At 71.4% G+C, this 56,735-nt stretch carries 49 protein-coding genes, 2 pseudogenes and 2 riboswitches (2 of these 53 only partly in view); of the genes and pseudogenes, 29 read left to right on the forward strand and 22 right to left on the reverse strand.

Features of this window, described 5'->3' with window-relative positions:
- Positions 1-375: the 5' portion of a TetR/AcrR family transcriptional regulator gene (locus tag JKJ07_RS04040; RefSeq protein ID WP_202989827.1), read on the reverse strand. Its footprint begins 321 nt before the window's first position; the window shows 375 of its 696 coding nt (coding positions 1-375); the start codon lies at positions 373-375; its stop codon lies off the left edge, out of view.
- 93 nt (positions 376-468) lie between these two features.
- On the opposite strand from JKJ07_RS04040, the gene JKJ07_RS04045 reads away from it, so the two are divergent.
- The gene (locus tag JKJ07_RS04045; protein ID WP_202989828.1) at positions 469-1,662 is read left to right on the forward strand and encodes a DUF418 domain-containing protein; all 1,194 of its coding nucleotides are present in this window, start codon (positions 469-471) and stop codon (positions 1,660-1,662) included.
- Between the two features lie 472 nt (positions 1,663-2,134).
- Here JKJ07_RS04045 and JKJ07_RS04050 read toward each other — a convergent pair whose 3' ends face one another.
- Both JKJ07_RS04050 and JKJ07_RS49580 read right to left on the reverse strand, forming a co-directional pair.
- Positions 2,135-3,181, reverse strand: coding sequence for a Y-family DNA polymerase (locus JKJ07_RS04050; protein ID WP_202989829.1), 1,047 nt, complete (start codon positions 3,179-3,181; stop codon positions 2,135-2,137).
- A gap of 271 nt (positions 3,182-3,452) precedes the next feature.
- Positions 3,453-3,578 (reverse strand): hypothetical protein, encoded by a 126-nt coding sequence (locus tag JKJ07_RS49580; protein WP_236028231.1) that lies wholly within the window; start codon positions 3,576-3,578, stop codon positions 3,453-3,455.
- A gap of 83 nt (positions 3,579-3,661) precedes the next feature.
- Here JKJ07_RS49580 and JKJ07_RS51005 point away from each other — a divergent pair.
- Positions 3,662-3,763: pseudogene (locus JKJ07_RS51005) on the forward strand (TetR family transcriptional regulator); the annotation flags it as partial.
- Positions 3,764-3,778: 15 nt separating this feature from the next.
- Here the strand turns inward: JKJ07_RS51005 and JKJ07_RS04060 are convergent.
- On the reverse strand, positions 3,779-4,519 hold the full coding sequence (locus JKJ07_RS04060) for an SDR family oxidoreductase (protein ID WP_236028233.1): 741 nt from the start codon (positions 4,517-4,519) through the stop codon (positions 3,779-3,781).
- A gap of 109 nt (positions 4,520-4,628) precedes the next feature.
- Here JKJ07_RS04060 and JKJ07_RS04065 point away from each other — a divergent pair, with 109 nt between their 5' ends.
- Together JKJ07_RS04065 and JKJ07_RS04070 are read left to right on the forward strand one after the other, a co-directional pair.
- Positions 4,629-6,605 carry a M6 family metalloprotease domain-containing protein gene (locus JKJ07_RS04065; protein WP_202989830.1) on the forward strand — a complete coding sequence of 659 codons (1,977 nt, stop codon included), beginning with the start codon at positions 4,629-4,631 and terminating at the stop codon, positions 6,603-6,605.
- Between the two features lie 69 nt (positions 6,606-6,674).
- Complete coding sequence (locus JKJ07_RS04070; RefSeq protein ID WP_202989831.1) at positions 6,675-7,265, forward strand: SMI1/KNR4 family protein; 591 nt, start codon at positions 6,675-6,677, stop codon at positions 7,263-7,265.
- A gap of 21 nt (positions 7,266-7,286) precedes the next feature.
- Here JKJ07_RS04070 and JKJ07_RS04075 read toward each other — a convergent pair whose 3' ends face one another.
- Complete coding sequence (locus JKJ07_RS04075) at positions 7,287-8,543, reverse strand: PP2C family protein-serine/threonine phosphatase (protein WP_202989832.1); 1,257 nt, start codon at positions 8,541-8,543, stop codon at positions 7,287-7,289.
- Between the two features lie 152 nt (positions 8,544-8,695).
- On the opposite strand from JKJ07_RS04075, the gene JKJ07_RS04080 reads away from it, so the two are divergent.
- Positions 8,696-8,992 (forward strand): ATP-binding protein, encoded by a 297-nt coding sequence (locus JKJ07_RS04080; protein ID WP_202989833.1) that lies wholly within the window; start codon positions 8,696-8,698, stop codon positions 8,990-8,992.
- On the opposite strand, the gene JKJ07_RS04085 is transcribed toward JKJ07_RS04080, so the two are convergent.
- Positions 8,941-9,288: a hypothetical protein gene (locus JKJ07_RS04085; protein ID WP_202989834.1), complete on the reverse strand. Its 348-nt coding sequence runs from the start codon at positions 9,286-9,288 to the stop codon at positions 8,941-8,943. The two genes, JKJ07_RS04080 and JKJ07_RS04085, sit on opposite strands and share 52 nt — an antisense overlap.
- A gap of 104 nt (positions 9,289-9,392) precedes the next feature.
- Positions 9,393-9,602: riboswitch (cobalamin riboswitch) on the forward strand.
- Positions 9,603-9,715: 113 nt separating this feature from the next.
- Between JKJ07_RS04085 and JKJ07_RS04090 the strand changes: the two genes are divergently transcribed.
- The 3 genes from JKJ07_RS04090 (at position 9,716) to metE (ending at position 15,626) form a co-directional block, all read left to right on the forward strand.
- Positions 9,716-12,079, forward strand: coding sequence for a ribonucleoside-diphosphate reductase subunit alpha (locus JKJ07_RS04090; protein WP_202989835.1), 2,364 nt, complete (start codon positions 9,716-9,718; stop codon positions 12,077-12,079).
- Positions 12,079-13,074 (forward strand): ribonucleotide-diphosphate reductase subunit beta, encoded by a 996-nt coding sequence (locus tag JKJ07_RS04095; protein WP_202989836.1) that lies wholly within the window; start codon positions 12,079-12,081, stop codon positions 13,072-13,074. The genes JKJ07_RS04090 and JKJ07_RS04095 overlap by 1 nt, the downstream gene beginning before the upstream one ends.
- 9 nt (positions 13,075-13,083) lie before the next feature.
- A riboswitch (cobalamin riboswitch) is annotated at positions 13,084-13,294 on the forward strand.
- A 100-nt stretch (positions 13,295-13,394) separates the two neighbouring features.
- A complete protein-coding gene (gene metE / locus JKJ07_RS04100) occupies positions 13,395-15,626 on the forward strand; it encodes a 5-methyltetrahydropteroyltriglutamate--homocysteine S-methyltransferase (RefSeq protein WP_202989837.1) in 2,232 nt (743 codons plus the stop codon).
- Positions 15,627-15,838: 212 nt separating this feature from the next.
- On the opposite strand, the gene JKJ07_RS04105 is transcribed toward metE, so the two are convergent.
- Positions 15,839-16,171 carry a hypothetical protein gene (locus JKJ07_RS04105; protein ID WP_202989968.1) on the reverse strand — a complete coding sequence of 111 codons (333 nt, stop codon included), beginning with the start codon at positions 16,169-16,171 and terminating at the stop codon, positions 15,839-15,841.
- A 219-nt stretch (positions 16,172-16,390) separates the two neighbouring features.
- Here JKJ07_RS04105 and JKJ07_RS04110 point away from each other — a divergent pair, with 219 nt between their 5' ends.
- Positions 16,391-16,543, forward strand: coding sequence for a hypothetical protein (locus tag JKJ07_RS04110; RefSeq protein WP_202989978.1), 153 nt, complete (start codon positions 16,391-16,393; stop codon positions 16,541-16,543).
- 21 nt (positions 16,544-16,564) lie between these two features.
- Here the strand turns inward: JKJ07_RS04110 and JKJ07_RS04115 are convergent, their stop codons facing one another.
- On the reverse strand, positions 16,565-17,680 hold the full coding sequence (locus JKJ07_RS04115) for a hypothetical protein (protein ID WP_202989838.1): 1,116 nt from the start codon (positions 17,678-17,680) through the stop codon (positions 16,565-16,567).
- On the reverse strand, positions 17,677-18,177 hold the full coding sequence (locus JKJ07_RS04120; protein WP_202989839.1) for a SigE family RNA polymerase sigma factor: 501 nt from the start codon (positions 18,175-18,177) through the stop codon (positions 17,677-17,679). Before JKJ07_RS04120 ends, JKJ07_RS04115 begins: the two co-directional genes overlap by 4 nt.
- A gap of 133 nt (positions 18,178-18,310) precedes the next feature.
- Between JKJ07_RS04120 and JKJ07_RS04125 the strand changes: the two genes are divergently transcribed.
- Positions 18,311-20,410, forward strand: coding sequence for an MMPL family transporter (locus tag JKJ07_RS04125; RefSeq protein ID WP_202989840.1), 2,100 nt, complete (start codon positions 18,311-18,313; stop codon positions 20,408-20,410).
- 9 nt (positions 20,411-20,419) lie between these two features.
- Here the strand turns inward: JKJ07_RS04125 and JKJ07_RS04130 are convergent, their stop codons facing one another.
- Both JKJ07_RS04130 and JKJ07_RS49590 read right to left on the reverse strand, forming a co-directional pair.
- The gene (locus tag JKJ07_RS04130) at positions 20,420-23,086 is read right to left on the reverse strand and encodes an AfsR/SARP family transcriptional regulator (RefSeq protein ID WP_202989841.1); all 2,667 of its coding nucleotides are present in this window, start codon (positions 23,084-23,086) and stop codon (positions 20,420-20,422) included.
- 141 nt (positions 23,087-23,227) lie between these two features.
- On the reverse strand, positions 23,228-23,737 hold the full coding sequence (locus JKJ07_RS49590) for a TetR/AcrR family transcriptional regulator (protein WP_236028237.1): 510 nt from the start codon (positions 23,735-23,737) through the stop codon (positions 23,228-23,230).
- 97 nt (positions 23,738-23,834) lie between these two features.
- Between JKJ07_RS49590 and JKJ07_RS04140 the strand changes: the two genes are divergently transcribed.
- The 4 genes from JKJ07_RS04140 to JKJ07_RS04155 all read left to right on the forward strand — a co-directional run bounded on the left by JKJ07_RS04140 (position 23,835) and on the right by JKJ07_RS04155 (position 27,698).
- Positions 23,835-24,563: an alpha-amylase family glycosyl hydrolase gene (locus JKJ07_RS04140; protein WP_307834109.1), complete on the forward strand. Its 729-nt coding sequence runs from the start codon at positions 23,835-23,837 to the stop codon at positions 24,561-24,563.
- Between the two features lie 131 nt (positions 24,564-24,694).
- Positions 24,695-26,011: an ABC transporter substrate-binding protein gene (locus JKJ07_RS04145; protein ID WP_202989843.1), complete on the forward strand. Its 1,317-nt coding sequence runs from the start codon at positions 24,695-24,697 to the stop codon at positions 26,009-26,011.
- The gene (locus JKJ07_RS04150; protein WP_202989844.1) at positions 26,008-26,898 is read left to right on the forward strand and encodes a carbohydrate ABC transporter permease; all 891 of its coding nucleotides are present in this window, start codon (positions 26,008-26,010) and stop codon (positions 26,896-26,898) included. Before JKJ07_RS04145 ends, JKJ07_RS04150 begins: the two co-directional genes overlap by 4 nt.
- Positions 26,895-27,698 (forward strand): carbohydrate ABC transporter permease, encoded by an 804-nt coding sequence (locus JKJ07_RS04155; RefSeq protein WP_202989845.1) that lies wholly within the window; start codon positions 26,895-26,897, stop codon positions 27,696-27,698. Before JKJ07_RS04150 ends, JKJ07_RS04155 begins: the two co-directional genes overlap by 4 nt.
- Here the strand turns inward: JKJ07_RS04155 and JKJ07_RS04160 are convergent.
- Complete coding sequence (locus tag JKJ07_RS04160; protein ID WP_202989846.1) at positions 27,695-29,089, reverse strand: YcaO-like family protein; 1,395 nt, start codon at positions 29,087-29,089, stop codon at positions 27,695-27,697. The two genes, JKJ07_RS04155 and JKJ07_RS04160, sit on opposite strands and share 4 nt — an antisense overlap.
- A 30-nt stretch (positions 29,090-29,119) precedes the next feature.
- Between JKJ07_RS04160 and JKJ07_RS04165 the strand changes: the two genes are divergently transcribed.
- Positions 29,120-29,356, forward strand: coding sequence for a hypothetical protein (locus tag JKJ07_RS04165; protein WP_202989847.1), 237 nt, complete (start codon positions 29,120-29,122; stop codon positions 29,354-29,356).
- Positions 29,353-29,937: a polysaccharide deacetylase family protein gene (locus tag JKJ07_RS04170; protein WP_202989848.1), complete on the forward strand. Its 585-nt coding sequence runs from the start codon at positions 29,353-29,355 to the stop codon at positions 29,935-29,937. The genes JKJ07_RS04165 and JKJ07_RS04170 overlap by 4 nt, the downstream gene beginning before the upstream one ends.
- 2 nt (positions 29,938-29,939) lie before the next feature.
- Here the strand turns inward: JKJ07_RS04170 and JKJ07_RS04175 are convergent, their stop codons facing one another.
- Together JKJ07_RS04175 and JKJ07_RS04180 are read right to left on the reverse strand one after the other, a co-directional pair.
- Complete coding sequence (locus tag JKJ07_RS04175) at positions 29,940-31,007, reverse strand: LCP family protein (protein ID WP_202989849.1); 1,068 nt, start codon at positions 31,005-31,007, stop codon at positions 29,940-29,942.
- Positions 31,008-31,010: 3 nt separating this feature from the next.
- Positions 31,011-31,805 carry a polysaccharide deacetylase family protein gene (locus JKJ07_RS04180; protein ID WP_202989850.1) on the reverse strand — a complete coding sequence of 265 codons (795 nt, stop codon included), beginning with the start codon at positions 31,803-31,805 and terminating at the stop codon, positions 31,011-31,013.
- A gap of 362 nt (positions 31,806-32,167) precedes the next feature.
- On the opposite strand from JKJ07_RS04180, the pseudogene JKJ07_RS51585 reads away from it, so the two are divergent.
- Positions 32,168-32,635: pseudogene (locus tag JKJ07_RS51585) on the forward strand (CPBP family glutamic-type intramembrane protease); the annotation flags it as partial.
- Between the two features lie 130 nt (positions 32,636-32,765).
- Here JKJ07_RS51585 and JKJ07_RS04185 read toward each other — a convergent pair.
- From JKJ07_RS04185 to JKJ07_RS04195, 3 genes are all read right to left on the reverse strand, one after another.
- Positions 32,766-33,413 (reverse strand): response regulator, encoded by a 648-nt coding sequence (locus JKJ07_RS04185; RefSeq protein WP_307834110.1) that lies wholly within the window; start codon positions 33,411-33,413, stop codon positions 32,766-32,768.
- Positions 33,410-34,510: a sensor histidine kinase gene (locus JKJ07_RS04190; protein ID WP_202989851.1), complete on the reverse strand. Its 1,101-nt coding sequence runs from the start codon at positions 34,508-34,510 to the stop codon at positions 33,410-33,412. Before JKJ07_RS04190 ends, JKJ07_RS04185 begins: the two co-directional genes overlap by 4 nt.
- Before the next feature lie 84 nt (positions 34,511-34,594).
- Positions 34,595-35,227: a GOLPH3/VPS74 family protein gene (locus JKJ07_RS04195; RefSeq protein WP_202989852.1), complete on the reverse strand. Its 633-nt coding sequence runs from the start codon at positions 35,225-35,227 to the stop codon at positions 34,595-34,597.
- Positions 35,228-35,298: 71 nt separating this feature from the next.
- Here JKJ07_RS04195 and JKJ07_RS04200 point away from each other — a divergent pair, with 71 nt between their 5' ends.
- Positions 35,299-36,423 (forward strand): Gfo/Idh/MocA family protein, encoded by a 1,125-nt coding sequence (locus tag JKJ07_RS04200; RefSeq protein WP_202989853.1) that lies wholly within the window; start codon positions 35,299-35,301, stop codon positions 36,421-36,423.
- A 166-nt stretch (positions 36,424-36,589) separates the two neighbouring features.
- Positions 36,590-37,315, forward strand: a complete 726-nt coding sequence (locus tag JKJ07_RS04205) for a helix-turn-helix domain-containing protein (protein ID WP_202989854.1) — start codon at positions 36,590-36,592, stop codon at positions 37,313-37,315.
- 5 nt (positions 37,316-37,320) lie between these two features.
- Here JKJ07_RS04205 and JKJ07_RS04210 read toward each other — a convergent pair whose 3' ends face one another.
- From JKJ07_RS04210 to JKJ07_RS04225, 4 genes are all read right to left on the reverse strand, one after another.
- Positions 37,321-37,728, reverse strand: coding sequence for a RidA family protein (locus JKJ07_RS04210; protein WP_202989855.1), 408 nt, complete (start codon positions 37,726-37,728; stop codon positions 37,321-37,323).
- Positions 37,729-37,807: 79 nt separating this feature from the next.
- Entirely contained in the window at positions 37,808-38,413 is a 606-nt protein-coding gene (locus JKJ07_RS04215; RefSeq protein WP_202989856.1) for a TetR/AcrR family transcriptional regulator, read from the reverse strand.
- Between the two features lie 19 nt (positions 38,414-38,432).
- Complete coding sequence (locus JKJ07_RS04220) at positions 38,433-40,211, reverse strand: carboxylesterase/lipase family protein (protein WP_202989857.1); 1,779 nt, start codon at positions 40,209-40,211, stop codon at positions 38,433-38,435.
- Positions 40,212-40,244: 33 nt separating this feature from the next.
- A complete protein-coding gene (locus tag JKJ07_RS04225) occupies positions 40,245-41,543 on the reverse strand; it encodes a cation:proton antiporter (RefSeq protein WP_236028238.1) in 1,299 nt (432 codons plus the stop codon).
- A gap of 99 nt (positions 41,544-41,642) precedes the next feature.
- Between JKJ07_RS04225 and JKJ07_RS04230 the strand changes: the two genes are divergently transcribed.
- The 4 genes from JKJ07_RS04230 to JKJ07_RS04245 all read left to right on the forward strand — a co-directional run bounded on the left by JKJ07_RS04230 (position 41,643) and on the right by JKJ07_RS04245 (position 46,909).
- A complete protein-coding gene (locus JKJ07_RS04230) occupies positions 41,643-42,236 on the forward strand; it encodes a hypothetical protein (protein ID WP_202989858.1) in 594 nt (197 codons plus the stop codon).
- Positions 42,237-42,308: 72 nt separating this feature from the next.
- Positions 42,309-42,920, forward strand: a complete 612-nt coding sequence (locus tag JKJ07_RS52410) for a hypothetical protein (RefSeq protein WP_438871352.1) — start codon at positions 42,309-42,311, stop codon at positions 42,918-42,920.
- 59 nt (positions 42,921-42,979) lie between these two features.
- Positions 42,980-44,428 carry a tetratricopeptide repeat protein gene (locus tag JKJ07_RS04240; RefSeq protein WP_202989859.1) on the forward strand — a complete coding sequence of 483 codons (1,449 nt, stop codon included), beginning with the start codon at positions 42,980-42,982 and terminating at the stop codon, positions 44,426-44,428.
- Between the two features lie 72 nt (positions 44,429-44,500).
- Positions 44,501-46,909 (forward strand): hypothetical protein, encoded by a 2,409-nt coding sequence (locus JKJ07_RS04245; protein ID WP_202989860.1) that lies wholly within the window; start codon positions 44,501-44,503, stop codon positions 46,907-46,909.
- Positions 46,910-46,930: 21 nt separating this feature from the next.
- Here the strand turns inward: JKJ07_RS04245 and JKJ07_RS04250 are convergent, their stop codons facing one another.
- Positions 46,931-48,415: a sigma-70 family RNA polymerase sigma factor gene (locus JKJ07_RS04250; protein ID WP_202989861.1), complete on the reverse strand. Its 1,485-nt coding sequence runs from the start codon at positions 48,413-48,415 to the stop codon at positions 46,931-46,933.
- Between the two features lie 315 nt (positions 48,416-48,730).
- On the opposite strand from JKJ07_RS04250, the gene JKJ07_RS04255 reads away from it, so the two are divergent.
- The 6 genes from JKJ07_RS04255 to JKJ07_RS04280 all read left to right on the forward strand — a co-directional run.
- Complete coding sequence (locus JKJ07_RS04255) at positions 48,731-50,077, forward strand: glycoside hydrolase family 10 protein (RefSeq protein ID WP_202989862.1); 1,347 nt, start codon at positions 48,731-48,733, stop codon at positions 50,075-50,077.
- Between the two features lie 63 nt (positions 50,078-50,140).
- Entirely contained in the window at positions 50,141-52,090 is a 1,950-nt protein-coding gene (locus tag JKJ07_RS04260; protein WP_202989863.1) for a family 43 glycosylhydrolase, read from the forward strand.
- Complete coding sequence (locus JKJ07_RS04265; protein WP_202989864.1) at positions 52,087-53,781, forward strand: family 43 glycosylhydrolase; 1,695 nt, start codon at positions 52,087-52,089, stop codon at positions 53,779-53,781. Before JKJ07_RS04260 ends, JKJ07_RS04265 begins: the two co-directional genes overlap by 4 nt.
- Before the next feature lie 21 nt (positions 53,782-53,802).
- Positions 53,803-55,038, forward strand: a complete 1,236-nt coding sequence (locus tag JKJ07_RS04270) for a cellulose binding domain-containing protein (RefSeq protein WP_202989865.1) — start codon at positions 53,803-53,805, stop codon at positions 55,036-55,038.
- Positions 55,035-56,687: a cellulose binding domain-containing protein gene (locus tag JKJ07_RS04275; protein WP_202989866.1), complete on the forward strand. Its 1,653-nt coding sequence runs from the start codon at positions 55,035-55,037 to the stop codon at positions 56,685-56,687. The genes JKJ07_RS04270 and JKJ07_RS04275 overlap by 4 nt, the downstream gene beginning before the upstream one ends.
- A gap of 13 nt (positions 56,688-56,700) precedes the next feature.
- Positions 56,701-56,735: the 5' end (the start) of a non-reducing end alpha-L-arabinofuranosidase family hydrolase gene (locus JKJ07_RS04280; protein ID WP_202989867.1), read on the forward strand. Its footprint extends 1,357 nt past the window's final position; 35 of the gene's 1,392 nt are visible here — the first part of the coding sequence; the start codon lies at positions 56,701-56,703; its stop codon lies beyond the right edge, outside the window.

A 56,735-nucleotide genomic window follows, 5' to 3' on the forward strand; every position in this document is an offset into this window, starting at 1 on the left:
TGACTCGAACGCGGCCAGCGAGTGCGGGCCGAGCGTCGAGCGGGTCAACGGCACGCTCAGGACCCACGGGTGGCGGTGGGACAGCGCGTATTCGGCCCGGGCGGCCACCTCGAGCTTGGCCCGCCAGCCCCCGGCCACGTTCTCGAGCGCCGGCGACTCGGCGTTGACGGCGTCGACCATCGCGGTGAGCAGCTCGCTCTTGTTGGCGACATGCCGGTACAGCGACATCGCGCCGGCGCCGAGCTCGGTCGCCACCCGGCGCATGGTGACCGCCTCCAGCCCCTCCGCGTCGGCCACCCGGACGGCCGCCTCGACGATGCGGCGCGGCGTCAGACCCGGCCGGCGCCCGGCGGACTCGTCCCACAACAGCGCCATCTGCCGGTCGATGTCTGTCCTCCTCAGGCCGTGAACGTGCCAGACCACGCTAGCCGGTTGCCTCTCGAGCCGACCGATGCGTACGTTGTACCCATGGGCGTACAACGTACCCACACGGCTCGCATCACGGCGGTCGACGCGCTTCGCGGCGTCGCGCTGCTCGGCATCCTGGTGGTCAACATCGCGTTCTTCGCGTCCGGCGACGCCTTCCACCACGCCGGCGGCCACTCCCCCACCCGCGACCTGGTCCACCTGCTGTTCGAGATGAAGTTCTACCTGCTGTTCTCGTTCCTGTTCGGCTACAGCTTCACCCTGCAGATCGACTCGGCGGCCCGGGCCGGCGCCCGCTTCGGCCCGCGCATCCTGCGCCGCTGCGCCGGGTTGTTCGCGCTCGGCGCCCTGCACGCGGTGCTGTTCTTCTACGGCGACATCCTCACCACGTACGCGGTGCTCGGTCTGGTGTTGCTCGCGGTGCACCGCATCGGCCCCCGCGCCGCCCTGTTGACCGGCGCGACCCTCACCGCCGTCGTCGGCCTGGCCATCGGCATCGCCGGCCTCACCGTCGGCTCGCTCGGCGATCCGGACGCGGCGGCGCAGGCGCGGGCCATGACCGACGCGCTCGCGGGCAGCCCCGCCTCGGTGATCGGGCTCAACCTGGCCACGCTGCCCGATCAGGCGCTGTCCGTCGCCGTGCAGGCCCCGCTCTCGCTGGCCGCGTTCCTGGCCGGGCTGGCCGCGGGCAAGACCGGTTTCCTGGTCACCGCCGATCCGGCCACCCTGCGCCGCATCCAGCTGGCCGGCTTCCCGATCAGCCTGGCCGGGGCCGCCCTGTTCACCCTCGGCGGCGGCACCACCAACCTGCTCGGACTGGCCGCCTCGATCCTGACCGCGCCGCTGCTCACCGCCGCCTACGTCGCCGCGCTGCTCAGCCTCTTCCGCACCACGCCCGGCGCACGCCTGGCCGCATGGGTCGCCCCGGCCGGACGGATGGCGCTGACCAACTACCTGAGCCAATCGGTGGTCTGCGCCCTGATCTTCACCGGGTGGGGCCTCGCGCTGGCCGGGGAACTGCCGCCGCGGGCCGTCCTGCTGACCGCCGCCGTCATCTTCGTCGCCCAGGTCCTGATCAGCCGCTGGTGGCTGCGCGATCACCGCTACGGCCCGGCCGAGCGCCTCCTGCGCCTGATCACGAACGCGGAGCGCCGCCCTGCCTCCGAGCCGGCCCCGAACGCCGCGCCGCCCGGCGCAGCACGTACACATAGGCCGGTGGGACCGCCAGGAGCGTGACGAGAGCGACCCCGTACGGCTCAGCGACGCGGGTCAACTGCGCGAGGAGTGCCGTGCTGAGCAGGAGGGCCGGGGCGCCCCGCACCAGGTGCCGGGCGGTCACCTCACCCCCACAGCTGAACCTCGTCGAGCCGGCTAAGGACGGCGACGGCCACCACCGCCTCGGGGCGCAGGGCGTCGCGCCACGAGGCCCACGGGTCGCCGGCGTCGGCCAGCCGGTGGCGTAGACCGCGACGAGCACGCCGGCCGCCAGGGTGACCAGGGAGGCGACCGCTCGTCCGAGATCCGCGGCCGTGTCGCCGGGCCGCTTGGGCGGTTCGTACGCGTGCCGGGACTCGTGGGTCTGGCTCGGCGGCACGTACGACGGATCGGGCTTCGGCAGCTCCGGCGGGCTCCACGGCTGGGCCGGCACCTCCTGTTCAGGGGTGCCCGGAATCGCGTTCCGGAGGGGGCGTCGCACCCCCCAGCCGGCTCAGAACAGCGTGTCCTGCACGCGGTCGGCCTGGACCAGGGCGGTCAGGGTGACACGGAGCCCGGCCAGCGGGGGCACCTCGGCCCCGGCCAACAGGGACAGCGCGACGCCGGACCAGACTTGCGGGCTGGCCGTGGCGGTCGGCCGGCCGCCACGCAGGACACAGACCGGGCTTTCGAGGGAAGACGGGCGCGCGGTCAGGGTAAGCCCCGACGCGAGGAGCCCGGCCCGCTCGGCCCGCCGGCAGACCCGCTCGACACACATCTCCACCAGCTCGGCCGGGGTCCAATCCGGTCGCGCGTAGCCCTGGATCGACCCCTCCGACGACAGGGTCGACCGGCGCTCGACGGGTCGCACGACGGCGTCGTCGGAGCCCTCGCGGATCGCCCGGAGCCGCCGGGCCATCGCGGTGCCGCACAAGCGCCGCAACGTCTCGTACGGAATCGCGTCGAGCCCGTCCAGACCGGTGATGCCCAGCGACTCGAGGCGCTCGACCGTGCGGGCGCCGACGCCCCAGACGTCGCGCAACGGCAGCCCGGCCCGCAACTCGGCCTCCCGGTCGGGCCCGATCACGTGCAGCCCGTCGGGTTTCGCCGCCCGCGAGGCGAGCTTGGCCATGAGCTTGGTGCGGCCGACCCCCACGCTGACCGGGATCTCGAGCTCGGCCGCCGCGCGCCGCCGCACCTCACGACCGGCCGCGACCGCCTCCTCGGTGCTGCGCGCGCCGACGTCGAGGAAGGCCTCCTCCATCGAGCCCGGCTCGACCGCGCGGGCGCACTCACGAAACAAATCGAGCAGGGCCTCGCCGGCCTCCTCGACCTCGCCCTGCGGCACGTCGACGAGGATCAGCTCGGGACACTGCCGCAGCGCCTCCTGGGTGTGCACGCCCGACCGGACGCCGCGGGCCCGGGCCGGATAGTTGGCGCTCGCGATGATCACGTGAGCGACGACGGCGACCGGCAGCCCGGCCAGCTGCGGCCGGCCCCGCAACACCACCGAGGCGAAGAACGCGTCGGCATCGGCGTGCAGCAGCGGCCCTCGACTCACCCCGGGAATAGTACACATGTTCTAAGCAAGCGATCCAGGCATCTTGATCGAGTCAGTCGATCCTCTGGCCGGTCGGCTCGGCTCTCATCGTCGGCCTGATCTTCCTCAGCGAGGGCGCGGCCCGCCGCAACGTCCTGCACTACGGGCTCGGCACCTGGATCGTCCTGGTCGCCGGCGTCTCGCTGCTGTTCGGCGGCGCCGGCTTCTCCTGGGTGCTCGCCGTGGCCGGCGGCGGCGGTTACCTCCTCGCCACCGGCCTCGAGCACCGTCGTCAGGCGAACAGGCTGATGCCGCCGTCGGCCGCGATCGCCTGACCGTTGATGTAGCCGGACTGCTCGCCGGCCAGGAAGACCAGCAGCGGCGTGACATCGTCGTACGGGGTGCCGAAATTGCGCATCGGGCTGCGGCCCTCGATCCGCTCGGCGGCCGCCCGGCCCTGGTCGGTCAGGTCGAAGCCGGGCGTGCGGGGTGGCCATCGGCGTGTTTCGCCGCGACGGCTTCGAGCAGGCGACGATCGCCGACGTCGCTGCGGCGGCCGGCGTCTCCCGCAGCACGTTCCAGCGCTACTTCCCGACCAAGGAAGACGTGCTCCGGCGGTCAGGAGCGGTAGCGGCCGCTGAGCACCCCGAGGACGTCGGCGTAGCGGCCCTCGGCCACGGCGTTGCGCTGCCATTTGACCCGCTCGACGAGGATCTGCTCGGCCTGGTCGTCGGCCTCGAGCAGGGTCATCACCTCGTCCAGGAAGTCGTCCAGGGGCATCGCCACCTCGGAGTTCTGCTGGTTCATCAGCGTGGTCCGGGTGGCCGGCGGGACCAGTTCGATCACCCGGACGCTGCTCTTGTGCAGCTGCACCCGCAGGCTCTCGGTGAAGGAGTGGATGGCGGCCTTGGTGGCGTTGTAGGTCGGCGTGGCCGGCAGCGGCACGTACGCCAGGCCCGAGCTGACGGTCATGACGGTCGCGGACGGCTGGGCCAGCAGGCCGGGCAGGAACGCGTTGATCAGCCGGATCGGCCCGAGCAGGTTGACCGCGACGGTGCGCTCGGCGACGTCCAGCGACGCCGGGTCGAGCAGGTCCTCGGGCTCCATGATGCCGGCCATGGTGATCAGGGTGTCGAGGGCCGGGTAGCGGTTGGCGAGCTCGTCACGGGCGGCGGTGATCGAAGCCGGGCCGGTGGTGTCGATGGAGACCGTGTCAATTCCGGGGTGCTCGGCGGCGATCTGCTTCAGCAGGCCGGTGCGGCGGCCACCGACGATGACGGTGTTGCCCTTGGCTTGCAGGCGCAGGGCCAGGCCGAGGCCGATGCCGGAGGTCGCGCCGGGGATGAAGATCGTGTTCATGGGATCCAGCATCGCCACGCGGAACGGGGATATGAAGGCCGCGTTTAGCCTAGGTATTCCATGCCCCGGCCAGCCTTGTTCCATTGAGGCATATCGATAGTATGGCGGGATGACGAGCGTGCGGCGCGTGGTCTCGGCAATATCCGTCGGAGTTCTGGCCCTCACTGCCTCGCCCGCCGTGGCCGCCCCGCCCGGCGAGGTCGACCCCGACACCCCGTGGCGCATGCGGCACTGGCCGCAGACCCAGCCGTGGCAGGCCGACGAGGCCGCCGCGCTCAGCAAGAAGAGCGGGCCGCAGCCGATCGATCCGCAGCGGTACGAGTTGCCCGACACGATGACGTGGGCGGATTACCAGCCGGTGCCCGGCACCGACTGGAACAACCCGGCCGTACGCGGGTCGCAGCGCAACTTCAACGGCGCGCTCGTGCTCGTCGACTACCCGAACCAGCCGTTCGTCGTCACGCAGCCCGCCAACTCCACGATCTACGGCAATCCGTCCGGCGTCGAGAAGCTCGCGCGGGCCGACGTGCCGCAGTTCTATCGCGACTTCCTCAACAAGCCGGGCGCGCTCAATCGCGGGCACACCATCCACGAGTATTGGATGGAGGACTCGAACGGGCGTTTCGGCATCGAGCTCAACGCGTACGGGGTCTATCAGATGCCGGCCGAGAGCCACGAATACGGCATCGAGGCCCAGTTCCAGCGCGGCCAGGGCTGCCCGGCCGGCGACTCCTGCAACCGCAACCTGCGCACCGACGCCCGCGCGGCCTGGATCGCGGCGGTCGGCGAGGCGGAGGCGGCCAAGTACGACTTCGTCTTCTTCCTCTCGGCCGGGCAGGACGAGTCGGCCACGTGGCAGGAGTTCGGGCCGATGAAGTTCACGACGAAGGAGGACGTGACCGACGAGTGGGGGCCGCCGGACGCGGCGCTGCCGAACTGGAACGCCACCCGCTACGTCGACTGGACCTCGTGGCAGGCGTCGGCGAACATCTGGCCCAACGCCACCCAGGGTAGCTCGCTGCAGGCCGAGAGCTCGGGCATGTCGACGTACGCTCACGAGTTCAGCCACATCCTCGGCGTCGGCGACAACTACAACAACCCGTACGGGGTCCCGGCCCGGCGTGACTACAGCGGGCCCTGGGAGATGCTCAGCCGGGGCACGTTCAACGGTCCCGGCGGTCCGCACAGCCGCTGGCTGATCCCGGGCACGGCCGGCTCGTCGATGGGCGCCCAGCACATGCTGCGCAACAAGCTCAAGCTCGGCATCGCCGGGGACGTCCTGCAGCTCTCCCGCGCCGGGCTGGCCGCTTCCGGCGTCGTGGTCACCAACGTGACCGCCCGCTCCATAAAATCAACGGGCATCAACGTGACGCTCGACGGCGGCGACCTGAGCCCGGCCTGCAACACCGCGACCGACCCGCTCTGCGACGGCGGCGGCTACGACAACTACACGCTCGAGGTCGTCGACCGGATGGGCTTCGACTCGTTCACACCCGACTCCGGGGTGCTGCTGGCCAAGACCAAGAACGCCGACGCCGCCCCCTTCATCTGGACGATCGACGCCAACCCGCAGGACATCGACAAGGTCGACTTCGTGTTGCCCGACGGCACCCCGCAAAAGATGACGATCGGCGACTACCGGCAGCTCTCCGACGCCCTCTTCCACGCCGGCACAGGCTCCGGCAGCCTTTTCGAGTACGTCGACACGCCGAACCGCCTGCACTTCTACGTCCTCGATCGGCGCCGCGACAGCAAGGGCGTTCTCTCGTACGAGGTGGCAGTCCGCTCCCTGGACGGCGCGGGCCCGTCGGTCCGGGGCGTCAAGGCTTTCCCGGCGCTCGCCTTCCCCGACCGCTCGGGCTGGGCCCGCTGCGCGATCCCCGTCCGCAACACCGGCCGAGCCACCGACGTCTTCCGCGTCACGGCCGCCGGGGCCACCCTTCCCCGTACGGTGGTCGGGGTGGCCGCCGGCAAGACGACCTCGGTCGAGGTGTGGACAAAAGACACCCGCCGCACGCCGGTGACCGTCACATCGGAAAGCAACCCGTCGGCCACGTCCACCACCACTTGCACCGCTCGGCGATAGCGACCAGGCGTCCCTTTTGCATCCGGACATAAGCGCACGGCCACCCGGTCGGTGAAGTAGCTTCGGGGCATGACAAGCGCCGCGTGGCCGAGGATTGTCGAGTGGCTGGAGCAATACGCTCCCTCGACGGCCGCGAACCTCAACCCGCCGGCGTCACCGTCCGCCGTGCGGGCGGCTATGGACAACTTTCCCTTTGCCGCTCCGGATGGGCTGATCGACCTATGGTCGACCGTCGACGGCGAGACACCGACCCGAACCGAGGCCCACGGATACCTGATCTCGCCGCTGTACCACCTCATGCCCCTGAGTGAGGCGATCTCCTACCGGGAAATGCGCCTGTCCGTGAACGGCGATTCCGAGCATCTCGACGCTCTACGCTCCGGTCCCGCCGGCACCTATTCCGTATTCTCCTATTGGCTGCCGGAATGGATTCCCATCGCCGGGACGAATGAGGGCATGTTCGTCGACTGCCGCGAGGGTCCGATGCACGGCTGCGTTTCGGAGCACTTCCACTCGGACGGGCAAGAAGGCCCGGTCTGGGGGTCGGTGGACGAGATGCTCAGGGAGACGGCCGAGAAGTTGTGGGCCATCGACATCTCGGACATCGACGACGAGGACCCCGACCCCACCGAAGGCATCTGGTATTTCCCGTGGGGCTAGCGTTTCAGGACTGGGACGGGATCACCCGGGGACCCGGATCGCGATGACGGCCATGTCGTCGCTGAACTCGACGTTCGCGGTGGCCCGGGCCAGCACGGCGTCGACCACCTCGTGGGCCGTCGGGGCCTCGAGGACGCTCAGCAGGCCGGCCAGGTCGTCCTCGGCGAAATTCGAGCCGCGGCCGGCGGTGACGCTGTTGGTGTGCAGCACGAGGGTGTCGCCCGGGGACAGCTCGAAGTCGTCGACCTTGAGCGAAAGCTTGGGCAGGATGCCGATCGGGCTGGAGGCGCGCCCGGCGGGGTGCACGGTGCCGTCGGCGCGGCGCAGCAGGCCGGCCGGGTGCCCGGCGGTGCAGATCCGCACGCTGAAACCTGTCGCGGCCGGTCGGAGCGCGACGTAGGCCACGGTCGCGAAGCCGGGGGTGCCGGACTCGTCGTACCAGCGGTGCAGGGCGGCGTCGAGCTCGGTCAGGACGATGGCGGGCGAGCTCACCCGCAGGGCGCCGGCGCGCAGCGTGTGCCGGGCCAGAGCCCCCGTACGGGCGGCGTGCGCGCCCTGACCGGTGACGTCGCCGAGGAAGATCGCCCAGCCCGTCGGGGTCGGCACGGCGTCGTAGAAGTCGCCCAGCACGTCGTCGCCGCCGAGCCGGTGCCCGGCCGCCACGTCGAGCCCGTCGATCGCCGGGAGCTCGGCCGGCAACAGGCTCTGCTGCAGCGTCAGGGCCAGGTGCCGGTATTTCTCGGCGTGGGCCCGGGCCCGTTCCGCCTCCCGGGCGGCCTCCTCGGCCGAGATGCGCAGGGCGACCTCCCCGCTGGCGGCGTGGGCCAGCACCTCGAGGGTGCGTTTCTCCTGCTCCGTCCAGGCGCGGGGCTCGTTGTCGACGACACAGAACGAGCCCAGGACGTGCCCCTCCGGCGACCGTACGGGATAACCGGCCCAGGCGATCACCCCCATCTTCTCGATCGACGGGTTGTCGCTGGTCAGCGGGTCCTCGCGGGCGTCGGTGACGATGACCGCGTCGTCGCCGGCGATCACGTACTGGCAAAACGACTCGCCGACCGGGTTCTGCCGGTCGTCGCCGGTCACGCCGATGCAGCTCTTCCAGAACGAGCGCCGCTCGTCGACCACGGTGACGAAGCCGAACGGGGCGTCGAGCAGTTCGCAGGCCAGCCGGGTGAGCCGGTCGAACGGCTCCTCGGGGGCGGTGTCCAGCAGGCCACTTCGCCGTACGGCGGCCAGGCGCTCGGGCCGCAGCAGCGGTGTCGATGGCGGGGTCACCCCGTCAGTCTACGGAGACCGCCGCCGAATCCACCGGGCCCGAACCGTGCGTAAGCGCGCGCTCAGCGGGTAGTCATGCGGCCGTGGAACAGCTGCACGTGCCCTTTACCCACCGCACAGATCTCACTGCCCTGCGTAGTACTGCCCGGTCGATGCTGATCCGACTGGACAGCCCGGTCCTCGACGACGCGTTGCTGGTGATCACGGAGCTGGTGGAGAACGTCGTGCAGCACACCGGCGACGGCGGCGAGCTCACCGTGAGCCGGCACGACGACGCCATACGGATCGAGGTCGCCGACACCAGCGCCGAGCTGCCCCGGCAATATCCGCCCGACGCCCGGCGCATCGGCGGCCGCGGGATGCTGCTCGTGGCCGCGATGACCCGGGCCTGGGGCAGTCACCCCCGCGAGGGCGGCAAGGTCGTGTGGGCCGACGTGCCCGTGGCCTGACCGCCCCGCCGCTCCAACGCGTCCAGGACTGCCACCCGCGCGGCCGGGACCTCGACGGTCACGCGCAGGACGCCGTCGGCCGGCTCGATCGTGAACGTGAAGAACGAGCAGCACTCGGTCTCGCGGGCGGTCAGGTCGCGGGCCACGGATTCGGCCGCCGGGTCGAGATCCCAGCGCAGGACCGTGGCCGACTCCCGCGCCTGGCCGAGCAGCGCGGTCGTGAACAGGTCGTCGAACTCGGCCAGCCGCATCGGCTGCTCGACGGTCGGCAGGGTGCACGCCTCGATATCGGTCATGACTCGACGGTAAGTGCGTACCCGGGTACCGATTGCAACCCCGGGTGAGGCGCGACACGCCCGGCACACCATCTGGTGTTGCTCGCGTCGAGGCTCACCCATATATGGTGTGTCCCGCAGCTGGTTCGAGCGCCGCGCTTGTGCGGTGATCGAGGCAAGAGGGAACCCGGTGTGAATCCGGGACTGCCCCGCAGCGGTGAGTGGGAACGAAAGCCGTCACACAGCACTGGGCCCGACAGCCTGGGAAGCGACGGCCAGTAGGAGCGTGCGAGACGCCCACGAGTCCGAAGACCTGCCAGCGCACCGTGCGCCGCCGTGGCGTGCGGTGGTCGAAGGCCGCGTGGGACGGCCGACGCCATCATGACGGCCGACCGTGGCCGTCGGCGTCCCCGCGTGCCTTCACTGAGGTCTCCAGGGGGACGCGAAGATGACGGTCACGCAGGACAAGACAACCGTGCCGGAGCAGCGCCGGCACGTGATGCAGGTGCGCAAGCGCAACGGCGACCTCGAGACGGTCGACGTCAACAAGATCGTCAAGGCCGTCGAGCGGTGGGTGGCCGACCTCGACGAGGTGGACCCGCTGCGGGTCGCGACCAAGACGATCAGCGGCCTGTACGACGGTGCGACCACGGCCGAGCTGGACAAACTGTCCATTCAGACGTCGGCCGAGCTGATCGGCGAGGAGCCGCAATACTCGAAGCTGGCCGCGCGCCTGCTCGCCGCGTACGTGGAGAAGGAAGTTCGCAATCAGGGGGTCGCGACCTTCAGCCAGTCGATCCGGCACGCCCACCAGCAGGGTCTGATCGGCGACGAGACGGCCGCATTCGTGGCGCGGAATGCCCGCAAGCTCGACGACGCGATCGACGTCTCGGGCGACCTGCGCTTCGAGTATTTCGGGCTGCGTACGGTGGCCGACCGCTATCTGCTGCGCCACCCGCAGGAACGTACGGTGGTCGAGACGCCGCAGTATTTCCTGCTGCGCGTCGCGTGCGGCCTGTCGCAGACTCCGGCCGAGGCGATCGGCTTCTACCGCCTGATGTCGTCACTGGCCTATCTGCCGAGCTCGCCCACATTGTTCAACTCGGGCACGCGGCACACGCAGATGTCGTCGTGCTTCCTGGTCGACTCGCCGCGCGACGAATTGGACTCCATTTACGAGCGCTATCACCAGGTCGCGAAGCTGTCCAAGTTCTCCGGCGGCATCGGCATCTCGTGGTCCCGCGTACGCGGCCGGGGCGCGCTGATCCGGGGCACGAACGGGAAGTCGAACGGCATTGTGCCGTTCCTCAAGACGCTCGACGCGGGGGTGGCGGCGGTCAATCAGGGCGGCCGGCGCAAGGGCGCGGCGTGCGTCTATCTGGAGCCGTGGCACCCGGACGTCGAGGAATTCCTGGAACTGCGCGACAACACGGGCGAGGAGTCCCGGCGTACGCACAATCTGAACCTGGCCAACTGGATCCCGGACGAGTTCATGCGGCGGGTCGAGGCCGACGGCGACTGGTCGCTGATCGACCCTTCGGACGCCCCCGATCTGCCCGACCTGTTCGGTGAGGCATTCGACGACGCGTACAGAAAGGCCGAGAAGAAGGCCGTCAAAACCGTCAAAGCCCGGGACCTGTACGGGCGGATGATGCGCACCTTGGCGCAGACGGGCAACGGCTGGATGACGTTCAAGGATCGCTCGAACGCGCTCTCCAACCAGACCGGCGCGCCCGGCAACACGATCCACCTGTCCAACCTGTGCACCGAGATTCTCGAAGTGAACAGCGACGACGAGACGGCGGTGTGCAACCTCGGCTCGATCAACCTGGGCGCGCACATCATCGCGGACGGCGTGGACTGGCCGAAGTTGCGCAAAACCGTTCGTACGGCGGTCGTCTTCCTCGACCGGGTCATCGACATCAACTTCTACCCGTCGGACCAGGCCGCGAAGTCCAATCCGCGCTGGCGGCCGATCGGGCTCGGGCTGATGGGGCTGCAGGACGCGTTCTTCCAGCTGCGGCTGCCGTTCGACTCGGACGCGGCACGCGAGCTGTCCACCCGCGTACAGGAAGAGATTTTCCTGACCGCGCTCGAGTCGTCGGCCGAGCTCGCCGAGCGTTTCGGACCCCACCCCGCGTACGGCGAGACGCGCGCGGCGGCCGGGGATCTGCACCACGAATTGTGGGGCGCCACGCCCGCGCAGACCGAGCGGTGGGCCACGCTCAAAACGCGCATCGAGGCGACCGGATTGCGCAACTCGCTGCTCGTGGCGATCGCGCCGACGGCCACCATCGCGTCGATCGCGGGCTGCTACGAGTGCATCGAGCCGCAGGTGTCCAACCTGTTCAAGCGCGAGACGATGTCGGGCGAGTTCCTGCAGATCAATTCCTATCTCGTACGGGAACTGAAGGCGCGCGGCCTGTGGACGGCGCCGATCCGGGAGCAGATCAAGCGGGCCGAGGGCTCGGTGCAGGGCATTTCCGAACTGCCAGCCGACGTACGGGAATTGTTCCGGACGGCTTGGGAGCTTCCCCAGCGTGCGCTGATCGATCTGGCCGCGGCCCGCGCGCCCTACATCGACCAGTCGCAGTCGCTCAACCTGTTCCTGAGCGCGCCGACCATCGGCAAGCTCTCCTCGATGTATCTGTACGGCTGGAAAGCCGGCCTGAAGACGTCGTATTACCTGCGTTCGCGACCCGCGACGCGCATTCAGCAGGCCACCGTGTCCGTCGCCCCGATCGCCGTCGCCGACGACGAGGCGCTCGCCTGCTCCCTGGAAAACCCCGAGTCCTGTGAGGCCTGCCAGTAATGCTGCTCGATCCCGGAATGGACCTGACCCTGCGGCCGATGAAGTATCCGGCCTTCTTCGACCGGTTCAAGGACGCCATCAAGAACACCTGGACCGTCGAGGAGGTCGACCTGCACTCCGACCTCGCCGATCTGCAGCGGCTCTCCCCCGCCGAGCAGCACCTCGTGTCGCGGCTGGTCGCCTTCTTCGCCACCGGTGACACGATCGTGGCCAACAACCTCGTGCTCAACCTCTATCAGCACGTCAACTCGCCCGAGGGCCGGCTCTATCTGTCGCGCCAGCTGTTCGAGGAGGCCGTGCACGTCCAGTTCTATCTGAACCTGCTCGACACCTACGTGCCGAACGAGCAGGAACGGTTCGAGGCATTCGCGGCGGTCGAGAACATCCCGTCGATCGCCCGCAAGGCCGAGTTCTGCTTCAAATGGATCGACTCGGTCTACTCGCTCAGGGAACTCAAGTCGCGCGAGGATCGGCGGGCGTTCCTGCTCAACGTGATCTGCTTCGCCGCGTGCATCGAGGGCCTGTTCTTCTACGGCGCCTTCGCGTACGTGTATTTCCTGCGCTCCCGCGGCCTGCTCAACGGGCTCGCCTCCGGCACCAACTGGGTCTTCCGCGACGAGAGCATGCACATGGCGTTCGCGTTCGACGTGGTCGACACCGTACGGCAGGAGGAACCCGACCTGTTCGACGCCGAGATGGAGCAGCAGGTGCGTGACATGCTCGCCGAGGCCGTCGAATGCGAGGTGCAGTTCGCCGCCGACATCCTCGAACAGGGCGTCTCCGGCATGTCCCTCGGCGACATGCGCGAATACCTGCAACACGTGGCCGACCGCCGGCTCGAAGTTCTCGGCATCGAACCGGTCTACGGCAGCAAGAACCCGTTCGCCTTCATGGAACTGCAAGACGTCCAGGAGCTCTCGAACTTCTTCGAACGCCGCGTCTCGGCCTACCAGGTCGGCGTCACCGGCACAGTCTCGTTCGACGACGACTTCTGACGACCCCGTACGATGGCGGGCGGTGCTGGTTCGCCCCGTCCGCCAGGCGGGGTGTCGTAAGAGGGAACCCGGTGCGATACCGGGACTGCCCCGCAGCGGTGAGTGGGAACGAAAGCCGTCATCAAGCACTGGACCCCGTACGGGATCTGGGAAGCGACGGCCGGTAGGCGCGAGCACGACGCCCACGAGTCCGAAGACCTGCCAGCGCCGCGCACGCCGCCCGGTGTGCGCTGCCGGCGGTTCCTCGGGAGAACCCAGGTCGCGCTTCAGCGTGCCTTCTCCTCCCGTGCCCGCCGGGCACTTCGAGGGAGGGACCCCTGATGTCTTTCGGTCAGAGCACCGTTCTCGGCTATCCGCGCATCGGCGCGAACCGTGAGCTCAAGAAGGCCGTCGAGGCCTACTGGTCGGGCACCGTCGACGCCGCCGCGCTGGAGGCCACCGCGGCCGGGCTGCGGGCCGAGGTGTGGCAGACGCTGCGCGACGCCCGGCTCGACGCCATCCCGTCCAACACGTTCTCGTACTACGACCACGTGCTTGACACCGCCGTGGCCGTCGGCGCGATCCCGGAGCGATTCGAGCGGCTCGGCCTGTCGAAACTGGACACCTATTTCGCCATGGCCCGTGGGGTCGACGCCGAGCCCGCACTCGAGCTGACCAAGTGGTTCGACACCAACTACCACTACCTGGTCCCCGAGATCGACGACGAGACCATCTTCGCGGCCGATCCGGCCAAACCCTTGCGCGAGTACGCCGAGGCACGCGACCTCGGGATCACCACGCGCCCCGTGCTGGTCGGGCCGGCCACGTTCCTGTTGCTGGCCAAGGGATCCGCGCCGTTCGAAAGGTTCGGCGAGCTGACCGACACGTACGCGGAGATTCTGGGCCGGCTGGCCGACGCCGGGGTGCCGTGGGTGCAACTGGACGAGCCCGCCTACGTCGCCGACCGTACGCCGGCGGAGATCGACGCCCTGCGCGCGGTCTACCACCGCCTCGGCGGCCTCGAGAACCGGCCGAAGATCTTCGTGGCCACCTACTTCGGCGAGCTCGGGGATGCCCTGCCCGCCCTGCTCGACACCCCGATCGAGGCACTCGGTCTGGATCTCGTCGCCGGCCCGGGCAACCTGGCCCGGTTGTCGGCGGCCGGCCCGCTCGGTGGCAAGACGATCGTGGCCGGGCTGGTCGACGGGCACAACATCTGGCGTACGGACCTGGGCGCCGCCGTGGCCACCGGCGCGGTCGTCGCCGGGCTGGCCGATCATGTCGCCGTCTCCACCTCGTGCTCGCTGCTGCACGTACCGGTCGACCTGTCCGCCGAGAAACACCTGGACCCCGACCTTCACGCCCGGCTCGCCTTCGCCCGGCAGAAGGTCGACGAGGTGGTGCTGCTCGGCAGGGCGCTGCGCGACGGCACCGCTGACCTGCCTTCGCCGCCGCCCGCGCCGCCTGCCTCGTGGCGCAATGCCGGGGTACGCGATCGGCTGGCCGCCCTGACCCCGGCCGACCGGCAGCGCGGCCCGTACGCCGAGCGGGCGGCCGCCCAGCAGGCCCGGCTCGGCCTGCCCGACCTGCCCACCACGACCATCGGCTCGTTCCCGCAGACGCCGTCGCTGCGGGCGGCCCGCGCTTCGCTGCGCGCGGGACGGCTTTCCGCGGACAGCTACGCGGACCAGATGCGGGCCGAGATCGAACACGTGATCCGGCTGCAGGAAGCCCTCGGCCTGGACGTGCTCGTGCACGGCGAACCCGAGCGCAACGACATGGTGCAGTACTTCGGCGACCAGCTCGACGGGTTCGCCACCACGGAGTCCGGCTGGGTCCAGTCGTACGGGTCGCGGTGTGTTCGTCCCCCGATCATCTTCGGTGACGTGGCCCGGCGCGGCGCGATGACCGTCGAATGGTCGGCCTTCGCCCAGTCGCTCACGCCGAAGCCGGTCAAGGGCATGCTCACCGGCCCGGTCACCATCCTGGCCTGGAGTTTCGTCCGCAACGACCAGCCCCGCGCCGAGACCGCCGACCAGGTCGCGCTGGCCCTGCGCGACGAGACCGCCGACCTCGAGGCGGCCGGCGTCAAGGTGATCCAGGTCGACGAGCCGGCCCTGCGCGAGACATTGCCGCTGCGCAAGGCGGACCAGAAGGCCTACCTGGACTGGGCGATCGGCGCGTTCCGCCTGGCCACCAGCGGCGTCGCCGCCGACACCCAGGTACACACCCACCTCTGCTACTCCGAGTTCGGCGAGGTCATCACGGCCATCGACGCCCTCGACGCCGACGTCACCAGCATCGAGGCCTCCCGCTCCAAGATGGAGGTCCTCGCCGACCTGGCCGCGATCGGCTACAGCCGCGGCGTCGGCCCCGGCGTCTGGGACATCCACTCCCCGCGCGTGCCAACGCACGACGAGGTGGTCGGCGCACTACGCCGGGCGGTCGCGGCCGTGCCGGCCCAGCGCCTGTGGGTCAACCCCGACTGCGGCCTCAAGACCCGCGGCTACGCCGAGGTCGAGGCATCCCTGCGGCACCTGGTCGCGGCCGCCGCCGAGGTCCGCGGCAGTTAGTCCTTTACTCCCCGGGTGCGCCGGCCCACTGACGGCCGGAGGGGGCCGGCGCACCCGGGAACAACGGCGCGGACACGCGGGTGGCCAGCGGCGGATTCGCCTGCCACATGCTGCCCGGCCGTCACACGGGCGCCGGCGACGGAACCGGGTGGTAGGCCGGGACGTACGGGGCCGGCCGGGTCGGCTTCAGGTGCACCTGGGTTGCGCCGAGTTCAACGTCCCGGGGCAGGGATCACCGACAGCTCCAGCATCGGCGGGACCTCGGCCACCCCGGGCCCGCCCGCGTGCACCCAGGTCACCAGATCGTTCTCGACGGCGTCGCTGAGCACCAGGCCGAACCAGACCGGTGCCGCGCCCTGGCGGCGGGCGGCCGGAGTGGGGTGCACGACCATCACGTTGGCCTCGGCACACACGTCCAGGCACTGGCTTGTCCGCACCCGGTGGGCCGGGGCGAGCACCTCGCGCAGGCGGTCCAGTTGGGCGTCGTGGTCGATCGCGGGGTGTTTCAGGGCGTTGCCGCAGCAGCAGTCGCGGCAGACGGTCAGGGTGCAGCCTTCGGGGGTCCTCACCCCGCCACGGTAGGCGCCGGTCCGCACCGAGGTCGAACCGGCCTGCGGTGCCGATAAGAATTGATTTGGAAAGATGCGCAATTGTTCATTTGAGCATTTGTGGGACCAGTGTTGAGCAGCACATATGCATTTCTTGCGATAAGCGAATTCGGGTGGCTAGCCTCGGCTCACCGCCACTGATTCGGAGAATGAAGAATGACTGACACTTTGCACGAGACGCATATCGCGCACGACCACCAGCACGGCGACGACTGCGGTCACGCCGCCGTGCCGCACGACGATCACGTCGACTACGAGCACGACGGTCACCGTCACCACGCCCACGACGGGCACTACGACGAGCACTGACCGCCCGCAGGATCGGCGGCGTCAGGGGCCGACGATGGGTTGCCAGTCGGACGTGTCGTCGCAGGTGCCGATGATCATGTTCTGCACCATCCGGTCGAGGGCCGCGTACGGGATTGCCGTGCGGTCCTTGACCGTGAGCGTGACCGCGCACGAGCCGGCGTCGATCAGCAGCTGGCTGCCGTCCTTGTTGTTGAACGGGCCACCGTTGCCTTCGATGTACCACGTCTTGTGGCCCGCGATGAGCTTCATGGGCCGCTTGGCGTAGTCCTCGCCCCACATCGTCATGATGCCCTCCATCGGCAGCGCGATGACGCTCAGCGGCGTGCTGTACGGCATCATGAAGAACGGGCTGGACTGGTCGGGTGCCTCGTCCGGGTTGCCGAGTCCGATCTGCGCCTCCACGCCGTGTTCCGCCACGTCCCGGCTCTCGGTGTAGGAGACGGGCAGGTCGTCGGGCACCCAGCCGAACCGTACCGGCGCCTTCGCGGTGTGCGGCGCGGTCAGCCGTACGGTCTGGGCCAGCCGCAGCAGCGACGCGCGGTCCACGCTCTCGTAGACGATCACCCATGCGCCCGACGGGTCCTGCCAGCCCACGGCCGGCCCGATCCGGTACGGCGTGCCGCCCGGTCCTGTGCTCGGCGAGTCGGTCGGGGCCGGCTCTTCGAGCTTGTCCACGTAGTGGGCCGGGTGCCCCTGCACGGTGACCTGTTCGCCGCGGCGCAGCCGGGTCGGGTCGAACGTGCCCGGGTCGTGAACCGCGACGGTGCCGCCGCCGTCCCTGCTGGAGTTCTTGAGCGACCGGGCGACGAGGAACTGCGTCTTGCCCTGCGTGCCGTGCAGCATGGTGAAGTAGGTCGGGTTCGACGCCAGTTCCAGGGTGTGCTCGTACGGCTCGCGGTAGTAGGTCATCGGGCCGGCCGGGTTGGGCGGCGGCGGCTCGGCGCTGTAGGACCGGACGACGGACGGGACGGCCATCGCGGCGGCCACGGCGACGACGGTGACTACCGCCCCGCGGATCCGGTTGCGGCGGCGCAGGCGTACGGCTCCGGCCTGGGCCTGCTCGACCAGCCCGGCAGGGTCGGGAGCGTGGCCGGCGCCCTGTTCGAGGGTGCGCTTGAGCTCGTCCAGGCTCGTCACGAGTGGATCCTTTCGCTGGTCGTGGGTTCGTCGAGTTCGATCCGGAGCGCGGCCAGGGCACGGCTGGCGTTGCTGCGCACGGTTCCGGTGCGGCAGCCGAGCACCTCCGCGATCTCGAGGTCGCTCAGGCTCTCGTAGTACCGGAGGACGATCACCGCCCGTTGCTGGCGGGGCAGCCCCATCAGCAGGCGCCACAGGTCGTCGTCGGGTTCGGGCGCTTCGGGTGCGCGTGGCGCCGCCGCGCCGTCGACCACTTCCTCGCCCAGCGGCACGGTCCACAAGCGCCGGCGTCTTCGCAGCGACAGGAACTCGTTGGTCACCATCCGCCGCACATAGCCGTACGGGTCCTGGACCGACCCGATCCGCCCCCACTTCACCAGCGCCCGCGTCAGCACCTCCTGCACGATGTCGCGGGCCTCCTCACGGTCGCCGCTGAGCAGCACCGCATATCGCAGCAGCGAGGCCAGCCTGGCCGCCGCGAACTCCTCGAAGCTCATCCGTCGCCTCCCCGTCGGTGCTCCTAGGGTTAGAACGCAAACGTCGGCGAATCTGCTGCACTGTTGCGCATCGGTGGCCGGCGATGGTTGCATGTGCCACGGCCGCCCCTCCGGCGCCGATCGGGAGGGCGTCATGCTGGCTGGGCTGGGCCGGGCGATGTATGAGCGGCGGTTCGTCGTGATCGCCGCGTGGGTCGCGGTCGCGCTGGCCGGCGCCGTGTTCGGTGGCTCCGTCTACGATCGCACGCAGTCCGTCGACACCCTGCCCGCCGATGCCCCGGCCACTGCCGCGCAGGACAGGCTGGACGCGCTGGACCCCGAGGGCGAACGGGTGGTCGCGGTCATCTCCGGGCGTGACGTCGGCGCGACCGAGCTGATCACGAGCGTCACCCGGATCGCGTACGAGATCCGCGCCCTCCCCGGCGTGGCCGAGGTCGACGATTCCTACACCACGGGCCGGCGGCAGATCTCCACCGACCAGCAGGGCTCCCTGGTCACAGTGGAGTTGAAGCCGGGCCTGAGTGACGACGAGGCGTTGCGGGTGGCCGATCAGGTCAGCGCGGCCCTGCGCCGCATCGACGCCCCCGAGATCCTCATCGGCGGCGGGCTGCTGGCCGAGCGCGAGTTCACCGATCAGGCCGTACGGGATGCCGCCGTGGGCGAATCCGTCGCGCTGGTCTGCGTGGCGTTGCTGCTGATCGTGCTGCTGGGTGGCCTGGTCGCCGGCCTGCTGCCGCTGGCGGCCGCCCTCGCCGCGGTCGCGGGCACGCTGCTCACGTTGACCGGGCTGGCCGGTCTGCTCCCGGTCAGCGAATACGCGGTCAACGTGGTCACCCTGCTCGGCATCGGCCTGGCGGTCGACTACAGCCTGCTGATGATCGCCCGGTTCCGGGAGGAGCGGGCGGCCGACCCGCGCGCGCCGCTGGCCGTCCTCATCGACCGTACGGTGGTCACCGCGGGCCGGGCGGTGCTGATCTCCGGCTCGGCCGTCGCCGCGGCGCTGGTGGGGTTGTTCGCCTTCGGTGACCCGCTGCTGGCCGCGATGGCGATGGGCGGGGCGCTGGTCGTCGTGCTGGCCACGGCGGCCGGGCTCACGCTCGTGCCCGTGCTGATCGCGCTCGCCCACCGGCGCATTCCGGCGCCCCGGCCGCCCAAGCGGACCAGCCTGCTCGTACGCCTGGCCGGGTTCGCGCAGCGCCGCCCGCGCGCGGTGGCCCTCACGGCGACGGCCGGCCTGCTGGCCCTGAGCGCCCCGCTGCTGTTCGCCGAGTTCGCCAACTCCGACGTCCGCGTGCTGCCCACGAGCAGCGAGGCCCGCCAGACGTACGAGGCCACGCAGGAGAGGTTTGCCGACCCGCCCAAGCAGCCGCTGACCGTGGTGGTCGAGGCGCCCGCGGACCGGCCGGACGTCAAGGAGCTGTTCGACCGGGTCGAGCAGCTCCCGGGAGTGTCCGATGTGTTCGTCCGGTCGGAGCTGCCGCCCGGGGTGAGCGTGGCCGACGTGGTGCCCAGCGGCGCCGCCGACGGGCCCGAGGCGCAGCGGCTGGTGGCCGAGCTGCGGTCCCTCGATGCGCCCGCTCCCCTGCTGGTGGCCGGGCCCGCGGCGGAGCTGACCGACGCCAAGCGCTCGGTGGCCGACCGGCTGCCCGTCGCGCTGGCGATCATCGTGGTGTCCACCGCGGCGCTGCTGTTCGCGCTCACCCGCTCGGTGGTCGTGCCGCTCAAGGCCATCGCGCTGAACGTGCTGACGCTGCTGGCGACCATGGGCGTGCTGGTCGCCGTCTTCCAGTGGGGCTGGGGCGCCGGCCTGCTCGGCTTCGAGTCGTGGGGCGCGCTCGACCTGACGACCCCGCTGCTGCTGTTCGTCTTCGCCTTCGGGCTGTCCATGGATTACGAGGTGTTCCTGCTGGCCCGGGTCATCCAGGAGTGGGACCGGCGGACGGCCACCGACGCCGCCGCGAGCGACCGGGCCGTGCTGGCCGGGATCGCCGCGGCCGGCCCGGTGATCACCACGGCCGCCCTGGCCATCGGGATCGTCTTCCTCGGCTTCGTGCTGGGCGACCTGATCGCGGTCAAGGAGATCGGCGTCGGGATGGCCGTGGCGGTGCTGCTCGACGTCACCGTGATCCGGGGCCTGCTGCTGCCGGCGACGATGTCGCTGCTCGGCCGGTGGAACTGGTGGCGTCCCGGCCTGACCGCCACGGCTCCGCCGGCCCAAGTCCCAGTCGCCTGAGGAAAGGCCTCAGAGCAGCTCGCGCACGGCCGCCGCCCGCTTCGGGTCCAGCGGCTCGAACACCGCCAGGGCCCGCCGCAGGTGGCGCTGCCCGTCGGCAACCCGGCCCAGCTCGAGGCAGGCCCGGCCCAGCTGCACCATCGACTCGGCCTCGAGCAGGGCGTCCCCGGCCGTACGGGCTTGGTCGGCCGCCTGCTCGGCGTAGCGGGCCGCCTCGGCCGCCCGGCTGTCGGCGTTGCAGGTCTCCGCGAGCCGCCGCAGGATCTCCGCCACGTCGCGCGGCCCGCAGAACTGCCGGGCCAGCTCGAGCGCCTCGGCGAAGTGCCCGATGGCCCGGTCGATCCGCAGGTCGAGCAGGTAGGCCTCGCCCAGGTTGCTGGCGGTCAGCGCGCGCAGGTGCCCGGCCCCGGTCAGCTCGGCGCTCAGCGTCGCGGCCTGGTGCAGCCAGCGGATCGCCTCCGCGCCGTTGCCCGCGTTGTTGTGCACGGCGCCCAGGTTGAGCAGGGCGGTCGCCGCGCCCAGCCGGTCCCCGCCGGCCAGCCGCAGCTCGTACGCCCGGCGGCAGCTCTCCGCGGCCTCCTCGTTGCGGCCCAGATGGCTGTACGGCATGGGCAGGCGCCCCCGGATCAGCGCCTCCCCCGCGGTGTCCCCGGCCCGGACGGCGGCGTCGGCGGCCACCCGGTAGAGGTCGATCCAGCGTTCCAGATGCCGGCGCCGCACCAGCCAGCCGTACAGGGCCGCGGCGATCTGCCAGCCGATCTCGGGGAAGCTCCGGCAGCCGATCAGCACGGCCGCGGTCAGGTTGTCGGCCTCCGCGTCGAGCCAGGCCATGGCCTCCTCCGCGGTGCCGAAGGTGAGCGGCGACGGCGAGGCGAAGTTGGGGCGCTCGGCCGGCCGGAGCACCCGGTCGGCGGTGTTGGCCACATCGCGATACCAGGTCAGCACGCGGCGCTGCGCGGCGTCGTGCTCGCCGGTGCCGGCCGCCTGCTCGCGGGCGGCCAGCCGCACCAGGTCGTGCATCCGGTAGCGGCTCGGCGCCGGGCGCTCCAGCAGGTGCACGCCGGCCAGCCGGTCGAGGACGGGGCGGGTGCCGGTCGGGTCGGTGCCGAGCAGGGCGGCGCACGCGGCCAGCCCCGGCGTCTGCCCCGGATGGGCCGAGAGCAGCGCGAACGAGCGACGGGCGGTGGCGTCGAGCGCTCGTACGGAGAAGCCGAGAGCCCGCCGTACGGAGATGTCGTCCTCGCCGTCGTCGAGCACCGCCAGCCGTTTGCCCTCGTCCTCGAGCTCGCGCACGATCGCCGGCAGTCGCCGCCGGCCGTCGAGCCGGGCCGCCACCACGCTCACCGCCAGCGGCAGGCCCGCACACAGGTCGACGAGGCGACCGGTGAGCCGATCGTCGTCGCGGTTGTCGAGCTCGGCGATGCGGTGCAGCAGCGTGGCCGACTCGCCGGCCGACAGCCCGGCCAGGGGCAGCCGCCGCACCCCCTGCGCGACCAGGCCGTCGAGCCGGCTGCGGCTGGTCACCAGGGCCAGGCAGCCGGGATGACCGGGCAGCAGCGGGCGCACCTGGCGGGCCGAGGCGGCGTTGTCGAGGATCAGCAGCACCCGGCGGTCGGCCAGCCGGGAGCGCAGCTGGGCCGACCGCTCGTCGACGTCGAGGGCGATCTGCTCGGGCGGGGTGGCGAGGGCGCGCAGCATGCGGTCGAGGGCGTCGGCCGGCTCGATCGGCTCGCCGTCGCCGAAGCCGCGCAGGTCGACGTAGAGCTGGCCGTCGGGGAACCGGGTGCGGGCCGACCAGGCCCAGCGCAGCGCGAGGGCGGTCTTGCCGACCCCGGCCGGGCCGACCACCGCGACCGCCGGCGCCTCGCCGTGCCACTTCTCGACGGCGGCCAGCTCGGGGTCGCGGCCGACGAAGGTGGCCGGGGCCGCCGGCAGCTGGGCGGGCCGGGGCTCGGCGTCGCCCAGCAGGCTTCGATGCCCGCGCTGCAGGGCCGGGCCGGGGTCGGCCCCGAGCTCCTCCTGCAGGTGCCGGCGGATCGTGTCGTAGTGGGCCAGCGCCTCGGCCGGGCGGCCCGCCGCGTCGAGCGCCTCCATCAGCGCCAGGGCCAGCGGCTCGTGCAGCGGGTGGCGGCCGGTCAGGTCGGTGAGCAGCGGGATCGCCGCGGCCGGGTGACCCGCGTGGCGCTCCGCCGCCGACCAGGCGATCGCCGCGTCGACGTGCTGCCGCTGCCACGCCTGGCGGGTCTGCTCGGCCCAGTCGCCGGTCAGCCCGGCCATCGGCTCGCCCTGCCACAGCTCCATCGCCTCGCGCAGCAGGGTGAGCCCGCGCTCCGGCGGGCAGTCGGGCTCGGCGGCCCGCGCGACCAGCCGGCCGAACCGGTGCACGTCGACCTGCTCGGGCTCGACCGCCAGCACGTAGCAGCCGGAGGCGAACGTCAGGGCGGCGTCGGGCTGGACGAGCCGGCGCAGCCGGGCGATGTGCGCGTGCAGCGTCTGCCGGGCCGAGGGCGGCGGCGAATCGCCCCAGACCCGGTCGATCAGCACGTCGGTGGGGGCCGGCTGCGCGCCCTCGGCGAGCAGGAAGGCCAGCACGGCCCGCTGGCGGGGATGCCCCGCGCCGAGCGGCTGCCCGTCCCGCCAGACCTCCACCGCGCCCAGCAGGGTGAACCGGAGCACTCCGCCCTGTCCGCCCTTCCGCTGACAAGCCCATCGATCGTTACCGACCGATGGTAGCCGCCGCAAGAAAACCACAAGCGCGGCGTGCGAGCCTGCTTGTCAGCGGCCCGTGGACGGCACGGGGGTCCGTCCACGGGCCGCTCACGTCAGGCCGTGCCAGCCGCGGCCCGAGAGCGCGGCGGCCACGGCGGCGATCGCGTCGTCGATGACTATTGCCCGGTCAGCGGCGGGATGACCGCGCTCGGCCCAGAGCACGCAAACCTCGTCGACGAACCCGAGATAGCCGGCCAGGGCGTAGTCGAGCGCCGGGTCGGCCGGCAACTCGAACAGCTCGCGCAGCAGCGTGACGTAGCGCCTGCGGGCGTCGCGGCGCAGCGCGATCACCTCGCTCGGCTCGTTGCCGGGTGACCGGAGTGGGGTGAGCCAGCCGACCGACCACTCGGCCACCATGTCCAGATAGACGTGCAGGCTGCACTCCAGGCGCTCGCGGCGACCGGCACCGGGGCCGAGCGCGGCGTCGGCGGCCCGTTGCCGCTCGATCAGCCGGGCCACGCCGGCCTCGGCCACCGCCAGATAGAGCCCGCTCTTGCCGGCGAAATAGCGGTGGACCAGCGCCTCGGAGGCCTCGGCCGTGCGGGCGATCTGCGCCACGGACACACCGTCGACCACTTCCGGATCGACCCGCGGCTGGGCGACGACGACGACTACGACAAGCTCGTCGGCGCGGCCCCGCGAACGGGGGTTACGGGTGCTGCTCGACGGCGTCTTCAACCACGTGGGCCGTTCGTTCCGGGCGCCCGGCCACTGGTTCACGGGCGGGGACTTCGAGGGCCACGCCGGCCTGCGCGAGCTCGATCATCGGCAACCCGAAGTGCTCGACCACACCGTACGGGTGATGAAGCACTGGCTCGAGCGGGGAGCGGCCGGGTGGCGACTCGACGCCGCGTACGCGGTCGAACCGGCCTTCTGGAAAGCCGCGACCGACCGCGTACGCGTGAGCCACCCGCAGGCCTGGTTCGTCGGCGAGGTCATCCATGGCGACTATGCCGCGTTCGTGCGGGACGGCGGCCTCGACGCGGTCACCCAGTACGAGCTGTGGAAGGCGATCTGGAGCAGCCTCAACGACGCCAACTTCTTCGAGCTGTCGTGGGCCCTCGACCGGCACGCGGCCGTCGTCGAGGCGGGGCCGCCGCTGACGTTCGTGGGCAACCACGATGTGACCCGGATCGCCACCAAGCTCGACGATCCCCGGCATCTCGGGCACGCGCTGGCCGTCCTGTTCCTGGCCGGCGGCGTCCCCAGCGTCTACTACGGCGACGAGCAGGCGTTCCGGGGCATCAAGGAGGACCGCGCGGGCGGCGACGACGACTACCGCTTCCCGATCGCCACCGACGGCCTGCGCGTCGCCGAGTCGTCGGCGCCGTCCGCCCACCCCGCCACCGTGCCCGCCCACGGCTGGGCGGTGCTGACGGGCTGACGCTCCGGTGGCGACTCTGCGTTGCCGCGCGCATGCTACCGGTGAGACATGCCTCGACGAAGTTGCGTCGGTTAGTGCGTCGTCTACGGGGCATGCGGCGGACAAGTTTCGGGCTACGCGGAGGTGGCGGCATGTCAGCAGTCGGACGGCGAACATTCCTCAAGGCAGTGGGCGCGGCCGGTGCGGCCGGATGGCTCGGCGCGTGCTCGTCCGACGACGATTCGGGCGGCGGCGCGTCCACGAGCGGCCCGCTGTCCGGCAGCGCGACGTTCACCACCTGGGCCAACGATCAGGAGGCGGCGGCGTTCAAGAAGCTCGCGGCCGACTTCAAGGCCGCCCGCGGCGCCGACATCAAGATCGAGGTGCTGCCGTACGACCAGATCCGTACGGTCGTCGACCGGCGGCTGCAGGCCAACGAGGCGCCCGATCTGTTCCGTGTCTCCTACACCGATGTCGGCAGCTACGCCGAGAACGGGGCCCTGGCCGACCTCAGCGACCACTTCGGCGACTCGTTCGGCGACGCGTTCCTGCCGGCCCTGTGGTCGGCCGTGCAGTCCGACGGCAAGCCGTTCGGGGTGCCGCACCACACCGACACCTCGGCGCTGGTCTACAACAAGGCCCACTTCGCCAAGGCCGGCATCACCTCGGTGCCGTCGTCGCTGGACCAGGCGTGGACCTGGGAGCAGTTCACCGACGTGCTGCGCAAGCTCAAGGCGGCCAACCCGGGCGTCTCGCCGTTCGCCTTCAACTATCAGCTGTTCGGCGCGTACCGCTGGTTCAACACCCTCTATCAGGCCGGCGGCACGCTGCTCGACGACGCGCTGGAGAATCCGGCCCTCGACTCGGCGCAGACCCGCAAGGCCCTGGAGTTCACCCGCAGCCTCTACACCGAGGGCCTGCACGCGCCGAGCGTCCTGGTCAAGCGGCCGACGTACCCGGACGAGATCTTCCCGACCCAGAAGATCTCGATGATCCAGGCCGGCGACTTCCTGATCCCGTCGCTCGACGCGGCCATCAAGGACAAGTTCGAGTGGGGCGTGACCTACCTGATGCGCGACGCCGGGGCGGCGACCGACCTGGGCGGCAACGCGGTCGTGGTCACCGACGGCGCGAAGAACCTCGACGTGGCCGCTGAGTTCGCCAAGTTCCTGGTGACCAAGGAGAACATGCAGGCCTTCTGCGAGAGGACCACGGTGCTGCCGGTCCGCAAGGATCTGGCCGACGCCAAGCTGGCCTACGCCGCCCGGCCCGACCTGATGCCGGTCTTCCAGCAGCAGGCCACCACCATGCCGGAGGGGCTGGTCAAGGCGGCCACCTCGCGGGCCTTCGCCGGGATCAACCAGGCCCTGGTCGACACCATGGACCAATACCTGTCCAATCCCTCGGCCGGCACCGACGACACCGTGCGGGCGCTGACCGACGGCGTACAGAAAGCTCTGAAGGCTTGAGCGCGGCGCGCGTGGCCGGCCGGCGCGCGGAGGCCTGGGCCGGCGTCGTGCTCACCAGCCCGGCCCTGCTGGTGTTCACCGTCTTCATGTTCGTGCCGATCGCGCTGACGTTCTGGTACAGCCTGCACCGCTACAGCGGCTTCGGCCGGATGCGCTGGCTCGGGCTCGAGAACTACCGCACGATCGCCGACGACCCGACGTTCTGGACCGCGCTGCGCAACACCGCCGTCTTCACGGCCGTCTCGGTGCCGCTCAGCATCGCCCTCGGGCTGGGCGCGGCCCTGCTGCTCAACCGCTGGATGCCGGCTCGGGGGCTGCTGCGGGCGCTGGTCTACGTCCCGGTGGTGATCTCCGGGGTGGCGGCCGGCGTGATCTTCCTGCGACTGTTCGACCCGGTCACCGGCATCGGCAACCAGCTGCTGACCCAGGCCGGCCTGCCCGAGATCAACTGGCAGGGCAACGGCGCCGCGGCCATGGTCTCGGTCATCGCGGTCACGACCTGGCAGGGCATCGGCTTCGGCATGGTCGTCTATCTGGCCGGCTTGCAGGGCATCCCGCGCGAGATCTACGAGGCCGCGGCGGTGGACGGGGCGGCCGGCTGGCGCCGGTTCCGCCGGATCACCTGGCCGCTGCTGGCGCCGACGACGTTCTTCCTGGTCGTCTATTCGATCATCACCAGCTTCCAGGTCTTCGACGTCGTCTACGTGCTGACCCGCGGCGGTCCCGGCACCTCGACCACGTTCCTCGTCCAATACGCCTACGACCAGGGCTTCAACCAGCGGCGGCAGGGCTACGCGGCGGCCATCGGCATGATCCTGTACGTCATCGTGCTGGCCCTCACGATCGTCCAGTGGCGGCTGCGGCAACGAAGGGACGCCTCCCTGTGACCCGGATTCGCGTCGCGCTGGCCGTGGCCGGCGTCCTCGTGCTGATGTTCCCGATCTATTGGATGCTGCGGGTCTCGGTGGCGGGCACCGACGAGCTGAGCACCCTGCCGGTCGCGCTGTGGCCGCGCGAGTGGCATCTGGAGAACTTCGTCGAGCCGTGGCGGCAATATCCGTTCCTGCGCTGGCTCGGCAATTCCGTCGTGATCGCCGTCGTCTCGGTCGTCGCCACCGTCGGCATCAACCTGTGCGCCGGCTACGCCTTCGCGAAGCTCCGCTTCCCCGGCCGCGACCTGCTGTTCCTGCTGATCATCAGCACCCTCATGGTGCCCATCCAGGTGATCATGGTGCCGCAGTTCCAGCTGGTGATCGATCTCAACCTGCTCGACAGCCTGGGCGGGGTGATCCTGCCCCGGCTGGCCGAGGCGTTCGGGCTGTTCATGGCCCGCCAGTTCTTCCTGTCCATCCCGGACGAGCTGCTCGAGGCGGCCCGCTGCGACGGCGCCGGGCACCTGCGCACGTTCCGCTCGGTCGTGCTGCCGCTGTCCGGGCCGCTGATCGCGGTCCTGGTCATCTTCACCTTCATGTGGCGCTGGAACGAGTTCGTGTGGCCGCTGATCGTGCTGACCGACAGCGACTCCTACACGCTGCCGGTCGGGCTGCAGTTCCTGATCCAGCAGTTCGGCAGCAACTTCGGGCCGCTGCTGGCCATGTCGTTCCTGTCGATCCTGCCCATGCTGGTCGTCTTCGCCGTCTTCCAGCGCTATTTCGTCGAGGGCATCGCCCGCACCGGAATCCGTTAGACGGCGACGGAATGACGGGGCGGCTCGCGGTAGAGAGGGTAGAGCGGACCGACGATGTCGTCGGCCACCGCGTACGAATACCAGACCGGGCCGCCCAGACGCTCCTCCGCCTCGGGGGTCAGCAGCACGCGGGCCGTGTGCGTGCCGGAGGGCTGGGCCTGCACGCGTACCAGGTCGAGCCCGCCGGCCAGGGAGTCGCGCACGCCGGCCTCCCCGATCCGCCCGTACGAGAGGGTCTCGACCTCCAGGCCCGGCACGACCACCTTGACGGCGACCACCCCGTCGACCTCCTTGCGGGCCACCAGCACGTCGTACCCGGCCAGGGCCTGCACCGGCGTCCGGTCGGGGGCGGCGATGCCGGCGTAGTCGACGGCGCGCGACTCGTCGGGCGCGGTGAGCTCGCGCAGGGTTTCGTGCGGCAGGTCACGCCAGGCCGTCATCGCCTCGTACGCCCGCGCCTCGCCGCGCCCCGGCGAGTCGAGCTTCGCCCAGTACGCCTCGGGGGCCACGGCCCGTACGGCTTGCGGGTCGCCGAAGAAGAAGGCCTTGCGCACGCGGGAGTTGGCGTATTCGAGCAGCGCCTTGATCAGGCTGACCTCGGCCGACGGGTGCGCCGCCTCCCCGCCCGCGGTCACCAGAATGCCCTGGCCCGGCGACGGATCGACGCCCATGGCATAGGTCGAGACGACGCCGAGCTCGTTCGCGGCGTGCTTGAGCACCGGCCGTACGCCCTGGGCGGCCAGCCGGTCGGCCAGCGTCCGCACCGCATCCGGCAGGGTCTCGGGGCGGATCACCGGCGAGCGGCGATCCAGCGCCCGGAAGCGCAGCCCGTTGGTGTGCCGCTGCAACAGTTCGAACAGCCCGTGGTGGAACGCCTGCTCGTCGTCGAGGCCGGCGCCGCGCCCGTTGGAGATCGGCGTGATCAGCCGCCGCGGGCCGCGCACCTCGGAGGGCCCGCTGGCGACGAAGTCCTCGGGCACCAGCACCGTCTCGCCGGTCGCGCGGCGGGTCATCGGGAGCCAGACCAGCGGCATCGCGGCGTCGTAGGGCGACCCGGCCGGCAGCCCCAGCGTGCGCGGGTCGGCCACCCTGTCCCGGCCCTCGGCGGCCACCAGCTCGGCATACGACCCCGTACGGGCGGCGGCGTGCCGATCGGCCAGGTCGAGCGCGGACATGACGTTCTCGGCCAGCTCGCCGAGGCCGCTCACCTCGGCCGCCTCGGGCGTCGCGCCGTAGCCGTTGCCGTGGTGCTTCAAGCGGCCGTCGACGGCGAGCGAGCAGCTCGTCACGGGGACGCCCAGCCGGTCGAGGGCCGAGATGTCGAAGCTGACCACCTCGCCGAAGCGCGACAGAACCGTACGGTATTGGCTGATCACGGTGGCGAGGAACACTCGACCACCCTACGACGGGAGGGCGCCTGAATGCCCAGCGAGCAGAGCCACCTCAAGCGCATGATCCTCAGTCAGTCGGTGGAGGGCACCGCCATCCCGATGGTGCTGTTCAGCGACGACACGCTGGCCGAGGCGGGTCCGGCCGACCAGCCCGAGGTCGTCACCCGCACCGCGGCCGGCCTCGGCATCGACCCGGACGGCCTGGAGTTGTTCTCGTTCGACGCCTACCGGTTGCAGTCCGCCCTCGGCGAGGGGCTGGCCCCGTGACCCGCTGGACGCCCGGGCACAGCGCCGCCCTGACCCGCTCGCCGATCGTGGCCCTCAACTTCCACGAGATCGACGCCGAGCACCGTGATGAGGTGCGCCGCGCCCTGCGCCACGTGGCCGGGCTCGGCCCCCGGTACGACCCCGACGAGCCCGCCGAGGACGAGGGTCCCCGGGTGTTCGTGGCCTTCTACGACGGCATGCGCGACGCCGCCCTGTTCGGCGCCGAGGAGTGCGACCGGCTCGGCCTCCGGGCGTACTTCTTCCCGCTGTTCCAGCATTACGACCCGCACCTGGCCAACGTGACCGACGACGAGTGGCGCCAGATCGCCGCCGTCCACGAGATCGGCTTCCACACCGCGAGCCACGCCACGGTCGCCGAGGTCACGCCCCTGACCGTGCGGCGCGAGGTGATCGAGCCGATCGCCCGCATCGAGGCGCTCACCGGCCGCCCGCCGCGGATCGGCGCGTGGAAGGGCGGCACCCGCTTCGACGCCGCCCTGCTCGGCAACCGCACCGCGCGCGAGCACGGCATCCGGCATCTGGTCTCGAACTGGTCGATCGAGCGGGTGCCCGCCGCCTGACGTCAACGACCATGCCGTACGTCGTTGGGTGGGTACTCACGCACGTACTCGTCGAGCCGGTCGCGGCGCAGCGCTTCGAACAGCTCGCGGCTCTGAGCCTCGTCGGGCACCATCACCGCCCCGACCCCGGACACGTTCCTGTTCTCGGCGATCGGCAGCGTCAGGAACGTCATGTCCTTGGCCCGCAGGTGCCGCAGTGTCAACGCGAGGCGCTGCACCGGCATGCGCCGGTCGACGGTCATCATGCCGGCCGCCGTACGGACCAGCTGGTCGAGCTTCTGCGGGTCGGTGAGAAGATTTTGGGCGGCGATCTTCTCGGCCAGCGCCCGCAGGTATTGCTGGTGCCGCTTCGACCGGTCGAGGTCGTCGTTGGGCAGGCCGCGGCGCTGCCGGACGTAGTACTCGGCCAGCTGGCCGTCGAGGTGCACCCGACCGGCCGGGAAGGCGACGCAGCGGCGGGACCGGCCCTGCGGGTCGTGACACGGCGCCGACGGGTACGGGCTGTTGTCGGGCAGGAAGCGATAGGCGTCGACGCTCTTCTTGTCGATGGTGACGTCGACGCCGCCGACCAGGTCGGTGAGCTTGCGGATGCCGGCGAAGTCCACGATGACCGGCCAGTCGACGGTGATCCCGCCGAACTGGTTGATCGTCTGCACGAGCCGGGGCGCGCCGCCCCACGCGTAGGCCGCGTTGACCTTGTTGCGCGACCCGCGCTCGCCGTCGGCCGTCGCGATCGGCAGATACGTGTCGCGCGGGATCGAGATCACGTACGCCTGCTCGGTCGACTTGGGGATGTGGATGAGGATGACGACGTCGCTGCGCCCGTCGCCCGGCTCGCCCTTCGTGCGGCTGTCCGACCCGATCAGCAGCAGGTTCATCGGGCCCTTGACCTTGGGCGGCTCGGTGGGGGCGCCCGCGGACCGCGACGGGGCGGGCGGCAGCAGGTCGGCCCGGTCGACCGCGTCCTCGTATCGGTTGGAGAGCGCGCGCATGCCCGTGAAAGCGGCCAGCCCTCCGGTGGCCAGCACGACGAACACGATGGAGAGCACCAACCACCAACGACGGCGCATCGCTCACACCCCCACGAAACGATAGCCGGAATCGAGGAGCACGGGCACCACGCCGCGCAGCGCCTGGACCGTCTGCGACCGGTCGCCGCCCCCGTCGTGGGTGAGCACGATCGACCGGTTGCCGACCTGGTCCAGGATCTTCGAGCGGATCCGGCCCGCACCGGGATTATCCCAGTCCCGGGGGTCCACGTCCCAGGCGATCGAGGTCTGCCCGAGCGTCGCGCACACCTGGAAGACCGTGGGCGACCAGCTCCCGTACGGGGCCCGGAAGAGCCCGGGGATCCGGCCGGTCGTCGCGGCCACCGTGTCCACCGTGCGGCCCACCTCGGTCTTCACGCGTCCGGCGGACTGCTTCTTGAGGTCCACATGCGACCAGGTGTGGGTGCCGATGGTGTGCCCGTCGGCGGCGATGGCCCGTACGAGGTCGGGGTGGGCCGCCGCCTGCTGCCCGATCACGAAGAACGTGGCCTTGACGTGGTGCTTGCGCAGCAGCTTGAGCACCTGCGGGGTGTACGCCGGATGCGGGCCGTCGTCCAGGGTGAGCGCCACGACCTTCGCGCCCCGGCCGGTCGGCACGACGTACCGCGGCTCCTTCTGCACCGGAGTGCGGGGCAGCCCGGTCGGGGTGGGTGACGGCGAAGGCGACGGCGGGGCCGACGAGGGCGGCACGGTGGCCGGCGGCAGCTCGGGCGCGTCCGGCTCCGGCTGCGGCTTGGCACAGGCGCTGAGCAGGGACAGGCCGCCGAGGGTGAGCAGCACCCGCCGGCTGCCGGTCCACCGCTGTTGTTGTATCGACATCTTTGCCTCCGGCTCCGCGAGATCGACGCTCGTTCGCGAAGTACGGAAAGTCTGGTGACGAGATGTCAGGAACTGATGAGGCGCCCGTACGCCGGAGTTTTCTCACAGTTGGTTGATCGAGGTAACCGATTCGGGGCCTCGAGACGTAGTCCACCGGTCGGAGACGGTCGATGGATCTCCGTTCCCGGGTGGAGGTGCCGGCCGTCCGTCGTGCCGAGACTGGGCCGATGTTTCGGACGCTTTCGGATCGGGCCTCGGGGCTCGTGTTTGTCGTGGTGGTTCTCGCGGTGTCGGCCGGCACCGCCCGGATCGCCGACGGGTTGATCCTCGCCTTCTCGCCGCTGCTCGTGACGGCGCTGATGATGCTGGTCGTGACGCGGGAAGGCTGGTCCCGCGCCGGGTGGCGGCGGCTCGGGCTGGGCCGGCTCGGGCTCGGCAGCTGGCCGGTCGCGGTGGCGGCGACCGCGGGGGTCAGCGCCCTGGCCGCGGTGCTGGTCGTCGTGACCGGGGCCGCGCGGTTCGCCGTGCCGCACGGCTCGTGGCTGACCGACCTGCTCGCGCTCGGTCTCACCGGGCCGGTGCTGGCCTTCGCCGAGGAGATCGGCTGGCGCGGTTACCTGCAGCCCCGGCTGCGGTCGTCGGCGGCCGTCGGCGTGGTCTGGATCGCCTGGCATCTGCCGTACATCCTGCTCACGCCGTACTACCACGCCGACGGGAACCGGCTGCTGGTGCTGGGCCTGTTCGCCGGGTCGGTGCTGGCCTTCTCGGCCCTCTTCGGGTCGCTGCGGGAGCGTACGGGCAGCGTGTGGCCGGCGGTGCTGGCTCACTTCGCGCACAACGCCACCTTCGCCTGGCTCGCGACGCACGCCCTCGAGACGAGCCACCCGACGCTGGTCAACGAATACCTGGCCGGCGACACCGGCCTGTTCGTGCTGCTCGGGACGGTGGTCGCCGCGGCGCTCATCGCCCGAGGGACTGCGCGAGGATCACGGCCTGCACGCGATCCCGAAGGTCCAGCTTGCGCAGCACCGCACCCAGATGCGTCTTCACCGTCGACTCGGCGACGTGCAGCCGGGCCGCGATCTCCGCGTTGGTGAGGCCGAGGCCCACGGCGGCCAGGATCTCGCGTTCCCGCCCGGTCAGCCGGTCGAGCGCGGGCTCGGGCGCCGCGGGCGCGGGGACGGGCCGGACGAAGGAGTCGATCAGCCGCCCGACCAGCCGTGGCGCGACCGGCGCCTCCCCGGCCGCGGCCGAGCGGATCCCGGCCAGCAGCTCGGCGGGCCCGGCGTCCTTGAGCAGATAACCGGAGGCGCCGGCGCGCAGGGCCGCCACGAGCAGGTCGTCCGCGTCGAACGTCGTCAGCATGACCACCCGGGGCGGGCCCGCCGTCGCCAGCAGGCGGCGGGTTGTCTCCACCCCGTCGAGACCGGGCATCCGGATGTCCATCAGCACCACATCGCTCTGGTGGCCGGGCGCCCGCAGCATGGTGAGCGCCGACTGCCCGTCGGCGGCCTGACCGACCACGCTCAGGTCCGGGGCGGCGTCGATGATCATCGTGAAGCCGGCCCGGACCATCTCCTGATCCTCGACGAGGAAGACCCGGATCACCGCTCCCCCACCGGCACGCTCGCCTCCACGCGGAAGCCGCCCGCCGGCAACGGCCCCGCCTCGAGCGTTCCGTGCAAGGCGTGCAGGCGCTCGCGCATCCCGGCGATGCCGACACCCGGCCCGCGGCCGATCGGGCCGCCCGCACCGTCGTCGTCGATCCGCACCCGCAGCACCCCCGCCGCCATCCCGACGGTGACGGTGGCCGCCGCGCCCACGCCGGCGTGCTTGACCACATTTGTCAGGGCTTCCCGGATCACCCGGAGCATGCTCGGCGGCATCAGAGCGAGCGTAGGACCGTCGGCGGCGACGGTCACCGGCACCCCGGCCGCCCGCACCATGTCGGCGATCCGCTCCACGTCCCCGAGGCCCACCGGAGCGCCGGAGACGGGGGCCGGGTCGCGGAGCATCTCGACCACCTCGCGGACGTCGGCCAGCGCGGACCGGGCCGTCCGGCCGATGGTCTCCAAGGCCTGCCGCGGCTCACCGAAGGCGCCCGCGTCGGCCTGCACCACCACGACGGTCAGCGAGTGCGCGACCAGGTCGTGGATCTCGCGGGCGGCGGCCAGGCGCTCGTCGCGGTGCCGGCTCTCGGCGAGCGCGCGCAGGTTCTCCGTACGGCCGCGGACCAGGTTGCCGATCAGCCACACCAGGACGACGAGCACGGCCAGCACGACACCGATGAACACGGCGTTGGCCACGTACCGGGGCGGGGTGCTCCACCGGAACCCGGCGACCAGACAGCCCGCGGTGGCCGCGACCAGCGCGGTGAGCCGGACCGCCAGCGACCGCACGTGCGCGGCGATCGTGTGGACCACGACGGCCTGGGCCAGGTTGGCCGGCAACGGGACGAGCAGCACGACCAGCTGCACGACGAAGATCGCCGTCGACCAGGCCAGGACCGTACGGGGAAAGCGACGGCGGACGGCGAGCGGAAGCACGGTCGCAGTGCCGACCACCAACCCGAGCGGACCCGCGATCAGCACGCTCGGCAGGCCGGCCACCACCCAGACCGCCCCGGCCAGCAGGCCGTCGAGCAGCACCGGCCGGGTCCGCGCGAACCGGTCGACCCGCGCCGCGAGGAAGGGCCGGTTGCTCATCACGGCATGGTAGGCGCCGGTCTAGGTGGTGCGCGTCAGGCTCAGGCGGCCCGCCGCAGCGCGATCGAGGCTCTCGTTCGTGGCTCAGGCGGCCCGCCGCAGCGCGATCGAGGCGAACAGGGCCTTGCGCAGACCGGGCAGCTCCCGGTCGACGCGGTCGTTCAGCGCGCGCACCGCGGGCTTGTGGCCCCACAGGTCACGCCACCCGAAGACGGTGCTCACATTGCCGTCCATCGCCAGCGCGGCCAGCACGGCCTCCCCGATCGGCCCGGGCTCACCCAGGACCGCCCCACGGACCCGGCCCCGCAGGTCGTCGACCGCCCCCGGGTCGGTGACACCGATCCGTTCGGTGGGCACCAGCCCCAAGACCCGGCGCCGCTCGACCGTGACCAGCCCGGCCGCCACGAGAAGGCCCCGCACCGACTCCTCGGCCGTCGGCCAGCGCTGCTCCAGCACGTCGAACCAGCCCCGGGCCCGGCCCGGCGGGACGTCACCGAGCACCCGGGCCAGGAAGGGGTCGAGCGACGCCGGCACGGCCGCGTCCGCCCGCTCGGCCTTGCCGCCGCGATCACGCAGCAAACCGGCCAGGCACAATTCGGCGACCGCGGCGCCGCGGAGCAGCGAACCCCGGACGGCCGCGCTGTCGTCGTCGAGCCGGCCCTTCTCGGGTTGATGACTCACCAGGAACAGCTGATGCGGCAACGGCAGGCTCGGCATCCCGATAGTGAAAACGTCGTTCCCACCACACAGTCCAGCCGGCTCCCGGTGAACCGAGTCACCATGGGGGCATGACGATCGGTGTCGGCATTGCCGGGTTGAGCGCGCGGGGTGGCTGGGCGGCCGGGGCACACCTGCCCGCGCTGGCGGCCGTCGAGGGGATCGAGCTGCGGGCGCTGACCGCGGGTTCGGCGGCTTCGGCTCGGGCCGCGGGTGATGCGTACGGCGTCCCGGCCTACCCGTCCGTCGACGAGCTGGCCCGCGACGAGAACGTGGACCTCGTCGTGGTGGCGGTCAAGGTGCCGCACCATCGTGAGCTCGTGTTGCCGGCGCTCGCGGCGGGGGTGCCGGTGCTCACCGAGTGGCCGCTGGCGGTCGACCTGGCCGAGGCGCGGGAGCTGGAGCGGGCCGCGGGCGGCACGCGCACTTTCGCCGGTTTGCAGGGACGTTCGTCGCCGACGTTCCGGTGGCTGGCCGACCTGGTGTCCCGGGGGTTCGTGGGCGAGGTGCTGTCCGCGACCGTCGTGGCGTCCTCGACCGAGTGGGGCACCCCGGTGTCGCCGCCGCAGGTCTACACCCTCGATCGCCGGCTCGGGGCCACGATGCTGACCATCGCCTTCGGGCACGCGATCGACACGGTGTCCATGGTCGTCGGGGAGCTGCAGGACGTGGTGGCCACGACCGCGACGCGGCGCCCACGCGTCCCGCTCGCCGGCACCGGGCAGTTCGTCGCGATGACCGCGGAGGACCAGATCGCGGTCTCCGGCACGCTGCCCGGCGGGGCCGTCCTGTCCGCCCACCACCGCGGGGGCGCGGTGACGGAGGCGGGCTTCTCGCTGACCGTCGACGGCACCGAGGGCCGGCTCGAGGTCACCGGGGCCGAGTTCCCGCACATCGGCCCGGTCGCGGTGCGGGGCGTACGAGGCCGCGGCCCGCTGGCCGAGCTGCCGCTGCCCGCCGGGTACGACAACTATCCCCAGCTGGCCGGGACGGTGCGGCACACGCTGACGCACGCCTACGCGACGATCCGCGACGACCTCCGCCACGGCACGTCCGTGGCCCCGGACTTCGCGCACGCCGTACGGCGGCACCGGCTGCTCGACGCGATCGCACGCAGTGCCGCCGAGGGACGGCGAGTTCTTCTTTCCGATCCGCGGACCCAGACGTTGCGCCGGCCGTGCGCCGGGGCGAGGTAGGCGATCCTCGTGCCGTCCGGCGAGATCGACGGGTGGGCGAAGGCCGGATCGGTGAAGAACTCCGCCACCTCGATCCGCCGTGGCTTCGCGTTCCGGTTCGACGTCGTGCTCATGCGACAATCCCTTCCGTACCGCTGGGAACTTAAGTTGGTGGAGGTGGGAAGCAGTGGCGTGGAGCACGCGAGAGCTCGCGGAACTCACCGGCACGACAGTGAACACCATCCGGCACTATCACCGGCTCGGCCTGCTTCCGGAGCCCGAACGCCGGTACAACGGCTACAAGAAGTACGGGATCCAGGATCTGGTCCGCCTGCTGCGCATCCGGCGGCTCACCGACCTGGGTGTCCCGCTGGCCCGGATCGGCGCGGACGGCGGCCCCGACCCCGAGGTGCTGCGCAAGGCCGACGAGCACCTCGCGGCCGACATCGAACGCCTGGTCAAGGCCCGCTCCGACATCGCGGCCATCCTGCGCGACGGCGCCCCGGCCGACACCCCCGCCGGCTTCGAGTCCGTGGCCTCCCGGCTCTCCGCGGCCGACAGCTCGCTCATCCACATCTATCGGCAGCTCTACGACGAGAAGGCCATGACGGACCTTCGACGCATGGTGGAGACCGCCGACGACCCGGTCAACCAGGAGTTCGACACGCTGCCCGCCGACGCCGACGAGACGACCCGGCGGGACATCGCCGAGCGGCTCGCGCCGGTGCTGGTGCGGCATCTCGTCGAATATCCGTGGCTCAACGACCCTGGACCTCACCTGTACAAGAGCGAGCAGGAAACGCGGCAGACGTTCCTCGACGCCGTGGCCGGCCTCTACAACGCCGCCCAGCTCGACGTGGTCGGCCGCGCCGCCGTCCTCGCCCAGGAGCACCTGCGGCGCGAGCAGACCTGAACGCCTCAGCCGAGAACCGCGGTGGCTTCGATCTCCACGACGAAATCCGGCGTGAACAGGGCGGCCACGCCGATGATGGACAGGGGCGGCATCGGGGCGGGCAGGCCCTCGCTCTCCTGCGCCCGGGCGATGCCGGCGAGCACCTCGTTCCACATCTCCGGCACCCAGCCGACGATGTAGAAGGTCAGCCGGGCCAGGTCGCCGACGTCGCCGCCCGCGCCCCGGACGCCGATGACGATGTTGCGCAGCGCGGCGTGGACCTGACCGGCCAGGTCCGGCGCCGCGGGCTTGAAGTCCGGGGTGACGCCGGCCTGCCCGGCCAGCAGGACCAGCCGGGAACCGGTTCCCACCGCGACCGGCGAGTAGTCGGTCTGCTCGAGCATCCCGTCGGGGTGCATCAGCTCCACGGTCATGCGATCTTCCCGTCCCTCGTCCGACGCCTGTATCGGCGAGTGAAGACCGTGTTCCCGGAACACAGTCAAGGACGGGGGCTCACGGCTGCCAGTGGCGCATCGTCTCGTCGACGACCTCGTCGAGCTCGGCGCGGCCGAGACCGTTGGCGGCCTGCACGGAGAGGCCGAACGCCACCGTCATGACGTATCGGGCCAGCCGCCGCGGATCGGCGCCGGGCGGCAGGTCGCCCTCGTCGGCGGCCCGGCCGAAGCGCTCCTCGAGCCGGTCGGCGGCGTCGTTGCGCCACTGCACCAGCAGGTCATACGCGGGACGGCTCTCGTCGCTGCACGCGAGCGCGCCCTGCACCGTCAGGCAGCCGGCGAAATCCGGGGGCGAGGTCGACGTGCGAGCGGCCCCGCGCAGGATCGCCTCGACGACGGCCCGCGCGGCCGGCAGCGCCAGAGCCGCGTCCACATAGCCGGCCGGGCCCTCCGCGTACCGGCGCAGGGCCTTGAGGAACAGCTGCTCCTTGTTGCCGAAGGCCGCGTACATGCTCGTCTTGGTGATGCCCATGGCGCCGGTCAGGTCGACCAGGCTCGCGCCCTCGTAGCCCCGGCGCCAGAACACCAGCATGGCGCGCTCCAGCGCCACGTCGACGTCGAAGCCGCGGGGCCGGCCGATGGCGGCGCGGCGGGGACCACTCATGGCACCACGCTATCCCCGGTCAGGCGATCGGCCCCTCGTACGCCATCCAGAAGTCGACGGCGGCCGCCCGCGGACGCGGCACCAGGGCGGTCTCGGTGCCGAACTCCATCGCCTGCTCGGGTGCCTGTTTCACGGTGGGCCAGGCGGGCAGGCCGGGCCCGTTCGGGTCCCCCCGGCGGACGAAATTGAGCCAGTACGCGCTCATGGTGTCGCGCAGCCGGAAGTCGGCCGGCTCGTAGTCGGGATCGCCGTCGCGGCCCAGGTTGTCGTACGCGTACATCACCTCCGCCCCGTGATAGGCGCCGAACTTCTCGAGGCCGTCCTCCGGCGGCGTACGGGTGAAGAAGTAGAGGTAGGACGTCGGCTGCAGCCGGGCCCAGCGATGCATGGCGCGGGTCATGACCCGATCGGTGTCGGCGCGCAGGCGCGAGGCGAGCACCTGCTCCGGCGTACCACCCGGGTAGAGGCTGAGGAATTGGCCGGCCTTGACGCCGTACGTCTCCCGCACTGTCTTCTCGTACGCGGTGACGTCCGTCTCGGGTGGGCTGGCCAGGGCGAGCGAGGCCTCGTCGGCGTTGCTGCCGACCAGGATGGGCACGTCGAGCTGGTCGCCGGCCGCGTAGATCCGCGCCGGTGGCCGGCTCAGCACGAGCCCGTCGATCGACGGCCGCCAGTGCGATCCGAGGGCCTCGGCCGCCTCGCGGATCCGCTCGACCGGCATGGCCCGCATCTGCTCGATCGTCGCCCCGCCCAGTCGCTCGCTGAGCCGGCGCCCGGCCTGCTCGGCCACGGCCCGGGTGTCGCTCTGATCGCCGGCGGCGGTGTCGCCGGTGGTGCCCATGCAGGCGCCGCTGCCCGCGATGATGCCGTGCACGAGCCCCTCGGCCAGCGGCGTGGCGCCCAGGTGGCAGACGCTCTCGCCGCCGGCCGACTCCCCCGCCACCGTGACCCGACCGGGATCGCCGCCGAACGCCGCGATGTTGTCCCGGATCCAGCGCAGGGCGGCCAGCTGATCCAAGATTCCGTAAGTGCCCGAGGCATTCTGCCCCGACTCCGCGGCGAGGTCCGGATGGGACAGGAAGCCGAGCACGCCCAGGCGGTAGTTCAGGGTGACGGTGATGATGTCGCCCCGGGCCGCCAAGCCCGCCCCGTCATAGAGCGGCAGGGCGCCGGAGCCGGTCGCGAAGCCACCACCCGGCACGTACACCAGCACCGGCCGTTTCGCCGCCCCGCTCGTGCTCCGCCAGATGTTCAGGGTGAGGCTGTCCTCGCTGGTCGGATAGGGGTTGAGGAAGGTCTCCTCGAGCGGGATGTCGACGATCCGGGCCAGGGCCCGGGTGCGGAACGTGGACGTGTTCTGCACGGGCACTGCGGAGAACCGGTCGGCGGCGAAGACCTCGGTGCGCCGCGACGGGGGCTGCGGCGCGCGCCAGCGCAGGTCGCCGACCGGTGGCCGCGCGTACGGGATTCCGGCGAAGACCTCGACCGTACGGTCGTCGCCGGTGACGCCGGTGACGGGCCCCTCGCGGGTGCTGACCGGCGCGGTCGGGCGCGGTTCCTCGCCGCCGGCCGCGCGGGTCCGTGGCGGCGGGTAGGCGAGGACGGCCGTGGCCGCGACCAGGGTGCCCGCCAGCAGCCAGGCCGCGGCCCGGACCAGCCACCGCCGCGGCCGCCACCGCCGCGCGGCCACGCCCAGCCCGGCCAGCAGGGTCACCACCAGGGCCCACCCCCACCACGGGCTGTGGTTGAGCCAGAGCAGGCCGGACGCGATCGCGGCGACCGGAATCAGCGGAAGCATCGGTGCAGTCGACATCGTGTCCCCGCCACACAGTCAAGACGCTTTCGCCGCGGGCTCCTCCTGACCCGTACGCTCGTTGGCCCGGTCGAGCCGCCACATGACCGGCGTGGCCGCGACGCCGTGCAGCACCACCGAGACCAGCACCACGAAGGCGATCGTCGCCCACACCAGGTCCGCGCCGGGGAAGTCGGCCTGGGTCAGCGCGTAGGACAGGTAATAGAACGACCCGATCCCGCGAATACCGAACGCCGCGATCACCCAGTGCTCGGTACGGCGTCCCGGCGCGCCCCGCAACGACAGGAAGCCGGACACCGGCCGTACGAGGAAAATGAGGGCCAGACCGGCGAGCGCGGCCGGCCAGGTGAGCGGCTCGAGCAGGCCGCCCACCACGGCCCCGCCGAACAGGAGCAGCAACAGGACGGTCAGCAACCGCTCGGTCTGCTCGGCGAAATCGTGCAGCACCTGGTGATACTCGTGCGAGCGCTCGGCGGCCCGGATCGCGCGGGCGGCCACGAACACGGCCAGGAACCCGTAGCCCTGCGCGATCTCGGCCAGGCCGTACGCGAGGAAGGTCGCGGCCAGGGCGAGGAAGCCCTCGGAGTGGTGGGCCAGGCGCAGGGCGGCCAGGCGGGCCCGGAAGAACAACCGGCCGAGCAGCTTGCCGGCGACCAGCCCGGCCACGACCCCCACGACGACCTTGTAGATCAGGTCGTGCCAGGCCCAGTCGCCGACCCAGCCGAGCCCGGCCGCGCCCGCCATCGCGATCGCCGCGTACACGAAGGGAAAGGCCAGGCCGTCGTTGAGCCCGGCCTCCGAGGTGAGCGCGAACCGCACCTCGTCCTCCGAGTCCTCCTCGTCGGTCGGCTCGCCCACCTGCACGTCCGAGGCCAGCACGGGGTCGGTCGGGGCGAGCGCCGCGCCCAGCAGCAGCGCGGTGGCCGGCACCAGCCCGGCCCACCACCAGCCCAGGAACGCCATCACCGCGATCGTCACCGGCATCGCCACCACGAGCAGCCGCCACGTCGACCGCCAGCCGGCCCGGCTGAACGGCCGGTCGATCTTCAGCCCGGCCCCCATCAGCGCGACGATGACCCCGACCTCGGTCAGATGCTCCGTGATCTTGGGATGGGCCAGCGGGTCGACGCCGGGCAGGCCGAGCGGCAGGCCGAAGAGCACCATGCCGAGGCCGACGAAGACGATCGGCATCGACAGCGGCCGCCGCTCAAGCACGCGCGGCAGGATGCCGGCCAGCAGGGCGCCGACACCGAGAACCGCAAAGATCACATCCGAGGTCTGCACAGGTCGTGACTGCCCGGCGGGGTAACGATGCATGCAGCATTTGTCACGCGATTGTCATGCTCTTTCGGCTGACAAAAGCCAAAAATGCCCCGAAACAGCGTCGTTCCGGTTGGGCCGCCCGTTGAGACCACCATGGCAAAGCTAGTGAACTTCTTCCGTACCGCGGCGATGGTGAGCCTGACCCTCACCGCGATCTCCCTCCCGGTCGCCGGCGGGTCCGCCTCCGCGGCGCCCGTCGCCCCGCCCGCTCCCCAGGCGGTGGTGAAAGCCCCGCTGCTCAGCCCCGCGGCCAAGATGCAGATGCGCCGTGACCGCACCACCGTCTGCGTCAACGCGCACGTGCAGAACGTCGGCTGGCAGGGCTGGCGGTGCTCCACCAACCGCAAGCCCGCGATCGCCGGCACCGTCGGCCGGTCGCTGCGCCTCGAGGCGCTGGCCATCTCGACCATGCGCCCCGGCGGCGTGTGCGCCCAGGCCCACGTGCAGGACCAGGGCTGGCAGCGCAGCAAGTGCACCGGCCGGGCCGGCAACGTGGCCATCGGCACCCAGGGCCGCTCGCTGCGCATGGAGGCGCTGCGGCTGAGCACCCGCACGCCGCTCTGCGCCCAGGCCCACGTGGCCACCGTCGGCTGGCAGAAGCTGGAGTGCTCCCGGCGCGCCGGGCAGATCCAGGTCGGCACCGTCGGCCGCTCCCTGAGCATCGAGGCGCTGCGCGTCCTCGCCTGACATCTCCCGCCTATCGCCCGGCCTGTCCATCTCCGTGGACAGGCCGGGTACGGGCCGGTGTGCACTGAAAACATGATCGACCGCGCCGGGCTCGCCGACCTCCTTCGCCGCCGCCGGGAGCTGCTGCGCCCGGCCGACGCCGGACTGACCGGCTCGGCGCGGCGGCGCACCCCCGGCCTGCGCCGCGAGGAGGTGGCGCAGCTGGCGAACATCTCCACCAACTACTACGCCCGGCTGGGACAGTGCCGCGGCGCGAAATTCGGCCGCACAGGTCGGCACGCTCGACGCGCTGCTCTCGAACCCGACGCCGTCGCCCTGGCCACCTCCGCGAAGCTCGCCGCCGGGGTGCGTTACTCCACCTCGAAGCTGTGCACCGTGATGTACGCGTACGAGCTGCACCGCCGCCTGCGCGCCTCCGGCAGCACGGTCTCGTCCATCGCCTACGACCCGGACGCCGTGCCCGAGACCGGCTTCCTGCGCAGCATGCCTCGCCCGGTCCAACGCCTCTCCACCAGCGCCGCCATGAAATGGTTCTCCCGGCGCATCGGCATCACCACCTCCGACGTCGCCTTCTCCGGCGCCTCGCTGGCCGCCCTCGCCGTCGCCCCCGAACACGCGCAGGCCTCCGGCCAGTACTTCCAGGCCCACGACGAAACGCTCACGGCAGTACGCGCCGTCGGCTGAGTGAGCTCAAGGCTGGTGACCTGGAGGTCCGTGCCTGCATCGCGCTGAGCTACGTCGAGTTGTCAGCCCCCGAGGCGTCGACTTTCCGGCGGCTCGGGGTGGTGCCGGGCCGGGACTTCGACCTGAGGGTCGCCGAGTCGGTCAGCGACCTGAGCCCCGACGACACCCGTACGTCGGTCGACGCGCTGGTCGATGCTCAACTGCTGGATCTCGTGCTCGGCGAGCGGTTCCGGTTCCACGACCTGATCCGGATCTTTGCGCACGAGCGCTTCCGTGCGGACGAGTCCGAGACAGGACGGCAGTCCGCGGCCCGCGGACTGGTCGCCGGCTACGCGTCCCGGGTGCGGTCCGCAGGTGACACGCTCAGTCATGGGCAACCGGCGACCGGCAACGAGATCTCGGCCGCGCCGGGTCGTCAGGTGACCAGTGGCGTAGTCACCGAGGCAGCCACCTGGATGGCGGCGGAACACCGCAACCTCACCGCGGCCGCCCGCCTCGCCCGCGAAGTCGGACCGAGCCCCACCCTCGATCTAGTCCTGCCGCTGTTGCCCGCGCTCCTGCTCACCAGCGGGCACGCCGCCGAGATCGATGAGCTGGCACAGCTCGCCGAGTCCGCCGCCGAGCAACTCAACCGATCCGCCGACGTCACAACCGCGCAGATCTACCGGGCTCAGGCCGCGCGCCGCCGTGGCCGGGCCAGGATCGCCGTGCCGCTGCTCGGGCAGGCCGCGGGCCAGGCGCTCGCCTCCCAGGACTTCCGCTCGGCGGGACAGGCCCTGCGTGTGCTCTGCGAGGTGCATCGGGAGAACGCCGACACCGATCGAGCCGCGGAGAGCGCCGTCCATGCGATCGACGCGTTCACCCGCGCCGGTGATCCGGCGGCTGCGGCCGGGCTCCTTCTCGAACTGGCGATCCTGCTGAAGGACAGACGTCGCCTGGACGAGGCGGCCGGCCTGATCGAGGTCGCAATCGAGCAGCGGGAGCGATACGCAACCGGTGACGCACCGAGCCACCGGTCGTTGGCCTGGGCTCACGAGAACTACGGCGCGATTCTCAAACGCCTCGGTCGCCTCGATGACGCGCTCCGCGAGCACGGGATCAGCAGCAGGCTGTTCCGCGAGGTCGGCCAGGCGCAGGGTCTGGCCTACAGCGCCCGCAATCTCGGCGATCTGGCCCGGCTCCAGCAACGGCACGACGACGCCATGCGGCTCTACCGGGAGAGCCTCGTCCTGTTCCGAGAAATCGGCGACGCACGTGGGCAGGCCCAGGCAACGGCGTCGATGGCCCTCGCAGCCGCCCATCTACGTGACTGGCCGACGGTCGTCGCCACCGCGTGGAGGTGGGCGGCGGGCCCGGTGCCGATCCGGGACAAGATCGCGACGCTGCAGCGGTACGCCACGCTGAGCAGGGAACAGTCGCGCGGCGACAGCCCTGCTCCGGGAGCCGTCCCACTTCCGCCCGATGTGGAGAGATATCTCGCGACGCTCAGCATCGCCGGTCCCCGGTAGGCCCGGGGCGCGTTGCGTCAGATCTTGTACGCCGTGGGACGTTCGGCGGCGGGTCCGGGTGAGCATCGGGGCATGCGCGAGGTGCTGGAGATCCGGGTGCACGGTGTGGCCAACACGTCGCCCGAGGCGATGTTGCGGGAGCGTGGGAGCGCGGATCCCGAGGTGCGGTTGTGTGCCGGGGATGAGCAGACCGGGTTCTATCGGCGGCGGGGCGACCGCGACGACGCCACGGTGGTCACGGAGGCGTACAGCTGGGGTCAGCTCACCTCGGGGTCGCGGGCCAAGAAGGACGTGCAGCGCGCCGGGTGGGCTTTGTTGTTGCCGTTCGCGCTGGTGAACGTGGCGTTGTGGGCGCGGCCGGACGTGTCGCGGTCGCGGCGGGCGCGGACTGCGGCCTATCTCGTACGGCTGTTGGCCGTGAGCCTGACCGTGGCGATGACGACCGCCGCGGCCGAGATGGCGATGGACGAGTTCGGGTGGCAGTGCCGCGACGGATGCCCCCGCGGCGTTCCTGGTACGGCGCTGCTCAGGGAGAACGAGTTCTGGCATTCCGGGCTGCGGCCGGTCGGGTTTCTGATGCTCGTCCCGGCGCTCGCGGCCACGGTCGTCTGGTTGCTGGCCCGGCGGTCCTTCTCCTACGAGGCCGAGATCCCGGCGACACCGCCGACCCCGGCCGAGCCTGCTTCGCCGTTGGAGCGGCGGTTCTTCTGGTCGGGCGACACGCAGGTCCGCCGGCTGGCCAAGCTGCATCTGGCCGCGGGGCTGGCCACCCCGGCCGGGCTCGGCACGCTCGCCGCGTGGAAGCTCGACGGGCCCGACCCGTTCGGTGTTGCCGCGGCCACGCTCACCCTGGTCACGTTCGCGGTCATTCTGTACGCCCTGGCCGAGCGCGAGATCTGGGTCAGGCAACCGGCGGTGGGCGGCGGGGCCGACGGTACGGTCGCCATCGTCACCGCGCTCCTCGCGTTCGTCGGCGCCGCTCTCTATCTCGTCGTGCCGGCCCGCGCCCACCTGCCCGGGCCGCCGGCGCCGCTGACCGGGTTCGGCGCCGTGGCCCAGGGCCTGTTCATCGGGCAGTTCGCCGTCGTGCTCCTGCTCGGCGCCCTGGTCAACAACCTGCTCCGCGGGGTGGCGGTGGTCCTGCTGGTCGCCACCGGCGTCACGCTCGGCGCCACCGGCACGGCTGACGACTGGAGCCCGCGCCGAGTCTTCCTCGCGGTCCTGCTGCTGACCACGCTGACCGCCGCGGTGGCCCTGATCGGCCGCTTCGACCGCGATCGGGAGTTCAACCGTCCGCTGTGGGCCGGCCGGTCCTCGGCGTTCTTCGGCGGTCTCGGCGTGCTCGCGGGCACGTTCTACTCCGCGGCGGGGACGTTCTGGCTGGCCGAATGGCTCAACGGGAGTCAGCGGGTGACCCGCGACGACAGTCAGGTGCACATTCCGGTTTCGCTGCTGTGGACCGCGGCCGGGTTGTTCACCTTCGCGCTGCCGCTGGTCGTGGCCGCGGGGCTGGCCACCCTTTCGGTGAACCGGCTCCGCCGTACGGCGCAGGAAGGTCTTCTGACGACGCTGCCGGACGCGCCGGGCAATGCTCACAAGCGGCGCCGGGCCTTGGATGTGGCGGCCGCGATCGCCACCAACCGGTTCATCGGCGAGAAGACCCCGATGTTCGTGGGCTGGCTGGGGGCCGTCCTGGTGCTGTGGTCGGTCGTCGGCGTGGCCGGTTCGGCGACCGGGCTGACCCCCGCCGAGCTGATCACCGACTCCGGCGTGCGACCGATTCTCGAGTGGTTCACCGACGCCGGCAGCGTGCTGACCGGCCTGCTGATGCTCGTCCTGGCCGCGGTGGTCGGCCTGGCCTACCGCAGGCCCGGCCCCCGCCGCACGCTCGGCGTGATCTGGGACCTGGCCACGTTCTGGCCGCGCGGCGCACACCCGTTCGCCCCACCCTCGTACGGGGAAAGGGTTGTGCCCCAACTGCTGACCCGCATTTGCGGAACCCCCGGACGCGCCGTCGTCCTCGCCGGGCACAGTCAGGGCTCGCTGCTGGTCGCCGCCACCGTCTTCCAACTGCCCCGCGACCGGCAGCGGGAGGTCTATCTGCTCACCTTCGGCAGCCAACTGACCCGCCTGTACGGCCGCTTGTTCCCGGCCTTCTTCGGCCCGGCCGCGCGGCACCGGCTGGCCGACGTCCTGCGCGACGACCCGGCCCACGTCCGCTGGCGCAACCTGTACCGCGAGACCGACTACCTCGGCTGGCCGATCGGCACGCCGGCCGGCCTCGACGTGCCCGTGCAGGACCCGGAGGGCCTGGCCCCGACGGGCGGCGAGGTGCTGGACCCACCGATCCGGCGGCACAGCGACTATCCGTGCTCGCTCGCCTATCAGCATGCGCGGCGGACCGCCGTACGGGCGCTCTGGGCCGAGCCGAACGGGCTGCCCGCGTCGCAACGCGTCAGTCAGCCGGCGGTGGACGGGTGAAGAAGGAGGCCCGGCACTGCCCTACGGCCGAGTGACGGCGAAGGTCGATTCTTCGACGTACGCGTCGCCGGCCTGTTCGGGGTCCAGCCACAGCTCGTCGCCTCGCAGATGCATCATCCGGTCCGGATAGTTCAGCGAGACCAGCCGTACGGTGCCGGGTTGGGGGCCGGGGCGGGGGCAGAAGGTGGCGTCGCGGCGGAACAGGTCGCGGTTCTCGTCGGTGTTGAGCAGGATCCGGAACGAGGCGTGCCGCACGTAGCGGCCGTCGGCCGAGCGCATCGACAGGCAGTCCGGGTCGGCGATGCCCGGGATCACCGTGATCACCGTGGCCGGCCCTCCGGACGTCGCGACCAGCCTCTCGCCGTTCAGGGTGACCACGCTGTCCGGGCGGGCGACCGGCCGCAGGACCGCGGACCCGAGCGCGACGAGCCGCGCCGGGCGGGACGGAGCCGCGCGAGACGAAGCCGTACGGGTGGGGGTGGGGTCCGCGGCGGAGCGGGACGCGACCGGGGCCGGCGCCGGCGCGACGGCGCCGCCGCGGGACTCCGGCCGCGTCAGATAGACGCCGCCGGACACCGTCGCGGTGACCAGCACCGCGGCCGCCACTTTGACGCCGACCGCCTGCCCCAGCCAGCCCACGGCCGAGCCGGCCCCGGCGATCGAACCACCCACGGCCGAGCCGGCCCCGGCGGTCGCACCACCCACGGCAGCGCCCATCGCCACCGGCAGCGGCACCGCGGCCGCCCCGGCCACCAGTCGTTCGAGCGGGAGCAGCTCAGGCCCGGCGGCCCCGCAGACGCCGCAGTCGCGCAGGTGGCGGGCCAGCCGTTTGCGCCACCGCGGGCCGGGCACGCCGTCCCAGCCGTCCAGCACCTCGTCCAGGCGAGGGCAGCGGGGCCGCGCCTCGAGCGCGACGACCAGGTGCCGGCACAGCTCGAGCTGCCGGCGCATCCGCTGGATGCGGACCCGCGCGTGCGCCGCGTTCACCCCCAGCGCGGCCACGACGCCGGCCCGGTCGAGCTCGCCGAGCACCTCGTGCCACCACAGCGCGGCCAGCCGCTGGTCGTCCGGGTCGAGCCAGCGCGTGGCCTCGGCCACCTGCCGGCGCTGCGCGGACAGTTCCAGCCGGAGCGCGGTGACGCCCGCGAACTCGGCGCCCGGGTCGGCGATCTGCTCGGCGTCGGTCAGCGCGGCCGCCCGTTCCCGCTCCACCTGCCAGATCCGCAGCCGCCCGCTGACCTGGTGCATGGCGATGGCGACGAGCCACGAGCGGAAGCTTTCCGGCGCGCGCAGGCCCGGCAGATCGCGGTGCGCCCGCAGCACCGTCTCCTGCACCACGTCGTCGACGTCGGCGTGCCCGCCCAGCGCGCGGCCGACGATCCGGTACAGCAGCGGAAGATGGGCCGTGATCAGGGCGTCCGCGGCGAGCCGATCACCGGAGCGGGCCGCCCGCACCAGAACGGCCGGATTTTCTGTTACGGCGTCGCCCCGGCCGGAGCCTTCCATACGGGCATGGCGCCCGGCTCCGCTGCTGTCCGCCACCCACGCCTCCACATTGCCGCCTTCGATGAATGCGCATCGATGATATCGACGACGGCCACGAAATTACATTAGTGTCGGCCCCGAGCGAATGGACGTCTCAATTGTTTTTGCGTCCGAAAACGTGCTGAAAAAGTGTTACGCCGCCCGCCGGAATTGAGTCGCGGGCACTTCGCCTTGAGTGCCCGGAAACATCCTGGCAACATCCCTTATTGAGCTGGGAGCGCTCCCAATCCCCGTTTGCGCTCCCGCTTCCCGTCCCCCGCAGAAAGGCCGTCCCTGATGAGTCCCCGCATTACTCGCCGCCGCCTGGTGCTGGCCGCGGCGGCCGCGAGCACGGTGATCGCCGCGAGCGTCGCCGTGATCGGCACCGCCGAGGCCGCCAGCACGCTCGGCGCCTCGGCGGCCCAGTCCGGCCGCTATTTCGGCGCCGCGATCGCGGCCGGCCGGCTCGGCGATTCCACCTATACCCGCATCCTCAACACGGAATTCAACTCCGTCACGCCGGAGAACGAGATGAAGTGGGACGCGACCGAGCCGCAGCAGGGCCGGTTCAGTTTCACCAACGGCGACCGCATTCTCAACCAGGGGCTGTCCAACGGCTCCAAGGTGCGCGGCCACGCGCTGCTCTGGCACGCCCAGCAGCCCGGGTGGGCCCAGTCGCTGTCCGGCACCGCCCTGCGCAATGCCGCGATCAACCACGTGACCCAGGTCGCCGCCCACTACAAGGGCAAGATCTACGCCTGGGACGTCGTCAACGAGGCGTTCGCCGACGGCGGCTCGGGGGCCCGCCGCGACTCCAACCTGCAGCGCACCGGCAACGACTGGATCGAGGCCGCCTTCCGCGCCGCGCGCGCCGCCGACCCCGCGGCCAAGCTCTGCTACAACGACTACAACACCGACGGCATCAACGCGAAGTCGACGGGCATCTACAACATGGTCCGCGACTTCAAGTCCCGGGGCGTCCCGATCGACTGCGTCGGCTTCCAGTCCCACCTGGGCACCGGCATCGACTCGTCGTATCAGGCCAACCTGCAGCGCTTCGCCGACCTGGGCGTCGACGTGCAGATCACCGAGCTCGACGTCGCCCAGGGTGGCAACCAGGCGAACATCTACGCCACCGTCACCAAGGCGTGCCTGGCCGTGTCCCGCTGCACCGGCATCACCGTGTGGGGCATCCGGGACACCGACTCGTGGCGCGGAGGCGAGAACCCGCTGCTGTTCGACGGCTCCGGCAACAAGAAGGCCGCGTACACCTCGGTGCTCAACGCCCTCAACGCCGGCGGGACCACCACGCCGCCGACCACCACCCCGCCCACCACGAACCCGCCGACCGGCGGCGCCTGCAGCGCCACCGTCACGCTCAACTCGTGGAACGGCGGCTACGTCGCCAACGTCCGGGTCACCGCGGGCTCGGCCGCCGTCAACGGCTGGACTGTGACCACGACCCTGCCGTCCGGCAGCGCGATCACCGGCGTCTGGAGCGCGACCAACACCGGCACGTCGGGCGCGGTCAGCTTCCGTAACGTCGCCTACAACGGGCAGGTCCCGGCCGGCGGCTCCACCGAATTCGGTTTCCAGGGCACCGGCACGGGCCCCGGCACCAGCCTGGCCTGCGCCGCCGCCTGACCCTCAGCCTCCCGCCGGCCCGGGGTGGCCGGGCCGGCGGGACCTCCACGCCCAGGAGTCGAAATGCCCCGTACGCGTCCCTGGATCTCGGCGGGCCTCGCGGTCGCCGTCGGCCTCGCCGGAATTGCCGTCACCACCAGCGCCCAGGCCGCCGCGGGCTGCCGGGTCACCTATGCGATCACCAATCAGTGGCAGGGCGGGTTCGGCGCCGCCGTGACCATCGACAACCTCGGCGACCCGCTCACCGGCTGGCGGCTCGGCTGGTCGTTCACCGCCGGGCAGAGCATCACCCAGCTGTGGAACGGCTCGGTCAGCCAGTCCGGCGCCGAGGTCACCGTCACCAACGCCGCCTACAACGGCAACCTGCCCACCGGGGGCAGCGCCTCCTTCGGATTCAACGCGTCGTCCGGCTCGAGCAACCCGGTCCCGGCGAGCTTCACCCTCAACGGCGTCGTCTGCACCGGTGCCACGACGCCGACGGCGACACCGACCCCGACGTCGTCCGGCCCGTCGGCCCCCAGCACGTTCACTAACCCGGTCGTGTGGCAGGACTTCGCCGACGGCGACATCATCCGGGTCGGTGACGCGTACTACTACTCCGCCTCGACCATGCACTACTCCCCCGGCGCGCCCGTGCTGCGCTCGTACGACCTGGTCAACTGGGAGTACGCGGGCCACTCGGTGCCCCGGCTCGACTTCGACTCCGGTGCCTACGACCTGTCCGGCGGCCGGGCGTACGTCAAGGGCATCTGGGCCTCGGCCTTCAACTACCGCCCGGCCACCAGCACCTACTACTGGCTGGGCTGCACCGAGTTCAACCGCACGTACGTCTACACGTCGGCCGACGCCGGCAGCGGCTGGGCCAAGAAGGCACGGCTCAACAAGTGCTATTACGACGCCGGGCTGCTGTTCGACAACAACACCCCGTACGTGGCTTATGGCAACGGCACCATCAGCGTCGCGCAGCTCTCGGCTGACCTGACCTCCGAGGTCCGTTCGCAGACCGTCTACACCACGCCGTCGAGCATCGGCACGCTCGAGGGCTCGCGGATGTACAAGCGCGGCAACTACTACTACATCTGGCTCACCCGCCCCGCCAACGGCCAGTACGTGCTCCGCTCGACCAGCCCGTGGGGCCCGTACGAGCAACGCCAGGTGCTCCTCGACCTGCCCGGCCCGATCTCCGGCGGCGGCGTGCCGCACCAGGGCGGTCTCGTGCAGACCCAGAACGGCGACTGGTGGTACATGGCCTTCACCGACGCCTATCCCGGCGGCCGCATGCCCACGCTCGCCCCGATCACGTGGAGCGGCGACGGCTGGCCCGTGCTGCAGACCGTCAACGGCCGCTGGGGCGCGAGCTACCCGCGACCCAACCTGCCGTGGCACCCGGTGGCCCCGATGACCGGCAGCGACTCGTTCACGAGCAGCACGCTCGGCCCGCAGTACGAGTGGAACCACAACCCGGACACATCGAAGTTCAGTGTGGGCAACGGATTGCGGCTGTCCACCGCGACAGTCACCAACGACCTCTACAACGCCCGCAACACGTTGACCCGCCGCGTTCAAGGCCCGTCGTCGACGGCGACCGTCCAGCTCGACTACTCGGCGATGGCCGACGGCGACCGTACGGGCCTGGCCATGCTGCGCGACCGCTCGGCGTGGATCGGCGTCCGCAAGGACAACGGCACCACCCGGGTCTCGATGACCGACGGGCTGACCATGTCGACCAGCGGGTGGGCGACGACCGGAACCGGCAGCGAGCGAGCCGGCGCATCCGTCAGCGGCGGGCGCATCTGGTTGCGGGTCAGCGCCGACATCCGGCCCGGCTCCGGGCGTACGGCGACGTTCTCGTACAGCACTGACGGCACCACGTTCACCAACCTGGGCCCGGCCTTCACGCTCAACAACGACTGGCAGTTCTTCATGGGCTACCGCTTCGGCCTGTTCAACCACGCCACCCGGGCCCTGGGCGGCTCGGTCACCGTCAACCAGTTCGGGGTGAGCACACCATGACCAAAGCCCGCAGCCTGATCGCCCTGTGCGCGCTGCTCCTGGCGGTTCTCGCCGTGCCCGGCCCGGCACGCGCCGACAACCCGATCGTCCAGACCATCTACACCGCCGACCCTGCTCCCCTGGTGCACGACGGCCGCGTCTACCTCTACACCGGTCGTGACGAGGACGGCTCGACCTACTTCACCATGAAGGAGTGGCGGGTCTGGTCGTCCGCCGACATGGTCAACTGGACCGACCACGGCTCGCCGCTCAACCTGGCCAGTTTCAGCTGGGCGAGCGACAACGCCTGGGCCGGGCAGGCCGTCGAGCGCAACGGCAAGTTCTACTGGTACGTCCCGATGAAGGTGCGCGCCACCGGGCGGATGGCCATCGGCGTCGCCGTCGCCGACAGCCCCACCGGCCCGTTCCGCGACGCGCTGGGCCGCCCGCTGGCCGACACCAACGAGATCGATCCGACCGTCTTCATCGACGACGACGGCCAGGCCTATCTCTACTGGGGCAACCCGAACCTGTGGTACGTCAAGCTCAACCCCGACATGATCTCGTTCAGCGGCAGCCCGGCCAAGATTCCGCTGACCACCGCGGGTTTCGGCACCCGCACGGGCGACGCCAACCGGCCCACCCTGTACGAGGAGGGGCCGTGGGTCTACAAACGCGGCGGCCTCTACTACCTCGTCTACGCCGCGAAGTGCTGCTCGGAATTCATTGCCTACTCCACCGCCCCGGGACCGCTCGGGCCCTGGACCTATCGCGGCACCGTCATGCCCACCCAGGGCAGCAGTTTCACCAACCATCCGGGCCTGATCGACTTCGCCGGCGGCTCGTATTTCTTCTACCACAACGGTGCCCTGCCCGGCGGTGGCGGTTATACGCGCTCGGTCGCTGTGGAGAAGTTCAGCTACCGCTCCGACGGCACCCTCCCGACGATCACCATGACCACGGCCGGCGCCCCGCAGGTCGGCCCCCTCGACCCGTACACCCGGCAGGAAGCCGAGACGATCGCCACCGAGTCCGGCGTCGAGACCGAGGCGCTGAGTACCGGCGGGCGCAGCGTGAGCTTCATCGACAACGGCGACTGGATCAAGGTCAAAGGCGTTGCTTTCGGTACGGGGGCCTCGAGCTTCACGGCCCGCGTCGCGTCAGCCACCAGCGGGGGCCGCATCGAACTGCGGCTCGGCAGCAGCACCGGCACCCTGGCCGGCACGTGCACCGTGCCCGGCACCGGCGGCTGGCAGACCTTCACCGACGTCACCTGCCCGGTGACCGCCTCCGGCACGCAGGATCTGTATCTGCGGTTCACCGGGGGCAGCGGCAGCCTCTTCAACGTCGACCGCTGGCAGTTCACCCGGGCCGGCACCTCGACACCGCCGCCGACCACCACTCCCCCGCCTGCCGGTTCGGGCTGCACGGCCGCATTCCGCGTCACCGGCACCTGGAGCGGTGGGTTCCAGGCGGAGGTCACGGTGACCGCGGGTTCTGGCGCGGTCACCGGCTGGCGGGTCGGTTGGACCCTCGCGTCCGGGCAGACCGTGAGCCAAGTCTGGAACGGCTCGCTGACCACCAGCGGCACGAGCGTGACGGTCGGCAACGCCTCGTACAACGGCGGCCTCGCCCCCGGCGCCTCGGCCACCTTCGGCCTGCTGGCCACGGGCAGCCCTTCGACGCCGGCGCTGAGCTGCGCCACCGCCTGACACGACGACAAGGAGGAAGTCATGCGACACCTCGGCCCTCGCAAAGCCGCGGCCCTGGCCGCCGTGCTGGCCGCCACGGGCATCGCCGTCGCGACCGGCCCCGCGCAGGCAGCAACCGGATGTTCGGTCCGGTACACCGTGACCTCGCAGTGGCAGGGCGGATTCGGCGCTGAAGTCGCCGTGACCAACCTGGGCGACCCCGTCACCGGGTGGACGCTGACCTGGGCGTACGGCTCGGGTCAGCAGGTCACCCAGGCCTGGAACGCGACCGTGACCCAGAGCGGCTCGCAGGTCAGCGCCCGCAACGCGAGCTACAACGGCACGATCGCCACCGGAGCCACCGTCTCCTTGGGCTTCAACGGCTCGTGGACCGGCAGCAACCCGGTGCCGACCGGCTTCGCCGTCAACGGCGTCGTCTGTGGAGGCGACACTCTCCCGACGACCCCGCCCCCGGGCAACCCAGGCTGCGGACGGGCTCCCACGCTGGCCGACGGCACCCACACGATCCAGAGCGGCGGCAAGAGCCGGAGCTTCATCCTGCGCCTGCCCCGCGGGTACGACAGCACCAACCCGTACCGGATCATCTTCGCCTTCCACTGGCGGGGCGGGTCGGCCACCGACGTCAGCTCGGGCGGGACCAGCGGCGCCGCCTGGTCCTACTACGGCCAGCAGGAGCAGTCGGACAACACCGCGATCCTGGTCGCGCCGCAGGGCCTCAACGCCGGCTGGGCCAACAGCGGTGGCGAGGACGTGACGTTCGTCGACGACATGATCCGGCGCATCGAGAGCGACCTGTGCGTCGACCCGAGGCTGCGGTTCGCGACCGGGTTCAGCTACGGCGGCGGGATGAGCTACGCCCTGGCCTGCGCCCGGCCGAATGTCTTCCGGGCGGTCGCCGTGTTCTCCGGCGCCCAGATCAGCGGCTGCAGCGGCGGCAGCCAGCCCGTCGCCTACCTCGGCATTCACGGGATCAGCGACAACGTGCTGCCGATCGCGCAGGGCCGGGCGTTGCGCGACAAGTTCGTCGCCACCAACGGCTGCACCCCGCAGAACCCCCGGGAGCCGGCCGCCGGCAGCCGGACCCACATCACCACCGCGTACGCCGGATGCCGGGCCGGCTATCCGGTCGTCTGGGCCGCGTTCGACGGCGGCCACCTGCCCGGTCACGTGGACGGCTCGACCGCCGAGAGCGGCGTCACGACGTGGACCAAGGGCGAGGTCTGGAAGTTCTTCGCACAATTCCAGGGGGAACGATGAGAACGAGAGTCGCCACCGGCGTCCTGCTGGCCTCGGCCGCCGTTTTCGTGGCGTTGCCGGCCGAGGCGTCAGCCGCGGGCTGCTCGGTCAAGTACGCCGTGTCGTCGCAGTGGCAAGGCGGGTTCAACGCCGACGTCGCCGTGACCAACCTCGGCGATCCGCTCACGAGCTGGGCCGTGACGTGGACGTACGGCGCCGGCCAGACCGTCACCCAGGCGTGGAACGCGACAGTCACCCAGTCCGGCTCGGCCGTCACGGCGCGCAACGTGGGTTACAACGGCTCGATCGGCACAGCGTCGTTCGGCTTCACCGGCGCCTGGACCGGCAGCAACCCCGCGCCGACGGCTTTCGCGCTCAACGGGGTGGCCTGCACCGGCGGTACGGCACCGGGCACGACGCCACCCACCAGCTCACCCCCGGCCGCGGCCGACATCACCGTGGACGGCGCGACGAAGTACCAGACGGTCGACGGCTTCGGCGCCGCCGTATCGATCTGGGGCGGTGCCTGGTCGACGGCGGAGACACAGACCCTCGTCGGGCTCGGTGCGGGGCAGCTGGGCCTGTCGATCGTACGGACGGGAATTTCGCCTGTCTCCGGTGAATGGCCGGCCCAGGTCAACGCGCTGAAGACGGCCAAGTCGTACGGCTCCGGGGTGAAGATCCTCGCCTCGCCGTGGACGGCCCCGGCCGCGTGGAAGACCAACAACAGCCGGATCAACGGCGGCAAGCTCAAGACCGACTACTACGACGACTACGCCAACCACCTCAACAGCTACGTGCAGTACATGCGGGGCCAGGGGGTGCCGATCGACGTCACGTCGGTGCAGAACGAGCCGGACTGGCACCCCGACTACGACTCGATGGACTGGAGCGGCACCGAGCTGCGCACCTTCGTCCGCGACCAGGGCGCCAAGGTGCAGAACACGAAGCTCATGGTGGCCGAGGCGGTGAACCTCAACTACGGCTACACCGATCCGACCCTCAACGACGCGAGCGCCCGCAACAACATCGGCTACATCGGCGGGCACCTGTACGGCACCGAGGACTCCGGCCGGCTCAAGCCGTACGCGCTGGCCGAGCAGAACAACAAGCCGGTGTGGATGACCGAGTGGAACTTCCACGAGGCCGACGGCAACGGCTCGAACATCTGGGGCAACCCGAGCAATCAGGCCGTCTGGGACGAGACGCTCGACGACATCATGCGCACGGTCCACAAGTCGATGGAGTCGAACTGGAACGCCTACGTCTGGTGGTACGGCAAGCGCTACTACTCGTTCATCGGTGACGGCGAGACCGCGTACGGCACCACGGCCGGGGTTCCGCTCAAGCGGGGCTACGCGTTCTCGCAGTTCGCCAAGTACGTGCGCCCCGGCTACCAGCGGGTCGCCCTGACCAAGAGCACCAAGGCGAACCCGCTCGAGGTGACCGCCTACTCCGGCGGCGGCAAGACGACCCTCGTGGTGCTCAACCGGTCCACCTCGGCCGTCAGCAATGCCGTGCTGCAGGCGCCGCAGAGCATCACCCGGGCCGAGCACTACCTGACCTCCCGTACGGACAACGCCGTGGCCCTGCCGACCAGCGTCAACGGCTCTCAGGTCACCGTCTCCGTCCCCGCCCGCAGCATCTCCACGGTCGTGCTGACCCACTAGGAAAGGACCCCCGATGCACCACAGGAACAGAACGGCCGGCCTCACCGC

This window comes from Paractinoplanes lichenicola, from assembly GCF_016785085.1.
Taxonomy (GTDB): Bacteria; Actinomycetota; Actinomycetes; order Mycobacteriales; family Micromonosporaceae; genus Actinoplanes; species Actinoplanes lichenicola.

What these genes read in the sequence shown, in the direction of transcription:
- JKJ07_RS04190 (WP_202989851.1), bottom strand. Translation starts at nt 34,510, where the DNA reads ATGAGCAACCGGCCCTTCCTCGCGGCGCGGGTCGACCGGTTCGCGCGG.
- JKJ07_RS04230 (WP_202989858.1), top strand. Translation starts at nt 41,643, where the DNA reads ATGGCAAAGCTAGTGAACTTCTTCCGTACCGCGGCGATGGTGAGCCTG.
- JKJ07_RS04085 (WP_202989834.1), bottom strand. Translation starts at nt 9,288, where the DNA reads ATGACCGATATCGAGGCGTGCACCCTGCCGACCGTCGAGCAGCCGATG.
- JKJ07_RS49580 (WP_236028231.1), bottom strand. Translation starts at nt 3,578, where the DNA reads ATGCGCAATTTCGGCACCCCGTACGACGATGTCACGCCGCTGCTGGTC.
- JKJ07_RS04080 (WP_202989833.1), top strand. Translation starts at nt 8,696, where the DNA reads ATGCTGATCCGACTGGACAGCCCGGTCCTCGACGACGCGTTGCTGGTG.
- JKJ07_RS04120 (WP_202989839.1), bottom strand. Translation starts at nt 18,177, where the DNA reads ATGAGCTTCGAGGAGTTCGCGGCGGCCAGGCTGGCCTCGCTGCTGCGA.
- JKJ07_RS04145 (WP_202989843.1), top strand. Translation starts at nt 24,695, where the DNA reads ATGTCAGCAGTCGGACGGCGAACATTCCTCAAGGCAGTGGGCGCGGCC.
- JKJ07_RS04195 (WP_202989852.1), bottom strand. Translation starts at nt 35,227, where the DNA reads ATGCCGAGCCTGCCGTTGCCGCATCAGCTGTTCCTGGTGAGTCATCAA.
- JKJ07_RS04265 (WP_202989864.1), top strand. Translation starts at nt 52,087, where the DNA reads ATGACCAAAGCCCGCAGCCTGATCGCCCTGTGCGCGCTGCTCCTGGCG.
- JKJ07_RS04095 (WP_202989836.1), top strand. Translation starts at nt 12,079, where the DNA reads ATGCTGCTCGATCCCGGAATGGACCTGACCCTGCGGCCGATGAAGTAT.
- JKJ07_RS04225 (WP_236028238.1), bottom strand. Translation starts at nt 41,543, where the DNA reads ATGCATCGTTACCCCGCCGGGCAGTCACGACCTGTGCAGACCTCGGAT.
- JKJ07_RS04220 (WP_202989857.1), bottom strand. Translation starts at nt 40,211, where the DNA reads ATGCTTCCGCTGATTCCGGTCGCCGCGATCGCGTCCGGCCTGCTCTGG.
- JKJ07_RS04090 (WP_202989835.1), top strand. Translation starts at nt 9,716, where the DNA reads ATGACGGTCACGCAGGACAAGACAACCGTGCCGGAGCAGCGCCGGCAC.
- JKJ07_RS04245 (WP_202989860.1), top strand. Translation starts at nt 44,501, where the DNA reads ATGCGCGAGGTGCTGGAGATCCGGGTGCACGGTGTGGCCAACACGTCG.
- JKJ07_RS04260 (WP_202989863.1), top strand. Translation starts at nt 50,141, where the DNA reads ATGCCCCGTACGCGTCCCTGGATCTCGGCGGGCCTCGCGGTCGCCGTC.
- JKJ07_RS04060 (WP_236028233.1), bottom strand. Translation starts at nt 4,519, where the DNA reads ATGAACACGATCTTCATCCCCGGCGCGACCTCCGGCATCGGCCTCGGC.
- JKJ07_RS04180 (WP_202989850.1), bottom strand. Translation starts at nt 31,805, where the DNA reads ATGTCGATACAACAACAGCGGTGGACCGGCAGCCGGCGGGTGCTGCTC.
- JKJ07_RS04215 (WP_202989856.1), bottom strand. Translation starts at nt 38,413, where the DNA reads ATGAGTGGTCCCCGCCGCGCCGCCATCGGCCGGCCCCGCGGCTTCGAC.
- JKJ07_RS52410 (WP_438871352.1), top strand. Translation starts at nt 42,309, where the DNA reads ATGATCGACCGCGCCGGGCTCGCCGACCTCCTTCGCCGCCGCCGGGAG.
- JKJ07_RS04210 (WP_202989855.1), bottom strand. Translation starts at nt 37,728, where the DNA reads ATGACCGTGGAGCTGATGCACCCCGACGGGATGCTCGAGCAGACCGAC.
- JKJ07_RS04270 (WP_202989865.1), top strand. Translation starts at nt 53,803, where the DNA reads ATGCGACACCTCGGCCCTCGCAAAGCCGCGGCCCTGGCCGCCGTGCTG.
- JKJ07_RS04165 (WP_202989847.1), top strand. Translation starts at nt 29,120, where the DNA reads ATGCCCAGCGAGCAGAGCCACCTCAAGCGCATGATCCTCAGTCAGTCG.
- JKJ07_RS04200 (WP_202989853.1), top strand. Translation starts at nt 35,299, where the DNA reads ATGACGATCGGTGTCGGCATTGCCGGGTTGAGCGCGCGGGGTGGCTGG.
- JKJ07_RS04125 (WP_202989840.1), top strand. Translation starts at nt 18,311, where the DNA reads ATGCTGGCTGGGCTGGGCCGGGCGATGTATGAGCGGCGGTTCGTCGTG.
- JKJ07_RS04070 (WP_202989831.1), top strand. Translation starts at nt 6,675, where the DNA reads ATGACAAGCGCCGCGTGGCCGAGGATTGTCGAGTGGCTGGAGCAATAC.
- JKJ07_RS04275 (WP_202989866.1), top strand. Translation starts at nt 55,035, where the DNA reads ATGAGAACGAGAGTCGCCACCGGCGTCCTGCTGGCCTCGGCCGCCGTT.
- JKJ07_RS04065 (WP_202989830.1), top strand. Translation starts at nt 4,629, where the DNA reads ATGACGAGCGTGCGGCGCGTGGTCTCGGCAATATCCGTCGGAGTTCTG.
- JKJ07_RS04110 (WP_202989978.1), top strand. Translation starts at nt 16,391, where the DNA reads ATGACTGACACTTTGCACGAGACGCATATCGCGCACGACCACCAGCAC.
- JKJ07_RS04255 (WP_202989862.1), top strand. Translation starts at nt 48,731, where the DNA reads ATGAGTCCCCGCATTACTCGCCGCCGCCTGGTGCTGGCCGCGGCGGCC.
- metE (WP_202989837.1), top strand. Translation starts at nt 13,395, where the DNA reads ATGTCTTTCGGTCAGAGCACCGTTCTCGGCTATCCGCGCATCGGCGCG.
- JKJ07_RS04175 (WP_202989849.1), bottom strand. Translation starts at nt 31,007, where the DNA reads ATGCGCCGTCGTTGGTGGTTGGTGCTCTCCATCGTGTTCGTCGTGCTG.
- JKJ07_RS04250 (WP_202989861.1), bottom strand. Translation starts at nt 48,415, where the DNA reads ATGGAAGGCTCCGGCCGGGGCGACGCCGTAACAGAAAATCCGGCCGTT.
- JKJ07_RS04045 (WP_202989828.1), top strand. Translation starts at nt 469, where the DNA reads ATGGGCGTACAACGTACCCACACGGCTCGCATCACGGCGGTCGACGCG.